Source organism: Arcticibacterium sp., from assembly GCF_055134445.1.
The window spans coordinates 1-40,935 of sequence record NZ_JBSRVI010000138.1 but is presented as its reverse complement, the minus strand read 5'-3'; the positions used below and the strand labels follow the sequence as shown (position 1 = coordinate 40,935).

Annotated in this window: 33 protein-coding genes; 4 read left to right on the top strand and 29 right to left on the bottom strand. The window is 36.9% G+C overall.

Translation table 11 applies throughout. The features are described 5' to 3' along the window. On the bottom strand, positions 1–1,240 hold a 1,240-nt coding region (locus ACTBZY_RS18035), incomplete at its 3' end, for an HAD-IC family P-type ATPase (protein ID WP_463047754.1). A 301-nt stretch (positions 1,241–1,541) separates the two neighbouring features. Between ACTBZY_RS18035 and ACTBZY_RS18030 the strand changes: the two genes are divergently transcribed. Beyond that, positions 1,542–2,117: a DJ-1/PfpI family protein gene (locus ACTBZY_RS18030; RefSeq protein WP_463047753.1), complete on the top strand. Its 576-nt coding sequence runs from the start codon at positions 1,542–1,544 to the stop codon at positions 2,115–2,117. 193 nt (positions 2,118–2,310) lie between these two features. Here ACTBZY_RS18030 and ACTBZY_RS18025 read toward each other — a convergent pair whose 3' ends face one another. The 9 genes from ACTBZY_RS18025 to ACTBZY_RS17985 form a co-directional block, all read right to left on the bottom strand. Next, the gene (locus ACTBZY_RS18025; protein ID WP_463047752.1) at positions 2,311–2,715 is read right to left on the bottom strand and encodes a cytochrome C; all 405 of its coding nucleotides are present in this window, start codon (positions 2,713–2,715) and stop codon (positions 2,311–2,313) included. Between the two features lies 1 nt (position 2,716). Continuing rightward, a complete protein-coding gene (locus tag ACTBZY_RS18020; RefSeq protein WP_463047751.1) occupies positions 2,717–2,989 on the bottom strand; it encodes a hypothetical protein in 273 nt (90 codons plus the stop codon). After that, the gene (locus tag ACTBZY_RS18015) at positions 2,979–3,221 is read right to left on the bottom strand and encodes a hexameric tyrosine-coordinated heme protein (RefSeq protein WP_463047750.1); all 243 of its coding nucleotides are present in this window, start codon (positions 3,219–3,221) and stop codon (positions 2,979–2,981) included. Before ACTBZY_RS18015 ends, ACTBZY_RS18020 begins: the two co-directional genes overlap by 11 nt. 4 nt (positions 3,222–3,225) lie before the next feature. Continuing rightward, positions 3,226–4,230: a cbb3-type cytochrome c oxidase subunit II gene (locus ACTBZY_RS18010; RefSeq protein WP_463047749.1), complete on the bottom strand. Its 1,005-nt coding sequence runs from the start codon at positions 4,228–4,230 to the stop codon at positions 3,226–3,228. A gap of 5 nt (positions 4,231–4,235) precedes the next feature. After that, positions 4,236–5,309 (bottom strand): cbb3-type cytochrome c oxidase subunit I, encoded by a 1,074-nt coding sequence (locus ACTBZY_RS18005; RefSeq protein ID WP_463047748.1) that lies wholly within the window; start codon positions 5,307–5,309, stop codon positions 4,236–4,238. A 62-nt stretch (positions 5,310–5,371) separates the two neighbouring features. Continuing rightward, entirely contained in the window at positions 5,372–5,980 is a 609-nt protein-coding gene (locus ACTBZY_RS18000; protein WP_463047747.1) for a cbb3-type cytochrome c oxidase subunit I, read from the bottom strand. 901 nt (positions 5,981–6,881) lie between these two features. Continuing rightward, positions 6,882–7,382 (bottom strand): hypothetical protein, encoded by a 501-nt coding sequence (locus ACTBZY_RS17995; protein ID WP_463047746.1) that lies wholly within the window; start codon positions 7,380–7,382, stop codon positions 6,882–6,884. A gap of 100 nt (positions 7,383–7,482) precedes the next feature. Next, entirely contained in the window at positions 7,483–7,845 is a 363-nt protein-coding gene (locus ACTBZY_RS17990) for a hypothetical protein (RefSeq protein WP_463047745.1), read from the bottom strand. Between the two features lie 380 nt (positions 7,846–8,225). Continuing rightward, positions 8,226–9,194 (bottom strand): YitT family protein, encoded by a 969-nt coding sequence (locus tag ACTBZY_RS17985; RefSeq protein ID WP_463047744.1) that lies wholly within the window; start codon positions 9,192–9,194, stop codon positions 8,226–8,228. Positions 9,195–9,680: 486 nt separating this feature from the next. Between ACTBZY_RS17985 and ACTBZY_RS17980 the strand changes: the two genes are divergently transcribed. Continuing rightward, entirely contained in the window at positions 9,681–10,295 is a 615-nt protein-coding gene (locus ACTBZY_RS17980) for a YqaA family protein (RefSeq protein WP_463047743.1), read from the top strand. Positions 10,296–10,850: 555 nt separating this feature from the next. On the opposite strand, the gene ACTBZY_RS17975 is transcribed toward ACTBZY_RS17980, so the two are convergent. Further along, positions 10,851–11,495, bottom strand: coding sequence for a YdeI/OmpD-associated family protein (locus tag ACTBZY_RS17975; protein WP_463047742.1), 645 nt, complete (start codon positions 11,493–11,495; stop codon positions 10,851–10,853). A gap of 248 nt (positions 11,496–11,743) precedes the next feature. Here ACTBZY_RS17975 and ACTBZY_RS17970 point away from each other — a divergent pair, with 248 nt between their 5' ends. After that, positions 11,744–12,148 (top strand): nuclear transport factor 2 family protein, encoded by a 405-nt coding sequence (locus ACTBZY_RS17970; protein WP_463047741.1) that lies wholly within the window; start codon positions 11,744–11,746, stop codon positions 12,146–12,148. Further along, a complete protein-coding gene (locus ACTBZY_RS17965) occupies positions 12,149–12,754 on the top strand; it encodes a GNAT family N-acetyltransferase (RefSeq protein WP_463047740.1) in 606 nt (201 codons plus the stop codon). It abuts the gene before it with no gap. Between the two features lie 568 nt (positions 12,755–13,322). Here ACTBZY_RS17965 and ACTBZY_RS17960 read toward each other — a convergent pair. The 18 genes from ACTBZY_RS17960 to ACTBZY_RS17875 all read right to left on the bottom strand — a co-directional run. Next, a complete protein-coding gene (locus ACTBZY_RS17960) occupies positions 13,323–16,424 on the bottom strand; it encodes an efflux RND transporter permease subunit (RefSeq protein ID WP_463047739.1) in 3,102 nt (1,033 codons plus the stop codon). Positions 16,425–16,427: 3 nt separating this feature from the next. Continuing rightward, positions 16,428–17,507, bottom strand: a complete 1,080-nt coding sequence (locus ACTBZY_RS17955) for an efflux RND transporter periplasmic adaptor subunit (protein WP_463047738.1) — start codon at positions 17,505–17,507, stop codon at positions 16,428–16,430. A gap of 3 nt (positions 17,508–17,510) precedes the next feature. Continuing rightward, positions 17,511–18,755 (bottom strand): TolC family protein, encoded by a 1,245-nt coding sequence (locus ACTBZY_RS17950; protein WP_463047737.1) that lies wholly within the window; start codon positions 18,753–18,755, stop codon positions 17,511–17,513. Between the two features lie 87 nt (positions 18,756–18,842). Beyond that, positions 18,843–20,201 carry a sensor histidine kinase gene (locus tag ACTBZY_RS17945; protein WP_463047736.1) on the bottom strand — a complete coding sequence of 453 codons (1,359 nt, stop codon included), beginning with the start codon at positions 20,199–20,201 and terminating at the stop codon, positions 18,843–18,845. A gap of 4 nt (positions 20,202–20,205) precedes the next feature. Then, complete coding sequence (locus tag ACTBZY_RS17940; protein ID WP_463047735.1) at positions 20,206–20,889, bottom strand: response regulator transcription factor; 684 nt, start codon at positions 20,887–20,889, stop codon at positions 20,206–20,208. A 135-nt stretch (positions 20,890–21,024) separates the two neighbouring features. Beyond that, on the bottom strand, positions 21,025–21,468 hold the full coding sequence (locus ACTBZY_RS17935) for a DMT family transporter (protein WP_463047734.1): 444 nt from the start codon (positions 21,466–21,468) through the stop codon (positions 21,025–21,027). 34 nt (positions 21,469–21,502) lie between these two features. Continuing rightward, complete coding sequence (locus ACTBZY_RS17930; RefSeq protein WP_463047733.1) at positions 21,503–22,780, bottom strand: APC family permease; 1,278 nt, start codon at positions 22,778–22,780, stop codon at positions 21,503–21,505. Positions 22,781–22,900: 120 nt separating this feature from the next. Continuing rightward, a complete protein-coding gene (locus ACTBZY_RS17925; RefSeq protein ID WP_463047732.1) occupies positions 22,901–27,670 on the bottom strand; it encodes a PAS domain-containing sensor histidine kinase in 4,770 nt (1,589 codons plus the stop codon). A gap of 8 nt (positions 27,671–27,678) precedes the next feature. Further along, the gene (locus ACTBZY_RS17920) at positions 27,679–28,125 is read right to left on the bottom strand and encodes a response regulator (RefSeq protein ID WP_463047731.1); all 447 of its coding nucleotides are present in this window, start codon (positions 28,123–28,125) and stop codon (positions 27,679–27,681) included. A gap of 797 nt (positions 28,126–28,922) precedes the next feature. Next, on the bottom strand, positions 28,923–30,089 hold the full coding sequence (locus ACTBZY_RS17915; protein ID WP_463047730.1) for an efflux RND transporter periplasmic adaptor subunit: 1,167 nt from the start codon (positions 30,087–30,089) through the stop codon (positions 28,923–28,925). Between the two features lie 2 nt (positions 30,090–30,091). Next, positions 30,092–34,420, bottom strand: a complete 4,329-nt coding sequence (locus ACTBZY_RS17910) for a CusA/CzcA family heavy metal efflux RND transporter (RefSeq protein WP_463047729.1) — start codon at positions 34,418–34,420, stop codon at positions 30,092–30,094. A 91-nt stretch (positions 34,421–34,511) separates the two neighbouring features. After that, positions 34,512–35,219 carry a VIT1/CCC1 transporter family protein gene (locus ACTBZY_RS17905; RefSeq protein ID WP_463047728.1) on the bottom strand — a complete coding sequence of 236 codons (708 nt, stop codon included), beginning with the start codon at positions 35,217–35,219 and terminating at the stop codon, positions 34,512–34,514. A gap of 63 nt (positions 35,220–35,282) precedes the next feature. Continuing rightward, positions 35,283–36,653 (bottom strand): sensor histidine kinase, encoded by a 1,371-nt coding sequence (locus tag ACTBZY_RS17900; RefSeq protein ID WP_463047727.1) that lies wholly within the window; start codon positions 36,651–36,653, stop codon positions 35,283–35,285. After that, a complete protein-coding gene (locus ACTBZY_RS17895) occupies positions 36,650–37,318 on the bottom strand; it encodes a response regulator transcription factor (protein ID WP_463047726.1) in 669 nt (222 codons plus the stop codon). Before ACTBZY_RS17895 ends, ACTBZY_RS17900 begins: the two co-directional genes overlap by 4 nt. Positions 37,319–37,574: 256 nt before the next feature. Beyond that, positions 37,575–38,255, bottom strand: a complete 681-nt coding sequence (locus ACTBZY_RS17890) for a type 1 glutamine amidotransferase domain-containing protein (protein ID WP_463047755.1) — start codon at positions 38,253–38,255, stop codon at positions 37,575–37,577. A gap of 196 nt (positions 38,256–38,451) precedes the next feature. Next, positions 38,452–39,036: a Crp/Fnr family transcriptional regulator gene (locus ACTBZY_RS17885; RefSeq protein WP_463047725.1), complete on the bottom strand. Its 585-nt coding sequence runs from the start codon at positions 39,034–39,036 to the stop codon at positions 38,452–38,454. Between the two features lie 81 nt (positions 39,037–39,117). Continuing rightward, positions 39,118–40,383: a hypothetical protein gene (locus ACTBZY_RS17880; protein ID WP_463047724.1), complete on the bottom strand. Its 1,266-nt coding sequence runs from the start codon at positions 40,381–40,383 to the stop codon at positions 39,118–39,120. 143 nt (positions 40,384–40,526) lie between these two features. Further along, positions 40,527–40,935, bottom strand: a 409-nt coding sequence (locus tag ACTBZY_RS17875; RefSeq protein ID WP_463047723.1) for a GNAT family N-acetyltransferase, incomplete at its 5' end; no start/stop codon positions are given.

The window sequence follows — 40,935 nt, the reverse complement described above, 5'->3', positions numbered from 1 at the left end:
GACGCTCTTCCGATCTCAGTATAATGGCATGGTCTACAGACCCTACATATTCTTGAATGGCGGTAGCTACAGGATGCGAACTTTGGCTTTCCAAAGCATTCACCATTTGTAGTATTTCGTTCGTTTCGTATGTAGATTGTATTTGAACATCCTCTACTTTGAAAACGCCTTCCGTCATGGTACCCGTTTTGTCCATGACCACATTTTGGATATTGGCCATGAGGTCTAGAAAATTACTTCCTTTAAAGAGGATACCGTTTTTGCTAGCAGCACCTATTCCTCCAAAATACCCTAAAGGAATACTGATGACTAAGGCACAGGGGCAGGAGATAACCAAAAACACCAAGGCCCTGTAAAGCCAGTCTTCAAAGACATAATCTGCTACAAAGAAATAGGGTATAAGGCAAATCAGAGTAGCGAGCAGCACCACTATGGGTGTATATATTTTAGCGAACTTTCGAATAAATAATTCTGTGGGAGCTTTTTGAGCAGTAGCGTTTTGGACCATTTCCAAAATTTTGCTCAGTTTACTATCGCTATAAGCAGCCATCACATGAACTTGAGCTACGGCATTTAGGTTTATCATGCCTGCCAAAACTGTTTCTCCTTTTCTTTTGGTATCTGGCTTGCTTTCTCCCGTTAGTGCCGCAGTATTGAAAGCCGCAGTGGCTGAAATTAATTCACCGTCTAATCCTAGTTTTTCACCTGGTTTTAGCTGAATGATATCTCCTATAGTGGCGTTTTCTGCTTTAATTTCTTTGGGTACACCATCCTTTATAACGGTGACTTGGTCTGGTCGCTGGTCTAAAAGCGTTTTGATATTCAATTTGGCTTTTTGTACCGCCATAGACTGGAAGATTTCGCCTATGGTATAAAACAACATCACCGCCACCGCTTCTGGGTATTCGCCAATGGCAAAAGCTCCGACGGTTGCAATGGTCATGAGCAGAAATTCAGAGAATACATCTCCTTTTATGATACTGTTTAAAGCGTCTTTAAAAACTGGAAAACCAACAGGAAGATAGGCCAACATGTACCAAGCTATTCTTAGCCAACCTGTAAACCATTCCTGCGGAAAGTAATTATCTAAGGCAATGGCGGCAACAAGGAGCACCAACGATATAATGGCTGGCAGAAATAACTTAAGCTTACTTTCTGAGTCGGGAGCATGCTCATGTTCAGCATGGAAAACGGGTTCATCTGTCGTACAGCAGCTGGCATCTTTATATTCTTCTTTCAATATCTTCTTTCTTTTGTTGGCTTTAAGATAAGTATAAACTAAATGAGAATGGGACGGTAGTCCTTGAGAATTAGGGTTTAAGCATGAAAGGGCAAAAAAATAAATTTATTTCACAGTAAATTTTACTTTTTCTTAATATTTCAAACTGTGTTAAATCTAAATTCTTGACTACATTTAAATTCTATCCAAAAGGTGTTTTTCTTTGAAAAAACGCGTGTTTTTGTCTCTATAATGAAATGAGAGCACAATTATTTCGTTTGAAAAGAAGAATCATAAATCATTTATAAATAAATATAAAAGCATGAAAAAAGTACTTTTTTTAACGGGCGATTACACCGAAGATTACGAAACTATGGTTCCATTTCAGATGCTAGAAATGGTCGGCTATGAGGTGCATACGGTTTGCCCAGATAAGAAAAAAGGTGATATAGTTAAAACCGCTATCCATGATTTTGAAGGAGACCAAACGTACTCAGAAAAGCCCGGTCATAACTTTGTTTTGAACTACAGTTTTGACGATGTTGACCTTACGCAGTATGATGGTTTTGTGATAGCCGGGGGTAGAGCACCAGAATATTTGAGGTTAAACGCCAAGGTCATAGATATGGTTAAATATTTTTTTAATGAGAATAAACCAGTGGCAGCTATATGTCATGGTATACAGATTTTGACGGCTGCAGATGTAGTAAGAGGAAGAAAACTAACGGCGTATCCGGCGGTAGGACCAGAGGTAACTATGGCTGGTGGCGAGTTTCAGTCGATAGCTGTAGATGGGGTTTATGTAGACGGAAATTTGGTAACTTCTCCAGCTTGGCCGGCACACCCAAGCTTCATCAGAGCGTTTTTGAAAATTATGGGAGCTACGGTTACTATTTAAATCTTCATACAAATACGAACAAAAGCGGCTTTAGGGGCCGATTTTGTTCGTACTTATAAGCTAGGTTTCTAGATGCCTACCAAACTTTGATTTGGATTTGATCATTAATGAGTTTACTGCAGCTCGAAATTCGTGAAACAGTGAGCTCAACACTGCAGATTCCAAAAGGCAAATCATGGCGATTTAATAGCGGCTAAAGACTAAAGTTGGTAATAAGGTAAAAAGTTGCCCAACCGAAAAAAGCTATTAATAAAATCCACAACCAACTGGGTATACTTTGTGGTGTTTCGCTTCCTTCTATGATAAACTTCTTTTGATTTCCCTTATCGTAAGCATTAATCATTAAGGGTACGGTGCCATCCACTACGGCGTTTTCTGAAATGCCTTCTACCGAAATAGCAGGTCCATTCCGAACAATAAACTTTATTTCACGTATGCCTTCTCTGCCCGCTGGCGATTTGCTAATTACCTTTAGTACATGCTCACCGTCGGTTAACTTTTTTGTATCCAATTCAAATTTCACCGGAGCGAATAGTTCGGCAATGGGCTGCCGGTCATCGTCAACAAACAGCGTTATTCTACTTTTATCTTCTTTCATCTTATGAGTTGCTTAAGATTGATTGTTTGATATGATCGAAGTTCTTTTCGCCTGGTTTGATGAGATATTTCAAGGAAAAAGCAAACGTCAATAAAGTGATGGCCGCAATAGAACCAATAATAAGCCAATCCCAATTACTCTGTGGGCCCGCTCCATGTGTGAATCCTTGTGTTATTTTGGGCTGCTGTTTTTCACAAACCGGACAAGCAAAAGTTATCATACTGTTAAATAATAATAGGCTTGATAAAAGTATAATTCTGAATTTACTTTTCATGTCTCCAAAAATTATTTGCTTGTGCGATTGTTTGAAATTCTACTGCAACCACTTGGGCAGAACCAATAAGCTGAGCAGTGTCTTCTGCATAGTTTGATCGCATTTGCTTGCGTTTTTCAGGGTCAGTCTGAATAGCAGCGATAGATTTTCGAGCCATTTTCATTGCCAAATCTCTTCCTTCTTGCGGTGTTTTGGTTATCAGACTTTCTAACCATATTTCTGTGTTTGCCATAATATTATTGAACTGTTATTTTAATGAAATCCATTATTTTTTTAACTTCCTCAGGACTTACGGTTTTAGCGTCATTACCCCAGCTTGTTTTTTCGTGATTGATGATAGTTGTTACTTCTTCAGGCGTTAAACCATTGTCTGTTCCTACAGCATTCATCACGGCATACTCTGTTCTGGCATCATAACCACGCATAATTATATCTACAAACAATTCTAGGTCGTCACCCAATACTATTGGGCTGCCTTTCAGCGGAGGAAAAGCACCTTTTAATCCTTCACCGTTTGCTTGGTGACAACTGGAACAGTTCTGAGTGTATAGCATTTCACCGTCGATTAAATTGACCGTATTGTCGCCATTTGAAGTTGGTTTCTCCGCTTTTTTGTAAAGAAAATCCAAAGGCACTTTTCCGTCAGGTAATGGTGTTTGTTTTAAGCTTTGCAAATACGTGACTAAGTGTATCGCTTCTTTAGTCGCTACAATTTTTCCCGATAAGCCCTTTCTGAATTTATCTGGAACAGTCACTTCAATGTCATCTTTTTCAAGGTTCTCTTTAGTTTCAAAAAGCCAAGGATAAGCTGGCATAATAGATTTTTCAATCACGGCTCTGGGTTGGTATAAATGCAATAGATTCCAAGCTAAACTTGGTTGCCTTGTGCCTATATTGGTTAAGTCAGGACCTGTTCTTTCTGTACCCATTAAGGTGGCTGTGTTTCTCCAAAAATCAGTTCGGGTAATTCCGGCATAATCCGCAGCAATCCCAGGTCTCTTGCCCCAAACCTTATCCATGTCTACATTTCGTACTTGTTGCGTATGACATGCCACGCAGCCATTGGCAATGAAACTTTGCTTTCCTAATCTAGCATCTTCGCTTAAAGGTTCATCATTGGGCAGTGGAGCATTATTGTTCTGATTATGATAAGCTGGCAGTATAGCAACCATAATAGTCAAGCCTATAAATAAGCCCAGTGCTGTTCCAAACAGTTTTTTATGATTATCGAAAAATTCCATTTTACTTATTTATTGCTTTGATTGTCAAATTCTTTTTTCGCTTTCAAAATCTCAGAAGGTGATTTTGGTATCACCATTTGTACTTTTGGTTTTACCATCACGTAAAAATTATAGGCAAATAAAATATGCGAAAGCCACATCAATGAACCTCCAATAGCTCGCCAGAGCCAGTAAGGAGCCATCAATGCTACACTATCAATAAATGGTTTTCCTGCTATCCACATTAAGCCCCTTAGTGTGGAGCCATACATTAATGGTATGGTGTAGAATAATAAACCTATTAATGCAAGCCAAAAATGAGCTCCAACGGTTATTTGTGGTGGTTCTTTACCGGTTAGTCGTGGGACTATAGTATATATAAAACCCCAGAGCATAAAGCAGATGATACCATACATGGTTAAATGCGAGTGAGCAACGGTAAAGTCTGTGAAGTGCCAGACCAAATTTGTAAATCGAAAGGCTTCTGCGGTGCCTTGTAAGGAACCAGTGAAGTAAAATATAATCCCAATCAAATAGAATGGAAGCGTATAACTACCAGATAGTTTATTCCAAGACCCTTTAAATGTCATCAGGAAGTTGGTAGTACCAGCCACCACTGGTATCACCATTCCCACACTGGCTACAATAGCAATGGTTTGCAACCACCAAGGGATGGCACTAAAGATAAAGTGATGAGTTCCAATGAGGGTATAAAAGAGGATTTGTGCCCAAAAGGCCAAAATACCTAAACTGTAGGAATAGATAGGTTTGTTTAATTGTTGTGGTAAAAAATAATACATCAAACCGAGGGTAAAAAGCATAAACCACATGCCTACGCCTTGATGCATGTAATAGCCTTGTACAATGGTTTCACCTAACCCTGACTGCCAACTTGGCCAATAGGCTACAATGGCAATAACCAATAAGAACATCATGGCGGAAATAATGTACCAGTTGGATACATAAATTTCTTTGGTGGTTCTATGGGCAATTGTCTTGAAGAAGTTTATTAAAGAAATGAATACGCCAATCCCAAATAATGCCATCACAGGCCATATGTATTCCCGGTATTCGCCGCCCGCATTGTTAATACCCGCCATGAGGAAAATACTCCCTATGATAACCGAAGCATTTATAAGAATAAGAGAACGATAGCCTGTTTTTATGCTTGAAATAGGAACGTTACAACTCTTGGAATAACATAATATGCCAAGCCCATCATTGCCAAAGAAGCCCAACCCCAAAAAACAGCGTTGGTATGAACAGGTCTAAGTCGGCCAAAACTTAGCCAACTAAAATGATCAACATCCGGAGCTACGAATTTTATGCCAAGATATTCTCCTACTGTTGTTCCAAATAATAACCAAAATGTAGCACAGCCTAAGTACCACAAAATGAGTTTGGTTAAATCGGGTTCAATGTTAGGGCGAGGTTGACTTTTTTTCTTTTGTTCGATAAAACTGAGCGATTCAGCTTCGCTTATATTGATAATTAATCCTTTGCTATCAATTGGTGTATTATCTCCTGCCAATTCATTATTTGAAAGAGCAAATTCAAGTTCCTTTTTACGTTGTTCCAGTTTTTCTACTTCTTCCGGACTTAATCCTACCAAGTAATCATTGAATTTCTTTAGTTCCTTTTCCTTAAGGTAAGAGGTAACGAAGGAAAAAGCTTTTATAATAACTATAATTGAAGCAGCTATTACGGGAATTGAAATGAGTATTAGCGTAATAATAATTCCAGATTCGCTAAGTATGTTTTTTGTTTCCATCTCTTATTTATATTGGATGAGTTTGTCCACTATTTGTTTGAATTTTTGTGGTTCTAAGTAGGTTAATCTCTCATCAAGTTCTTTTGTTTATGATCTACTGTAGCCAGTTAAATCAGCAAGAAACTTTGGCGGAGTTCAGTATGTTTTTTCGTAAAAGCCGCTGCAGAATTTCTGAAGCATTGACTCTTGAAAATTCCATAGCCACTGCCATTTTTATATACTCCCTTTTACTGTGCAAAAAAGATTGAAAGGCCATGTAAATAGCTATTCTATTGGGGTATTTAGTTGCCTTCAAAAACGTTTTCTTCGTTTGATAGCACAAATATAAGTGTTGAATTTCAATAGTGGATAAGTTTATCCATTAATGTTTTGATATAAATTTGAAAGAAAGTACCCATCGGGGCACTAGGGGAGCGTGCATTTCTTTTATATTAATTATCCAAGGATAATTAATGGTATTAAAGGGCTGCTAAGAAGTAGCTTAGAAATTTGCGGAGATGTATGAAGTCGTAAAAATCCTTTGCGGATATATTATTGGGCACACCCAAGTTTTATTCTAGGTTTTTTAAAATAGGGAATTTACGGTTACTATTTAAACCCGCTTTATGCATTAGAAAATCTCCCGATAGCTATCGGGACCGTAGCTAAATTGCTTCAAATCAGTTTACTTCGTCAAGCTCAGCACAGGCTACACCCATTTAAACTCAATCACCAGAACCTTTCGACAAAAAGCTTAGGGTAAACCGCTATGCTAATCTCGTTTAAAGCCTAATTTATTCCACTTTAACCACTCATCACAATTCTACAATGCATAAACCGGGTCAAATCTTCATACAAATACGAACAAAAGCGACCCATAAAGCCGCTTTTGTTTGTACTTGTAAACTAGGTTTCTAGATGCTTACCAAACCTTGATTTGGATTTGATCATTAATGCGTTTACTCCATCTTTCTGCGGCTTGAAATTCTCCATAAAGTTGGAGATTGTTTTCTCTGCTAAAAAACTCCCACTTTATCTCTTTACTGTTTTGATTTTCAGGTTTAAAACAAAGCTCTAATCTGTCAATCATCGGATAAGTTTCTTTATTTTTTGTGACAGTAATACTCGTATTAGCTACGCGGCATTGGTCTATTAGATTTAAATCTACAAAACCCTCTGTTACTTCACCATTGACCACTTTGTTAAAGAATACAAAACCTTTTTTATCGTCTATGGCTATTCCAAAATTGCCACAGAATTCATGATGAGTAATACGTCCTTCGTATTGACTGGCTATGTTTCTTAGCGATAACAGCTTCTGCTGCTCTTTTTTCTTTTTGCTTCTGCCCATTAACATAAATGGTATAACGCAGATGGCGGTACAGATAATACCGACTATGATAGTTCCTAAATCTAAGTCCATTTCTTAAGTTATTTATATAGTTTTTAGGGTATTGCGGTATGCAAAACCCAGAAATAAATTTTCAAATTGCCTTACGGCAGCCGATGACTTAAAAAATGAATTACCAGAAATAATGAAAGGGGAAAATGATGTCTGTTTTTCTATGACGTATTAGCAGATTTTTTGCAGATGACACGTATTGTGTGTATTTGCTTCTAAAAACCGCCTTGTGGATCTTTCCTAATATCCAAGGTCCGCTAAAAGAGTCTTTTAAATTAGGGTTTGGAAAATTCTGAGAAGAAGATAAGTTTCTTTGTGAAGATACAAAACCAGAGAAAAGGTCTGTAGAAACCGAAGTGATATGTTTTGCTTTTTCGGTGTTTTTAGAAAGGTAGGAAACGTTCGATGTACTAACACGGCCTACTGCAAAACAATAAACCGATACGAAGAGTAAAACGCTTAAATACTTCCCTATCCTTTTCACTTTGCAAATTTAATGCTTCAGAAACTATTCTCATATTCGTAAAGCATAATCTTTCGAATTACGATGTGTTTCTTAGTATTTTTTGTACATAAAGTACAAAGAATTGACTTTTATTAATTCCTTGTACTTTATCCATATCCTTTTAAACTGGTTAAGACATTGGAGAATAGTAATGAGTCTCTTTTGTTTTCATCCTGTACTCAGATAACGACAAAGTGATTTGGACAATACAGTAGGTCTTTAGTTTTTTGAGACCGTGGCCTAAACGAAGGGGAAAATGGCCTCAAATTAAAAATTTACCGACATAATTATAATAATAAAAAGAGAGCTGGGCGAGGGCTTCTCTGTATTTTTAACCAAGTAGGAAAGAGGCGTTAAAATTAATGTAAAGGTCGTTTTTTTACAATGCCACCTCTGGTGTCTTTTACGCTGTTCATCACCACAAAAGCATCGGGCTCTATTTTTTCTATTTCGGCATTAAGTTTGCCTATTTCCAATCTCGTGACCACGCTATAAATAATATCTACCGCCTCGCTTTCGCCTCGTTTACCAAAACCCCGCTTGCCATTATAGACTGTGACGCCGCGTCCCATGGTGTTTATGATCATTTGACGCATTTCCTCACTGTTGGTACAAATAATAGTTACGCCAATGTATTCTTCAATACCTTCCACCACAAAATCCAAAGTTTTGGAAGCTACCATATAGGTAATCATAGAATAAAGGGCCACTTCTACACCTAAAAAATAGGCCGCGGCAGCAAATATCATCACATTTATCATCAAGATAATGTCTCCTATGGTTGCTCCTATTTTCTTGCTTAAAAATATGGCGAGAACTTCTGTACCATCTATCACAGCTCCACCTCTCACCGCAAAGCCGATACCCGCTCCTAGGAAAAAACCACCAAAAACCGCTACCAGCAGGTTATCATTCGTGACGTTTGGAAAGGTAACTGTAACTAAACAAATGGATAGTCCGGTAATAGCGAGTATTGTTTTAATAGCAAACTGCTGTCCCATGATGATGTACCCTAGAATAATAAAGGGAACGTTTACACCAATAATCAAATAGTGTAAAGGAATGTCTGTAAGAGCGGAAATCAATAAAGAAATACCCGTGGCTCCACCATCAATGAAGTGGTTGGTTAAAAGAAATCCTTTAAATCCAAAAGCGGCTAAAAATATACCAATAGTAATAAGGATAAAGTCTTTTGTGTAACGTTTGGTGGTGATTAAGAAATTTCGGTAAGCTCTTGCTGGGTTATAATGGGCATAGGTTCTAGTTCCTCCAGGATTCCAACTTCTTAGTATAGTTCTGTTAATAATTCGTTTAAAAAACGGTATCATGGTTTAGCGGGCTTTTAAGGTTCTTTTGAACCAAAGATTTTTTAAATAATGTTGAATACACACCATTTTCATAAGTTAAACCGTGAATTTAGTCGAAAAGTTGCGGTGAGCGTAGGTTCATTTAGAAACATTTTTTTTGAAAAAAAAGCGTATTATCTTTTTCAAAGATGAGTTATCATTATTTGGTTGTTTCATTTGTCAAAATCATAAGCTAATACGCAAGTTTATTTTAGCGTAATAATGAATGTGTACGAATAAAGTGGGAGCCAATGAATTTAACTTAGCTTATATGCGTTTCTGTTCTACTGGCTCTCAAAAAATGAAAAGCAGAGCAGTCTGTGAAGGATGAAATCTGAAAATCTTATGAACCAATACAATATTTTTTTAGAAATGATATTATTGTATTGATAAAGAATTATGAGCACCCTTTTTGTATAAGATTTATGGATTTTGGAGTGATTCACGGAACTATTGAAAGTAGAAAATATGACAACTAAGAATAATTTTAATAAGCGATTATCGCTTTTAAATCGTTATTATAAAATAACCAAGTTCTATTCCTTTTTAAAAGATACCGCTGTAAAAGGAGGTATTGCTATAGCTATTTTTGTGTTGCTTTTGATAGGTCTTGAACTCTTTGTGCTTGATATTAATGCTCTTTTGAATAATATGGTGGAGACTTATTCTTCACAAGCCATCTTTCTTTTCTTCTTAGCGTCAGAAACTATTTTAGGGATTATTCCACCAGAAATTTTCATTGCTTGGGCTTCTAAATCTTCTCAACCGTGGTTGTTCTTATTTGTATTGGCCACAATGTCATATTTGGGAGGTGTCATCTCATATTTTATTGGTAACCGTCTTTTCCTAATTCCGGCAGTTAAAAACCATATTGAAAACAAGATTGCCAAGCATATCGTGAATTTACGTAAGTGGGGCGGTCTCTTTGTTTTGCTAGGTGCTATATCACCCATTCCACATTCATTGGTGAGTTTAGCTTCAGGTCTTATCAGATATGATTTTAAACAGTATTTGTTGTGGTCACTTTTTAGGTATACACGTTTTGCTATATACGCTTTGATTATTTTCCAAGTTTTGGATTAAACGCCACAAATCCATAAGATTTGGCCGCGTTTATCATGAATTATCCAATGGCGAAGCACTGTTTTTTTGGTGCTTCAAAAGTAGGTGAGATGTCATTTTACCAAAGTAGCTTCCAGCCCAATTTTTAGCCAATCAAAAGCTAGGCCTTTAACCCTCTTTATGCATTAGGCAATCTCCCGATTTTATCGGGACCATAGCTAAATTACTTCCCATCGGCAAGCTCAGGGTAACACAAATCAGTACACTTCGACAAGCTCAGTACAGGCGTTAACCCATTTAAAATTAACCACCTAAACCGCTATGCTAATTTCCTTTAATTGTCTGATTTATTGTACTTTAAAACTCATAACGATTCCCCAACGCATATTCCGGGTTTAACTTCAATTAATGAACTGGTCTATATAATTTGGTGCAAGTCCATCCAGTCCTTGAATGCGGTAAAGCAATCTAATAGCTTAACAGGGCTGGTGGTAAACATTTAGCCAGACATTGTGTTCTTCTAGGCGTGTTCTTCTAGGCGTGTTCTTCAAATTTCTTTATACAAGAATCTGGTTTTTAGAGGTACTTATGAGAGCCATCGCAGGAAGGCATTCTTTTAGAAAACCCACAGACACAGTCATTTAATCCTTTTCCGATTAAGATTCTGTCTATAACTTTTTCAATTCTAGATACTCGGGTGGCAGACTGTTTGGGAGAAGAAAAATGCATGTTATAGGCTCTTTGTCTTCCAGGTGTTAAGGCATTAAATGCCGTTTTTAAGGCCGAATTTTGGTCCAATATTTTGATGAGTTCATCTGGGAAAGTAAGGTCTTTACTTTCTTTTAAATCTATTTTTAAACCTGCTTTTTCTACCTCGATGGTCTCATAGATATAGGCTTTTAAGGTACTTTCTAGTTCAGTTATTTCCTGCACGCTGGTAAACTTAGCCATTCTAACAGATTGGGAGTTTTCGCCAGGTTTAACAAGAATGCCTGCTGCATCATTTAATAAGATACCTTTTAAAAAGCTAATGACACAATGTTCTTTAAAACCTCCCAAGATAATAACATTGGTGTTTTGGAAGGTGTAACAGGGCTGTTTCCATTTATATTCTTCGGTAAGGCCGCACTCGAGTACTATTACTCTTAGTTGCTGTAATTCCTTCTGCCATTTTTTAATTCTCCCAAAATAACCGTCAACCTCTGGATGCTTGTTGCTCATTTACCTTACCTGTAATTAGTGGAACATATACCTGTCTTGAATTTTGATAATGTATCGCACAGGCTTTCCTATTTGTGAATTAAAGATACATAACCACTTTTTAAATTCAATCAAAAAGTAAAACTGGATTTTTAATGGTCACATTACACTTAAGCTATAGCGGAATTTAAAATTAAGGGAAGACCATTTTTATAAAAAAGCATGTATCTATCTTTGGCACTTCAAAACTTAAATATCCTATATTTAAAATGACGTCATTAGAGGTAACAAAAGCATATTACGAGCATTTCAATAATAAAAATTGGAAAGGAATGCTTTCACTTTTACATCCAGAAGTAAGACATGAAGCCAACCAAGGAGGTGTACGAATTGGTGTAGAAAACTTCACAGAATTTCTTCAGCATATGGACGACTGCTATGAAGAAACCTTAAGTGATATGGTGTTTTTTTCAGAACCCAATAACAAGCGAGTGGCTGTGGAATTTGTTGTGAACGGCACCTATAAAAAAACGGATGCAGAGGGTCTGCCAGAAGCAAATAATCAGGAATATGTTTTACCAGCTGCGGCTTTTTTAGAATTGACCGATGGTAAAATATCACGTGTAACCACATATTATAACCTTCCACTTTGGATATCTTTAGTTTCTAAATAAATGGCAGAACTTCGTTTTGAAACAAAAAGAGGAGCAGAAATAGCTACTGTTCTTCACGATTTGGCAGCTTTAAGAATTGCGGTTTTTAAGGATTTTCCTTATTTATATGCGGGTTCATTGGCGTACGAGGAGTCCTATCTCCAGATTTATAATAATGCCCCTAATTCGTTCTTATTTGCCGTTTATGATGGCGAAAAAATGGTTGGAGCCACCACTTGCATTCCACTAGAAGACGAAACTGCAGAAGTTCAAGAACCATTTATTAAAGCAGGAATAAATCTTTCAAAAGTTTTGTATTTTGGCGAAAGTATTTTGCTCTCAGAATATAGGGGTTTTGGTTTGGGGAATCGTTTTTTTGAAGAGCGAGAGGCACATGCCCGAAGTTTTTCTCAATTTAAAAAGACCTGTTTCTGTGCGGTGCTTAGAGAAAAAAATCATCACCTCAGACCCAAAGATTATAAGCCTCTGGATGAATTTTGGAAAAAACGCGGTTATGAAAAACAGGCCCATTTAAAAAGTAATTTCGAATGGATGGATATCGGTGAAGACTGTGTCAGTATAAAGACCATGATATATTGGTCTAAAGAATTAAAAATTAGTCTCTAAAGAGCAAACATAACTCTTATCCGCCCAGTGAATAACATCAGTTAACATCAAATTATCCCCGTTTGATGATGTTTTATTTGTGAATCTTTACTGAATGAATTTCCATAAGAAACCCTTGTAGGCAGTGCATCGTTTTTAAGATTTTTTTGCAAGTAAGGTAGCTTGACTACTCCACTTATTTCGTTTTATCAGGCCAGTCCCAATTTATCAAGTCAGTGCTCCAAGCGATTCCATTAGATGCATTTTTATCAAAATCATCTTCAATTTACGTTTTAGGATCAGAACCATGAAAAAACATGATATACTTATTAAGTTCCTTTGATTTAACCCGCTTTATGCCTTAAAAAATCTCCCGATTTTATCGGGACCGTAGCTAAATTGCTTTCCATCGGGAAGCTCAGGGTAAACTGCTATGCTCATCTCGTTTAAATGCCTGATTTATTCCAATTAAAAACTCATTACGATTCTCCAATGCATAAATCGGGTTTTAATTGACCTTGTGAAATATTAAAAAACTGGATTTGACCATTAATATGAACAAACCCAGTTTTCTAAGGTTTAAATCGGGTTAAACAAAGGCCTCGTGTTTGTTTCTATTAAATAACCAGAAGATAATGGGGAAAACCATGAGCGTTAAAACGGTGGCGGTAATTAGCCCGCCTATAATAACAATGGCTAGCGGCTTCTGAGATTCTGAGCCTATTCCTGTGCTTATGGCGGCAGGTAAAAGGCCAATGGATGCCATGAGGGCGGTCATCACTACTGGTCTGGTTCTTACTTTTACGGCTTCTTTAATGGCACTTTCTAAACTCAAATTGAGCCTAACATTATTATGAAACTCTGAAATAAGGATAACGCCATTTTGTATACAAATTCCAAAAAGAGCTATAAAGCCAACACCACCAGAAATGCCAAAGTTGGTTCTGGTGACATGCAGAGCTATAATACCACCAATAATGGCAAAAGGCACGTTAGTAAGCACTAGAAGAGAATCTTTGACATTCCCAAACATAATAAAGAGCAAAACGAATATTCCCACCAAACTAATGGGCACCATCTGTCCCAATGTGCCAGTGGCACGAACCTGATTTTCAAATTCTCCTGTCCAGCCAATGCTATAGCCTTGTGGTAAATCAATTTTACTTTCCACACTCTTTTGTGCTTCTTTAATGGTACTGCCTAAATCTCTATCTCTAACAGAAAATTTGACACCAATAAAACGCTTGGTATTATCTCTATAAATAAACGCAGGGCCTGTTATTTTCTGAATAGATGCAATCTCTTTTAAAGGAATTTTATTCCCTTGAATGGTAGAGACTTTGAGGTTACTGATATCATCCTCATTTTTTCTATACTCTTTCAGATAACGAACCCGAATGTCAAACTTTTTCTCGCCTTCATATTTTTGGGTTGCAGTTTTTCCTCCAAATGCCATTTCTAAAACAGCCTGAGCCTCAGACACTTTAACGCCATAGGCCGCCATTTTTTCTCTATCTAGAATTACACTTACTTCTGGCTGTCCTAAATTTCTTAAAATCCCTACGTCCTTTATTCCATCCACATTTTCTATCTGTTTAATAACTTTATTGGCTATTTCATCAAGCTTTTCCAGGTCATCGCCATAAATTTTAACGGCATTAGAAGCGTTTATGCCAGCTACACTTTCAGCCACATTGTCTATGATAGGTTGAGAATAATTATAACCAATACCCTGATAAATAGAAAGGGAGTCGTCCATTTCTCGTACCAAATCATCCATAGAGATTTTTCTTTCCCATTCGTCTTTATGTTTCAGGTTCACCTGCATCTGCACATAATAAAATCCACTAGGGTCTGTGCCGTCATTACTTCTGCCAACCTGACTCAGCACACCATTTACTTCTGGGAATTTTTGTAGTTCCTGTCTTAAAGAGGCTGTTTTTTGTACCGTTTCTGTAAGGCTTTGGCTCATAGGAAATTTGGCTTCTACCCATAATGCTCCTTCATTGAGCTGGGGTAAAAATTCAGTTCCTAAAAACTTAGCGGAAAATAAGACTACTGCTATAAAAGCAAATGATATCCCTAAAGTCTTACGCTTATGTTTAAACGTCCACGAGAACCCTTTTTCTACGAGATTATTCCAGAAGTTTACGAAAGGGTTATTTTTTTCGACCACATTTTTATTAAGGAAAATATGGCAAAGAACGGGTACCAGTGTTAAAGTTAAAATTAAGGCACCTAATAAAGCAAAGCCCAAAGTGTATGCTAAGGGCGAAAACATTTTACCTTCTACTTTCTGAAAGGCAAAAATGGGTAGGAGAGCGGTAATAATAATGAGTTTTGAAAAGAAAATGGCCTTCCCTAGTTCTGTTCCAGTCTTTTTTATGACACTCCCAATGGCCAATTTATTATATGCCGCCATCCCTTTTTTGAGGGCAATATGGTCTAGTGTAACAAATATACCTTCCACCATCACAACTGCTCCGTCAATGATAATACCAAAGTCTACCGCACCTAGAGAGAGGAGATTAGCACTCATTCCTTTCAGCTTTAGACATAAAAAAGCAAACAAAAGCGACAGTGGAATAATGATGGATACAGTAACGGTGGTTCGCCAGTCTGCCATAAACAGAAATACAATTAAAGTCACGAACACAATACCTTCTAGCATATTATGCATGACGGTAGTGGTAGTATAATTCATGAGGTTGTCGCGGTCGTAAAAGGTTTCCATTTTTACGTCCTTAGGCAAAATGTGCTCGTTGAGTTCCGTTATTTTTTCTTTCACTCTGGCAAGCACCTCTTTAGGGTTCTCTCCTTTACGCATGACCACAATCCCTTCCACTACATCGTCGTTATCATTCAGACCGACCTGCCCAACTCGTGGCATGGAGCTTTCAATAACGGTGGCTAGGTTTTTTACCAATATGGGGTTACCGCCTGCTACATCCACTATAATGTTTTCAATATCTGGGATACTACTTAATAAACCCACACCTCTTACCACATAGGCTTGTCCATTTTTCTCAATGACATCGCCACCAACATTAATATTACTTTGGTTTACAGCCTCATAAATTTGTAAAGGCGTAATATTATATTTTGCCAACCTGTTGGGATCCACACTTACATCATAGGTCTTTTCTTGGCCACCAAATGCGACCAAATCTGCTACTCCGGATACGGAACGTAGCTGTCTATCTATTACCCAATTTTGAATGGTAAGGAGTTCTCGGGAATCTCTAGTATCACTTTTTAAGGTATACCTGAATACTTCTCCAGTGGGGCCGTAAGGCGGCTGAACATCTGGAATCACCTCGTCTGGGAGGGAAACGTTTCGCAATAAGTTATTGACCTGCTGTCTTGCGAAAAAATCATCTACACCATCTTCAAAAATGATTTTGATAACCGAAAGTCCAAACATAGTAATGCTTCGAACGCTTGTTTTTTTCTGAACCGAGTTCATCGCTATTTCCACCGGTGTGGTGACAAAGCGTTCTATTTCCTCGGCACTTCTACCATTCCATTCTGTTACAATAATAATCTGGGTGTTGGTAACATCAGGAAACGCCTCAATTGGCATATTTCTGAATGCTACAATACCAGAAATTATGAGTACGCCTACCCAAAAGAAAGTAAACGGCTTATTCTTTAAAGAAAAAGCAATGATGTTTTTTATGAATTTGTTCATTTTTTAGTCGTTTAAGGCATCATAAATTAAAAGCTGATTTTGGGTGATAACCCTTTCGCCTTCTTGCAAACCAGAACTGATATAAGAGGTGTCACCCACCTGTCGGAATACTTCTACTTGGCGGGTTTCTATGTTATTTCTGTCCTTAAAAATCATGACAAAACTTTTACTTTTGTCAAAAACCACCGCTTGAGAAGGAATGGATACCATAGAAATGTCTTCTTGGTAAGAAAGCTTTATGGTGGCTCTCATTTCTGGTTTAAGTAAATAATCCTTATTGGACAATTTTATCCTTACTTTCATGGCTTTTGTTTCCGGATCTATGATGTTATAGATCTTATCTACTTTACCGTAAAACTTCTGATCTGGATAGCTTAATGTGCTCACTGCAGCATCTATTCCTAGTTTTACTTGATTTATATCGCTTTCGTTTACGTTGGCAATAGCCCAAACATCATCGATTTCTGCTATGTCAAAGATATTGTCCGATTTATCGCTCCGTAAGAGCATATCCTGGTTAATGTCTTTTTGGATAATAAAGCCACTCAGAGGGGAACGCACCTCAAATGTAGCCCCACCTTTAATGTTGTAAATCTTGTAGGTTTCTTGCACTCTTTGCAGCTGAGATTGGGCTTTGTCTAGCAAGTTTTTGGCTTCTATTACGTCTCTTTCAGCAGTTAATTTTCCTTCAAAAAGCTCTTGTGCCACTTTGAAATTGTTTTTGGCTACTATTACATCGCCTTTGGCGTCGTCTAGATCTTTCTCAAAGCCCGCTACTTCGGTACTGCGTATGGTCGCTAATAATTGGCCTTTGTTTACATAGTCCCCAAGTTCAACATAGACTTTCGTCACATTACCTCCAACAATCGGAAAAATCTCAATCATTTTATTGTTGTCGGTAGTTATTTTTCCATAAAAATTGAGTTCTTTTTGTAGAGGTTTTTGATTTGCCGTATCCACCTTTAGGGTAGAAAGCATTTTATCGCTCAGAACAAAAGTTTCTTTAACTTCTTCTTGCTTATTTTCTTTACGGCAAGAAGAAAGCAGAAAAAGGGAGCTTATGATAATTAGGAATATTTTCATGTCTTAGAAAATTTCGGTATTGGTGATATAGTTTAAACTGATGCCTGAGAGTATCAAGGCCTTTTTTATTTCGTTCACTTGAATGGTAGTTTGGTTGTAGGTTTCCATAAAATCAGTGAATTCTAGGAGGTTAATGTTTCGTTTCTGAAAATTGGCTATCATGCCGTCGTATACAGCGTTTAGATTTTGCATGGTAGACATATCAATTCCGTTTAATTGTTTTTGCTGCTGTTGCCATAGTGTCCAAATCATAGCGGCATGCGTTTCTACTTCCAATTTTTTGTAATCAACGTTTAGGTTAGTTTGATTTAATTGAGCTTCGGCTATTTTGATATTGCCTTTGTTTTTATTCCAAAGGGGTAGGGGAATGCCAACCGTAAAGTTTATTTGATTTTTAAAAGCACCGCCACGTTGGTCATAAGAAGCTCCGGCTGTTAAATCATTTATAGCGAGTGACCTCTGCCATTTTAGTTGAAGTTCTTGGCTTTCTGATACTTTTATTGCCGTTAAGTAATCCAAATTTTTTTCTAAAGCAGAAGACAGAATAGTTTCTTTTAAGATCAGTTTGTTTTGATAAATATTGATAAGTTCTGCTTCATTAGTCACCACCGAAACGGGTTCCGAAATACCAGTCAGTAAAGCCAAGGTTTGAGAAGCTTCCGCAATGCCTTTTAGCACATCGTTTTTGTCGCTTTTGAGTTCTAAAACCAATGTTTGTAACCTCACAACCTCCTTCAGAGGTATGTTTCCTTTGAGGGCTTGTATGGTATAGTTATTTAAAAGGTTATCAAGCATCTCTATTTGATTTTCAAGCGTCACTATCTTTTGATTGTCAAAAAAAAGGGTGTAAAAGTTCTGCTGAAGCTCGTATTTTAGATTGCGGATCAACTGTTCAAACTGGAGCTCTGCAATGGATAAATTTGACTTAGCAAACTCCACTTCATTTTTCTTTTTTCCACCTAAATAAATGAGTTGTTCCACGGATAGGCCTTTTTGACCCTGACCGCCTACGCTAAAAACCTTACCATCTTGTGGATTAATGGCATTGAACTCTGCAGATAAATAGGGTAGTTCCCATATTTTGGCCTGTATCACAGCCGCTTGCGACGCCGAGATATTGTACTTTTCTGCCAGTAATAGAAGGTTGTTGGTCTGAAGTTGTTGCTCTGCTTCTGTCCAAGTAAGTGTTTTTTGTGCCACACCTAGTGAAGACTGAAAGAGCGTTAAAACGAAAAGAACTTGTTTCATCAATTGCACTTATTTTAATTAGAAATGCAAAGCTGAAATGTCAGACTTTAAAACGCCTTAAATATAGGCTTAAAAAGACCTTAAAGGTTAAGAATTATAAGCTGGGAATTGGATCCGAAATTGATTTTGATGATCAGCAGAAATTGAATAGCCAATTTTTGCCTTTTCTTGATTTAAGATTCTTTTGACTATTCTAAGTCCCAAGCCCAAACCAGATTTATCTTTAGCGTTTTGTCCTCTTAAAAAAGGCTCAAAAATTTTGTTTTGGTCGTTAGAGGAGATGGTTTTTCCGTCGTTTGTAATGGTTACCGTTAATTTATCAGAAGTACTTTCAATTTCTATTTTTACCTGTTTACTGTCCGAATATAGGTATGCGTTCTTAAAGAGATTGACAAAAGCGATGGTTAATAATGGTTTGTTTCCTTTAATTTCTAAGGATTCTATTTCCAAAAACTCAAGATCAATTCTGAATTCGAAAAATATTTTATTTACTTTTTCAGCAGCCTCAAATATCAATTCATCTATTCTACAAACTTCATTTTGTTTTCTGATTTCGCTATCTAATTTAGAAAGTAGAAGTAGCGAGTTGGTTAATTCCGAAAGTTGGTTGACATCATTTAGTAAGTTTACATTAAAAGCACTAGAGGCATTGCTCGAATTTTCTGCTATTATTTCGTTTTCCAGCTGAGCTGTAATTCGGGCTATCGGGGTTCTTAATTCATGCGAAGCATTGGCTGTGAATTCTTGCTGCTTTTTGTAAGAGTTAGCTATTCTTTCTAGCATTTGGTTAAATTCTTCCGCTAATAAATCTATTTCATCTTTTCTTTCTTTAACCGGTATTCTGGTATCCAGGTTGTTTTCATTGATACCTTTAATTTTCCTTAGAAAATTATCAATAGGTGAGAGAAGTTTTTTGACCATTCCATAAGAAAGAAGCCATGTAATAATGGTGAAACCCAGATAGGTAGCTATCAAAATGTATAGTAAGTATTCTAATTTTCTCTTCCCAAAATTATCTTGAGCTGAGATTAGTGCATAGTAATCCTTGTCGTTGGTGTCATAAAAAACGCCATATATTTCATGTGCTTTTTCTTTCCTAAAAAAGTATTTCTCTGCTTTGAGATATTTTAAGTCGTCTACTGTCCAATTGATTTTTGTGTCGTCTAGGCTGCTGTATATGAGGTTATAATCGGCGTCAAAAATGAGCGTTTTTTCGTTATAAAGTTTGTTAATGCTGTTTTGGTCAATTATCTTAAGAAGTTGCCGGTCTACTTCTTCCACTTCTACCAACAGTTTTATGGATGATATGGCCTTTTCATTTAGTCGAATTTGAAATTCATCTTTTCTGAAATCTTCAAATAAAAGGTAAATGATACTAGCCGAAACCGCAAAAATGATGGTAAAAGAAAGAGAAACAATGAACGATATTTTACTATTTAAGTTCATAATCTTAATCCTCAACTTTTAAGTAATAGCCATAACCTATTTTGGTATGTATAAGTTTAGTGTTAAAATCTTTATCAATTTTTTTTCTCAAAAAGTTAATATAAACCTCTATTGTATTTTGATTGGTTTCAATATGATAATCCCAAAGTTCGTCCGCAATTTGTTTTTTTGACAGTACTCTTCCGTTAGCCTTGGCTAGGATAGAAAGCAGCTTAAATTCCTTTGGGGTCAGGTTTATTTGAATTGTTTCTCTGGTGACAAGCATTTCATCGGTATCAATCACCAAATCGCCAATAGTAAGCAAATTTGCAGTTTCTTGAGGAACGCCCTTTCTTCTTAGAAGTGATTTGATTCTTGCCAATAATTCATCAAAATGAAAGGGTTTTACCAAGTAGTCGTCGGCACCGTTATCAAAAGCGGAAACTTTATCTTCCACTTCTCCAAAAGCTGTAAGCATCAAAATAGGAATATGTTTGTTCTCTTCTCTGAGCTGCTTACACACTTCAATGCCATCTGACCCAGGCACGTTAATATCCAATATGACACAGTCATACGCTTTAAGTTTGAACTGGCTTTTTACAAAACTACCACTGTAAACGGGGTCACATTGGTAATTAAGTATCCCTAAATACTTAATTATTTCTTTGGATAAGACGGCATCGTCTTCAAGTAAAAGAATGTTGCTCATTGTGCCACTTCATTAATTTATAATTCTGGGTAAATTTAAAAACGTTTGTCGTGGAGAAGTGTAATACGAGGGATTTTGTACATCGAATTTATTCTACATTTTCAAAGGGTTTTCTTAAGCATTTTAGCAATTGGCTTAAAACATCTTCATTATAACGACCCCAGCTACAATCAGCAGCATTCCTGCCACTCTACCTAGGCTTATAGGTTGTAGTTGCGTTCCCATAAGTTGGAAATGCTCCATGAACATAGAAATTAATAGTTGCCCTGTAATCACCAGTCCAAAGGTCAAACCTGGTCCTATCTTGGGAAACACAAACACAATAATAGTGACATAAAATGCCCCTAATATTCCTCCTACCCATGCGTAGGATGGAGCCTCTTTTAGACCCTTCCATGAAACTTCTTGAGCGGTAATAAGGATATAGATAACCAATGCCAAAATACCAACGAAGAAGGAGATCAAGGAAGCGTGAAGCGGGCTACCTCCTGTTTTAGAGAGCTTGTTGTTCATGGCAGCCTGAATAGGTAGAAATGCACCGGCAAGCAAAGCCATAATTATCCAAATTATTTTATCCATATGGTTTTATCAGTAAGCCGTAATCAAGGCTTTTTTACTTAAGTTTCTTATAAAAATACTCCATGCTAAAACAGAATACTATGATACCAAGAGCAATGATTATGTTTGATTTATTCGTACTAAACTGTTTAAAAATTAAAGTGATTAATGCTCCAGAGCAGGATAAAAAGCCAATTAAGGAAATAGTTTTGCTTCCCTTTATTTCTTTACAAAGCTTAAATCCAACATAATTTACACTGGCAAAGATGACCAGAAAACCGACACTCCCAGCGGTTGAAATACTTTCTAATTTTAAGGTATTTACCAAAATAAGTGTGGCAATGGTCGTAATCAATAAACCAATGGGCTGATTCCAAAGTTGATAAGTTAATTGATGTGGAAGTTCATCGTCTTCAGACAGTTCATAGCTAACCCTACTTCCGCCATATAAAGAGGCATTTATGGCTGAAAAAGTGGAGATTAAAGCGGCAATGGTAATGATAGTAAATCCTATAGTACCTAACATCGGTTTTGCGGCTTCTGCCAGCACATAATCTTTAGCAGTAGCAATTTCCTTGAAATCAAGGGTGCCTACGGTAATAATGGCAATAATGATGTATAAAAAAATAACAAAGATGACCGATCCAAAATAAGCTCTAGGAATGTTCTTTTCGGGGTTTATAATATCTGGAGCAGCATTGGCAATCAATTCAAATCCTTCGTAAGCCACAAAGATCATCATGCCTGCGGCTACAAGGTTAATGGGCGATTCCCAATTGGAAACAGCTAATTGTTCTAAATGGGTGCTGCTGGATAATCCATAAATACCGATAGCCACAAAGGACAAGAGAATTATTAACTTGATAATTACAGCTATGGATTCAATTTTACCCACTACAGCAATGCTATAATAATTTATGAAAGTGGCAAAGACGATAATGACACTGGCGTAAATATGTGAGTCTAATGAAACACTACTTGTGATTTGATAAAGGTTGGGAGCGTAAGAACCAAAAGCTGAAGCATAAAGCGATAGCATGATGATATAACTTATCCAAAGTAAATTGTTTAGGCCACCACTAAGCACGTTTATACCAAAACCTTTATTGATGAATTTTACGGTACCTCCTTTGTCTGGAAAAGAAATGGATAATTTGGAATACGAATATGCTGTGATTAAGGCAATTATTCCAGCCACCAAAAAAGAAATAGGCGTGCCACCTTTGGCCAGGTCTGTTGCCAGCCCTAAAACTGCAAAAATTCCACCACCTACCATCCCTCCAATGCCAATGGAAATGGCATCCTTAAGGCTTACTTTATCTTTTGTGGACATATTATCTTTTTTTCCTGACTGTTTATTACCAGAAAGTGCAAATGCCGTTTAAGTCATTTCGTTTCATAATGAAATGATGGAATCGGAAATAGCTTTTACGTATTTTATTTTAAATCACTTTTAAACGGGAATGAATATATTGAATGTTGCACCTTTATTTACTTCGCCAAATGCTGTAATAATACCATCGTGATTCTCTACAATTTTTTTGACAATTGCTAGTCCAATGCCAGTTCCGTTATACTCTTCTTTACCATGTAGTCTTTGAAAAACTTCAAATATTCTTTCATTGTATTGCTGCTCAAAACCAATACCATTATCGGAAATACTAATATGACAGTACTGATTTTCATCCGATAGTTTGTCAATTCCAAACTTAGCACCTGCTGCAATTTCACATTCAATTTTTATATGCAGCGGATGATTAACTCTAGCAAACTTAATGGAGTTACTTATTAAATTAAGAATGAGTTGCTTGAATTGAAAAGAAATGATTTTTACATCACAGATATTATGGAGTTCAAAAGTTACATTGTTCTGTTCCAGTTCCTCTTTTAAAGTTTCTTTGATGTCATCAATAATTTCAAGAAGATTAACTATTTCAAATTTTCTTTCATGAGAAGTGGTTCGGGAATAGGCAAATAAATCTTGAATCAAATTTTGCATTCTGTTAGCAGATTGCTGCATTCTGGAAAAGTATTTCTTAGCATTATATGATAAGGAAGCATATTCCGATTCTAAGATACGGGACGAAAATGTTTGGATTTTCCGCAATGGTTCCTGTAAATCATGACTAGAGATATAGACAAAGGATTGCAATTCTTTGTTAATCCTTTCGAGATCAATATTCTTTTGATTTAACTCATTGGTTCGCTGCTGCACTTGGCTTTCAAGTTCTGTGGTAAACATTTTTTGATCTTGAATATCCGTACTGCTACCTACCCACATTTTTATGTTGCCATCATTGTCTTTTTGTGGTGTGGCACGGCTTAACTGCCAGCGATATTCCCCATTATGTTTTCGAAACCTATGTTCATATATAAAGTCTTTTCCCGTACTAATGGCTTCGGTCCAAAGTCTAATGTTTTCTTCTCGGTCTTCGGGATGTACAATCTGTATCCAGCCATCTTTATTGATTTGGTCGAGTGTTAAGCCAGAGAAATCAAAAACCGACTGATTGAAATAATTGAGGTTTCCTTGCTTATCGGAAGTCCAGATATGCTGTGGCATAGAGTCTGCCAGCAAACGGAATTTTTGTTCCCTTTCAACTAATGCCTGTTGATATTGTTTTTCCTCAGTTATATCCCGGAGAGTTCCGAGTTTTTTTATTGGCTTACGGTTTTCATCAAAAAAAACTTTTCCTTGTGTTCTTATCCAGCAGAAGCTGTTATCAGGTTTTACAACACGGGCTTCGTAACTATAAATACCCGTTATCATGGCTTCATCAAATGCTTTTTCAACTATATCATGAATATCTTCCGGATGTATCTGGCTACGCATTTGCAGATGAGTGATTATTGCAGATTCATCATGTCCAAAGATAACTGCTAGGCGGGGTGAATGAATGATATGCCGGGAGTGCAGATCCAACTCCCAGGTGGCCAATTCTGTGGCTTCAGCTGCCAAACGAGATCGTTCTTCTGCTTCCTCTACTTTTTGGCGGGCTTCCACTTTATCTGTTACATCATTTACCGTTATCATAATGCCCGATATCTTTCCATCAGGTTCAAACAAAGCTGCATATTCAAAATCAAGATAAAACTTTTTCATACCATCATCTCCCTGCACATAAGCAAGCGACTCTTTTTCGGTGTGAGATTTACCTGTGGTAAATACCTTGTTCAGTAATTCAGGATATTTCTGCTCTTTCAGCTCAGGAAATACATCTAAAATTGATTTGCCTAAAACATCAGCTTCTTTTTTACGCCACATGTTTTCGAACATCACTTTATTTGCAGATTCAATTATATAATCTTTGCCTCTTAAAATCGTCATGGGTATGGGCGATTGCATCACCATGTGGCGGAAATGTTTTTCACTTTCTTCCAGTAAATGCTTTGCAATTGCAGTGGTAGTTACTTCTGTGGCTACGACCATGATACCGGAAATTTCGCCACTCTCTTCTTTTAATGGATGGTATACCAGATTGAAATATGCTTGTTCCATGCTTCCATAACGGTTCAGCGTAGCTGGTAATTCAGGCGAATAAAATGCATTGCCAGAACTTATTACATCACGGAACAAAGGCTCTACCAGGCTTTTTACCTCAGGTAGTGCTTCAAATAGTGGTTTGCCAATAAATTCACTTTCTTTTTTATCTACGAGCAATAAATAATTTTCATTGGCCAGTTCTACTTTAAAGTCGGGGCCTCTGAAAATGGCAATGCCAAGCGGTGCCTGCTCTACAGAATCCCGGAATCGTTTTTCACTTTCTTCAACTCTTTGTTTGGCTTCATGCAGTTCGGTAACTTCTGCCGCCGTATTCATTACCGCATAAGGAATACCGGAAGCATCGAAGAGGGGAGTAAAACTGTAATTAAAGTAATAAGAACCCAATGCACCGTTTTTTATCAGGTCAACCTTTTGATTTTTGGCGTGAAAAGGCATACCTGTTTCTAACACTGCAGCTACCTGTTCAAATATTTTTTGACCTACTAATTCGGGCAGAATATCTGTATATAACTTACCTACTACATCATTTCCTTTGCCCCAGATATCCATGACAGATTGATTAGCAAGTGCGATCCGCATTTCTTTCCCCACATATACTGCAATTGGGAAGGGGGCACTCTCAACCAGTGAACGGGTCCTTTGTTCGCTTTCTTCTATTTTTTTTCTTGCAAATACCTGTTCTGTTACATCATAGGCCTGTACCAACACTCCCGAAATGTTTCCATCGGCTTCGCGAAAGGGTTGATAGATGAAGTTGAAGTAAAGGGTGTATTCTTCCCCATTTGGACGACTGAAAAATGTCGGTTGTTCATTGCCGTAATGTGTTACACCATTGTGCAGTACATCCATTAACAAATCATAGTAGGGCTGGCCTTTCATTTCCGGTAATAAGTCCAAAAATGGTTTTCCAATTGCATCCGGTCCAACTCTCCAAAACTTGAATAATGAGTCGTTGGCTATTTCCAAAGTCAATTCTTCACCCCGAAGAATGAAAATGGGGTGAATAGCCTGTGCGATCAAATTACGAAAGCGTTGTTCACTTTCTTCTACCTTTTTCCTGGCTTCTACCTGGGGTGTTACATCAAAGCCAATGGCCATGATGCCGTCTATTTTTCCATCCGCATCATAAAGTGCCTCGTAAGAAAAATTGATATAAACCGTTTCTAAAGTTCCATTCTTTAAAAATTGAACAGGTAGTTCTGCCGTTGCAAAGCGATTACCAGTACTGGTTACATCATCCAGCAATTCTTTAATGCCCTGTGTTGAAAGTTCTGGCATGGATTCAAAAACGGGAATATTCATCACCTCTTCCTCTGTTCGTCCCCAAAGTTCCAACGCATATTTGTTAGCAATTTCTACTTTATAATCACTTCCCCGCAAAATGGAAATAGCCATCGGAGCCTGCAGAATCATCAGCCTTAAATTGTTTTCGCTGATCATTATTTTTTTGCGGGCTTCTACCTGCGGGGTATTTTCGAGTACCCACACCGCAATTTTAATTACTTTACCGTTTTCATCTTTTAAGGGAGCATATACAAAGGTTACATATATTATATCTTCTTTGCCATGGCGAATCAGCATCATCTCCACTTCATTGGCATAAAATGGTTTACCTGTTTCCACCACATTTTTCATTGGTTCTTCGTAATAAGCCCTGGCTTCTGCAAAGGTATCCCAGTAAAATTTTCCTACAATGGCATCATGAGGCTTGCCGGCAATTTCAATAAAACTGTCGTTTGCTATTTCGCTTATCAGGGTTGCGGCATCCATGACACAGATACCCACCGGCGATTCCAAAACCATGGTGCGGATATGCTGTTCCGTTTCTTTCCTCTTTCTATTGGCAAGAGCTTGTTCTGTAATATCCTCTAATGTTCCGTTTAATCGGTAAGCAATTTTTTCTTCATCAAACCATGCCTTACCCTTGGCATGAATAATGATTTCTTTTTTTGATATAGGTTGAATGATGCTGTACACAATATCATAAATACCACCAGATGAATAATCTAAAGCTGTTTGAATGGCGGTGGCTACTTTTTTTCTGTCTGTTTCTGATATGACGTTTATAGCATCTGATAATTCAATTTGATCTTCGGGAGGCAAGCCAAACCAACTTTTCAGTCTGGCATTTCCAGAAAACTTTTTGGTATGTGGGTTATAGTCAAAAGTGCCCAATTGGGCGGCCTCTAATACGAATTCCAATTCATTTTTACTTTCAATCAGCTCTTCTTCTGCTTTCTTCTTATTGGTAGTTTCTATAACGGTCACCAACACGCCACCCACCTCACCATTCTCTAACCTTATTGGGCTGTAGGCAAAATCAAAATAACAGGTTTCCACATATCCATTTCTGTCGAGTGGTAGCATAAAGTCAGGAAAGCCAACGGCCTCTCCATTCATTACGCCTTCGAACATGGTGTCAATGATATGCCAAATCTCGGAAAAGGTTTCTTTAGAGCTTATTCCCAAAGCTTGAGGATGCTTAGATGCTCCCAAAATTGGGCGATAACCGTCATTATAAATTTGGGTATATTCTTTACCCCAGGCAATATACATTCCGAAAGGGTTATCCAGGACCACAGATACCATGGTTCGCAGACTTTGCGGCCATGTCTTGGGATCTCCTAAAGGGGTTTTACGCCAATCTTTAGCCCTGATGAGCTTACCCATCTCACCACCACCTTGTAAAAAATTATAGTTGGTATTTTCGGTGTTCATACATTTTACTAGGGTTGTATTATAAATCTATCTCTTGTAGGTTGCTGTAAATTGCTAGTGCTGATCAGCGTAATAGCTTTTTTAATGACCTTTTTTAAAACTTCAAATGCTCCTGGTTTTTTAATATAGTAATGAGAACCCATTTCATAAAGCCTGTTAACCACCTTTATATCAAGAGAAGTAGAAGAAACAATAACTGGTATATCTCTTAGCCTATCTATTACTTTCATTTCTTCAATACATTCCATTCCTGACTTTTTTGGCATATTAAGGTCAAGAAAAATAACGTCAGGGTATTTTTCTGAATCTGAAAATAAAAAATTCATCAGTTTCACGCCATCTTTCACCACGGTAAGGGTAGTATAGGATGAAATTTCGAGCAATGCATCCTTAAAAAAATCGCAATCGTCTTGGTCGTCATCGGCGAGTAAAATTGAGAGTTTTGTATTATCCATTACTGAAAATTAGTAGAAAATCATAGAATCAAAAAAACAATTCTTAATGTTTTATTAGGCATCACTACCTACGTTAAAAAAAAAATAAAAAGTGATAAGCCACTTTCAAACGAGCAATCGCTCCTTATCCAGAATAATATACGCTATCAACTAGGGGTGCGACTCCGAGAGTTGAAAAGAAAGTACATTTTTTTAAGAGAATGAATTCTTGTGGATTGTCAACAAACAGATAGCTTGTTTCGGTCTGAAATGTAATTATTTTGTATAAATCAAATATGCTTTTCATTTCTGAAGTGTTTCAAAATGATAGATCACAATGGCTAAATCGAGTATTATTTCAGTTATTTCATTTACTGCTTTTAAGCATTTGTGGAATACTTTAAGCACTGATAAAATATACACGTTACCAAAAATATAGAAATACTTAATAAAGACAAGCGATTTTGTAGGTTTGAATGGTTAAAAATAGGTATTGATACGGGTTCAATATACCGGCGTGTATACGAACTCAAATGGGATGAACCTCATGTAGACTTACGCTACTTAAGACAAGTTGTAATTTAAATACTTCTTGTCTATGTATACGAGTTTCGCTAATTCCTGAAATATTTAAGGCTATTTCCGCAGCAATTTGACCGTGTAAAAAGTGATAGCACTAAAGACAAATATTGCAATTGGCGATAGTACAATTTCCGTTTTATTATCAAGATACCCGCTAGGAATACAAGAACTCCTAGCCATAAACCAACCAATGGGGAGATAACTTACCGCTAGGTGAAAATATGGCTTATTTAAGATTATTCGGTTATCAAATTAAAAGCTCCTTCCGTTAAAAATTGCGTACTGTCCGTAAAGTCATTCTGATTTAGAATTTCAACAAAACCATTGCTCGTTTCACCTACTTTAATCTCCTTTTTAAGGAATGAATACCCATTATTAGAAGTGTTTTGAAGTATGAGGGCATAGTATTTACCATCAATGTCTACCAGCGTATTCTCCGATAATGCAGTTTTAGAAACCGAGTTTGAATAAATATCTGCTTCTACATACATACCAGGGCTAAACTTAGATGATAGTCTTTCTTCTGACAGGTGACCATGAATGCCAATGGTTCGGTTTTTTGGGTCAACGGTTCTGTTCACAAGGTGAACCTTTGCAGCATACGCCTTGCTTTTGTCTTCTTGTATCCGGAATTCAATCTGCTGTCCGACACTAACTTTTGGTAAGTCCTTTTCGAAGATATTTAATTCAAGATGTAGATGATCGGTGTCTATTATGGTAATGGCAGACTGCGAAGGATTCAAAAATGAGCCTCGAGTAATTTCTACTTGCGTCACGTAGCCATTGATAGGTGAGGATATGTTTAAAGTAGTTCGCATATTGTCTAAAGTGAGTGCCTCTGAATTTATATTCATCAGAGAGAGTTTTTTAGCCAATGATTCTACTTTTACGCGAGTAACGATGTAATCTGATTCCGCTTTAAGAAAATTCTTTTGGGAGGTAACATTGTCTTGTACCAAGTTCTTTTGTCTTTCATAATCTGATTTTAGATAAGTCAATTGCCCCTTTGCTTCTAAGAAGTCTTGTTGCATCTGTATAAAATCAGGGTTTTCTAAAGTAAAAAGGACTTGCCCTTTTTTTACGCGTTCTCCTGGTAGCAACTTTAAGCTTTTTACCGTTCCACCATAATATGAACTAACAGAGGCTTGGTTTTCTGGCGGTACGTCAAACATCCCAGTAGCTTTAACCACCTCATGAAAGGTTTTTGTTTCCAATTGTCCCAATTTCATATTAGAAGATTCAAATTGGGTTTGGCTAAGCTCGTAGGTTTCCTCTTGAGCAATTTGACCAACCGTTTCCTGTAAATCCGTATTAGAAGAGCATGATATGAAAGTGAGTAGTGAAGCCATCATTAAGTAGCCTACAGCATGTTTTTTCATTATACTATTGATATATTTTTTCATTTTCAGTTCATTAAATAATTCACTTCCAAAACTGTCATATTGTATTGGAAAAGAGATTTTAGATAGTTTGAATCAATGCTTTTTGCATTCTCCAATAGTTGAGCATATTGAAGAAAGTTTAATTCACCGTTCTGATAGGCCTTGTTGGCATAAAATAGTGTCTCTTTTGATAAGTTTTTTCCCGTTAATTCATAGTAAGTAAGTCCTTCCTCGTATTGCCTTAAATCGGATTGAAGTGACTCATACCTTGAGGATAACTGTGTTTTATAATTATTTCTTTCAGTTTCAAGGATACTTGCTCCAGTTTTTGCGGCTGCTATTTTTGATTTTTGACTTTTCAGCCATAAAGGAACAGCTACGCCAACATGAAAGCCAGCATACGATTGTGTACCTGGACCATTGTTTGAACCCCGAAATACAGAAGTGACGATATCAGGTAATAATTTTTGTTTTTCCAAAGCCAGGGTTTCATTTGAAAGTTCCAACGCATTCTTATAGTAACGGAGGGTAGGGTGGGCAATGCTATCAAATTGCATGACCGCAATTCTGTCAAAATTTTCCTCACTTACGGTAAAGTCAGTGTCTGATTGTAACCATTGATGGAGAAGAATATAGTTTTTTTGAATACTTTCACGAATTTGGCGGAGCTGTATTGAGATTTCTTTTTTCTTAGTTTCAGCGGTTAACTTTTCCAAATAATTAGTTTCACCTTGTTCAAATCTTCTGTTGGCTGCATGCTCAAAAGCCGTGTAAAGACTATCTAGATAGGTATAGTTTTTAAGCATTTCATGCCAATAGACTATTTCATAATAAACCATATGTACCTCTTTGGTGACCATGCGTTTATCTATACTGAATTGGTCTTTTGTTAATTGTGATTTACGCTCCATTACCCTTCGCTGAACACCATAAACCGTAGGAAACTGAAAGGTTTGACTAATGCCCCAAACATTAAGTGGAAAATTGTTTGGAGCTATATTGTTTTGGTCTTTATTATAGTAAACCTCTGTTTTGTTGATGTCTATCGCACTCTCAATAAGTTGTTCACTCTGAACAATTCTTTGGGCCGATGCCTTTAATCCAAGATTGTTTTGCAAAGCAATTTCTACGGCTTGATCCACGGTTATTTTATTCTCCTTGTTTTGACCTAAAACGGGGAAGGCCAATAGCACTGCAATGGTTAATATGGCCGCTGGAATTTTAACTTTAGGCAAGTTTCTATTTTTATCAAAAAGTGCATAAAGTACAGGTAATACAATTAGCGTAAGTGCCGTGGCTGAAATAAGTCCACCCACCACAACCGTGGCTAGTGGTCGCTGAACTTCAGCACCAGCCGAGGTTGAGATAGCCATAGGTAAGAAGCCTAATGCAGCTGCTGAGGCTGTAAGTAAAACGGGTCGTAATCTGTTCTTTGTACCCATAAGTATGCGACGGTTAATGTTATTGATGCCATTTGCTTTTAGCTCCTTAAATTCTTCAATGAGTACTATTCCGTTTAATACGGCTATACCAAAGAGAGCAATAAATCCAACGCCGGCCGAAATACTAAAAGGTAGGTCTCGTAAGTACAGCAGAACAATGCCTCCTATGGCCGACATCGGAATGGCACTATAGATGATTAGTGCTTCTTTGATGGAATTGAAAGCGAAATAGAGTAATATAAAAATCAATAAGAGTGCTATAGGAACAGCTATCATAAGACGATCTTTGGCGGTTCTCAAGTTTTCGAATTGACCCCCATAGGCTATGGTATAGCCCGTTGGTAGTTTGATTTCTTCATTTATGATTTGCTGCACATCTTTTACGACCGATTCCAAATCTCGGTTTCTTACATTTACGCCAACAACTATTCTTCTTTTGGTATTATCTCTGGAGATTTTAGCGGGTCCTTTTGTGTAAGAAATGGTTGCAAATTCACTTAACGGTAGTTGATTCCCATTAGGAAGTTGGATTGTGGCAGTTTTTATGTCCTCAATATCCTGATGGTGGGCTTTGTCAAACCTGATAGCGATATCAAATTGTTTTTCACCCTCAAAAACAGTTCCAGCAGATTTACCTGCAAAACCCATGGTGATAATGTTATTAAGATCTTCCACGTTTAAGCCATATTTGGCAATCTTTCTTCTATCATATTTGACCGACATCTGAGGAAGTCCTACCACCTTTTCTACTATAATATCGGCAGCACCATCTACGCCTTGAATGGCTTTTTCAACTTTCAAAGCTTGCTTATAAAGAATGTCTAAATCTTCTCCAAAAATCTTAATGGCTAAATCAGCTCTAACGCCTGTAATCAGCTCATTAAAACGCATTTCGATGGGTTGAGTAAATTCAAAGTCTACTCCTGGAATTTCGGACAAAGCCGCTTTGAATTTATCGGCCAGCTCATCTTTGCTTTTTGTGGTGACCCATTCTCCATTTGGTTTGAGTTTGATAATAACATCACTTTCTTCCATGGACATAGGGTCGGTGGGCACCTCTGCGGCTCCAATTCTGCTGACTACCTGAAGCACTTCCGGAAACTTTTTGAGAATGGTTTCTATTCTTGTGGTAGCAATCACAGTATTACTCAAGGAAGTTCCTGTTTTCAGTACTGGTTGTATCACGAAATCACCTTCATCTAAAGTAGGCACAAATTCACCTCCCATACGAGAGAAAAGAAATATTGTGGCCACAAAAAGTGTGAATGCCATAGCAAGCACAATCTTTTTTCTGCCTAGTGCCCAAGTAATAATAGGCTTGTATTTGTTTTCCAAAAATGTAATGAGTCGAGAGGAAATCGTTTTCTTGTTTGGGTCAGTAGGTCTGATAAACAAGGAAGCCATTACCGGCACATAAGTAAAACCAAGAATCATAGTACCCGCCAGAGCAAAAGTGAAAACCAGTGCCATGGGTCTGAACATTTTCCCTTCTATACCCACCAAGGAGAGTATGGGTATAAAAACAATAATAATAATGAGCTGGCCGAAAACTGCGGAGTGCATCATTTTGCTAGCTCCTAAATGAGTGACTTTGTCAATAAAACTTTGTCTTTCGGCTTTTGGTAATGCCAAAAAGTGAGAGCGTTCTGCTGTAATTTTGAAAGCAATAAATTCTACAATAATCACGGCTCCATCAATGATAATTCCGAAGTCTATAGCCCCAAGGCTCATCAAATTAGCATCTACATCAAATATGTACATGAGCGACAATGCGAAAAGCAAAGACATCGGAATTACGGAGGCAACAACCAGCCCTGATCGGATATTTCCGAGGAGTAAAACCACCACAAAAATGACAATTAAGCAACCTAGTATTAAGTTTTCAGCTATGGTGAAAGTGGTTTTTGCTATTAATTCACTTCTTTCTAAAAAGGGATTGATACTAATACCAACAGGAAGTGAAGGGGAGATTTCAGCAACGCGTACTTTTACTGCTTCTATAACAGCATTGGAGTTTGCTCCTTTTAGCATCATGACTTGTCCCAATACTTTTTCTCCTTCGCCATTTCCAGTAATTGCCCCGAAACGTGTTGCATGTCCAAATCCAACTGTTGCTACATCTTTGATGAAAACTGGGACTCCATTTCTGTTTTCGATGACAATGTTTTCAATATCTTCTAATGAACTGATGAGCCCTTCACCTCTAATAAAATAGGTTTGATTTGTTTTTTCTATGTACCCACCTCCAGCCACGCTGTTGTTTTTTTCTAGGGCAGAGAATGTTTGGGAAAGGGATAGGTTTAGGCTTTTTAGTTTTTCAGGATTTATGGCAACTTCATATTGTTTGAGATGCCCACCCCAAGTGTTTACTTCTACCACCCCCGGAATACCCGAAAGCTGCCGTTTTACTATCCAGTCTTGTATGGTTCTGACATCAGAAAGTGAGTAATCATCTCTATGTGCGGAGTCTACTTCTATGACATACTGATAAATTTCTCCTAAGCCCGTAGTAATTGGTCCCATAAATGGTTTACCAAACCCAGCAGGAATCTTTTCTTCTGCAGCTTTTATTTTTTCGGCAATAAGCTGCCTAGGAAGATAGGTGCCCATTTTGTCATCAAATACAACAGTCACTACCGATAGCCCAAACTTTGACACAGATCGAATTTCCTTTACATCGGGCAGATTAGCCATTTCCAGCTCTACTGGATATGTAAGAAATTTCTCGACATCTTCTGTCGCTAAATTTCTGGAAGTGGTAATGATTTGTACTTGATTATTGGTGACATCGGGAACAGCACCTATCGAAATTTCAGAAAGAGAATACAGGCCAAAGCTGATTATGCCTAATGAAAATAATAATACAATTAGTTTGTGGTTGATGCTATATTGAATAATCCGCTCTAACATTAGTGTCCATGATTTTAATTACACTAAAAGTAGATAGATATTCCTATGGTTCTTCTCAAGCTTTTCTTAAGATTTGCTTAAGATTTATAGCTTAGCCTAGGTTTACGCCAAAGAGATGACCTACAAGGGCTGTTAGTCCCATGGCGATAGTACCCCAGAAAGTAATACGCAGTATGGCTTTTAAAATACTTGAACCACCTGTTTTTGCAGCTACAGCTCCTAAAACAATTAAGAAGAAAATTGAAAATCCATACAGGTAGTACTCCATTTGTTGGAGCGGCATAAATAGGGCGATGAGTAAAGGTAGAATCCCGCCAACGCTAAAGGCTGCACCAGAGGTCCAGGCCGCTTGAAGTGGTTTGGCCTGACTGATATCATTAATGCCTAATTCGTCTCTGATATGGGCCCCTAATACATCATATTCGGTCAGTTCTTTAGCCACAATAGCAGCGGTTTCCTTTGTTAAGCCCCTTTGTTCATAGATTTCTGTAAGTCTTTGTAACTCAAGCTCTGGCATTTCTTCAAGCTCTTGCTTTTCTCTTTCAATATCGGCTTTTTCTACATCCGTTTGTGAGCTTACAGAAACGTATTCTCCCGCCGCCATGGATAAGGCTCCAGCCACCAATCCAGCCAGAGTCGCTAATATAATGGGCTCTCTTAAATCACTTGCTGCCGCTACACCTATGGCTAAACTGGTGGTTGATAAAACGCCATCATTGGCACCTAAAACGGCTGCTCTTAGCCAGTTGCTACGATGTATGTAATGATTATCTAAATAATTATCAATAGTGGCTTCCATATTTAATTTCTAAATGGTGAGGGGCATCACAGTTTCATTTTAATGCCGTGCTAGGTAACAAACTTAGAACTTTATGGTCACTATTGTTCCTTTATCCAAAACACTTTCAATGGTCAAATTAGCTTTTATAGCCTCAGCACACTTTGTTGCTATGGAAAGCCCTAAACCATTGCCCGATATGTGTTTATGATGGAGTGCTTCCGACCTGAAGAAACTATCGTAAATATTATTTAAATCCTTTTCATCAATACCAATACCTTGGTCCTGAATGGTACATACGACTCGGGCTTCAACTTCATCAATTGTAATTTTCACCATGCCGTTATTCTTAGAATATTTGATGGCATTACTTAATACATTTTCTATGATAAGGTTTGTATAATATTGAGGTACTAAAAGGTTTTTCTTTTGATTAAATAGGAATTCTATTTTAAGATTTTTTTCTACAATTAGATTTTTCAAACGACCCAACGATTCATCCATAATGGTGGGTAGGGGAACAGAGCTGTTGTCTAAAGTACTGGAATTTGAATCAAGACGAGCGAGCAAAAGCAATTGCTCAAGGGTGGTGGCCATCTTTTCAATTTCCGTAAGGCTGAATTTTATTTTCTCCTCATATTCTTGCTGGTTTCTTGGTTTTCTAATCAAGACTTCCAGTGTTCCTCTTAGTGTGGCTAAAGGAGTTCTAAGTTCGTGAGATGCGTCAGAAGTAAATTGCCGCTCTCGCTTTATAGCATTTTCAATCCGCTCAAGAAGGGCATTGAAACCTATAGACAAGCCATAGATTTCATCTCTATGTTGTGGTAAGACCACACGTTCATTTAGATTGAGTTTTGTGATATGTGTAATCGTGTTGGTTACATTTTGAATCGGCTGGATACTCCTTCCTGCTAGAAAGCGGGAAATAAAATACAAACCAGCCAATACCACCAAATAAGAGACCAATAATACATTCCTCAATTTTAAAATTACGGATTGTGCTGATTCTGATGACATGGCAGCTAGAATATATCCTTTTATTTTTCCGTTTTGTTCTAACGGCAGCTGCACTTGTCTAATCGCCTTGTCGCTTAATTGAGTGTCAAAATGTCCGCCAAATTCTGCCTCTTTGAACGGTAAATATTCATCTTTTAGGTTGGGAGATTTATCCATTAATTGACCATGTTTGTCAATCAATTGAATAAAAACGGGATTAACCTGTATCTCACGGTGTTCTTTTTCTTCCCATTCAGCCTTATTAATGAATAAAATGCTGTCACCGTCAATTTTGATCTCACCTACATGCTTTTCGGCTTCATAAGATAAGTCATAATCAAGGTTTCTCATAACCGTTTCATGCACTACAAAATAGATGGTAATACAGGCCAAAGCCATAATAATTGCGGTAGCAATCATATAGTGAAAGGCTATTCTATTTTTTAGGCCAACATTCATATTTCTTTTGCGATATAGCCCACTCCACGAACGGTCTGAATATAATTTTCTTTTTCAGATAATGATAACTTTTTTCTTAATGCGTTGATATATACATCAATAACACTAGTGTTGTAATCAAAATGAATATCCCATACATGCTCTATGATTCGAGTTCTTCTGCAAACTTTTCCTTTGTTGCGTAAGAGGTATTCCAAAAGAGCGAATTCCTTTTGTGTTAAGTTAACCTCTTGGCTTCCTTTGTGTACTTGATGCGTTTCGGTATTTAGGGTAATGTTACCTAAAACAAAAATAGAGTGAGTGCCTGATTTTGGTCTTAGCTGTACTTTTATTCTTTCCAAAAGTTCTTCAAAATGGAAAGGCTTCTTGATATAATCATTGGCTCCAGCCTGTAGGCCGAAAACGGTTTCGTCAAGCGTGTCTTTAGCGGTTAAGAATATGATGGGCGTATCGGTAAATTCTTTTCGGAATTGTCTGCAAATCTCAATACCACTTAAGCCGGGGAGCATCCAATCTAATAGGAGTAAATCATACTCTCCTGATAATGCAAGGTGCAGGCCCTTTTTTCCTTCATCTGCAACATCGACAGCAAAAGACTCTTCCTCCAAACCTTGTTTCAGGAAGGCAGAAATACCTTGTTCATCTTCTACAATCAATATTCTCATGGTACAAATTTCAATATTTAATCATTAAGTAAGCTTTAAAAGATTCTTAAGATTCGCTTAAGATATTGCATTCTAACGGATGCCAATACGTATTGGCCTTATAAAATAATCAACGTATTAAATTAGTGATAAACGAAAAGAAGATATCATAGAAACTTTAAATAAAAGCATGTTTAGATCTGCGATGGCTCTACAAAAAAAAATAGCGACCTGAATAAAATTCAAGTCGCTATAAGTAAGATAGTAGGTGTGATTTTTACTTCAATCTCTTTAAGAGCATTTCCGCTACTAATTCAGATGATGCTGGGTTTTGACCCGTAATTAATAAACCGTCTTCTACTGCATAAGGACCCCAATCTGCTCCTTTAGAGTAAATACCACCATTACTTTTTAGCATATCTTCTACTAAAAATGGTACAATGGAAGTCAATTGGACAGCTTCTTCTTCACCATTTGTAAAACCTGTTACTTTCTTTCCGTTTACTAAGGGTGAGCCATCTATGTTTTTCGTATGCTTAAAAATAGCAGGAGCATGACAAACAGCAGCCACAGGCTTATTGTTGTTATAAAAGCTTTCTATCAAGGCTATTGAACTTTTGTCTTCCGCTAAATCCCATAAAGGTCCGTGACCGCCTGGGTAAAACACCGCATCATAATCTGTCTGATTTATAGAGGATAGTTTTACTGTTTTAGACAAAGTTTCTTGAGTTTCCTTGTCTCCGTTAAATCTTACAGTTGCAGGAGTTTGAAAATCTTGCTCATTACTTTTAGGGTCAATTGGTGGTTGACCTCCTTTAGGAGATGCCAAGGTGATTTCAATGCCTTTATCTTTTAAGAGATAGTAAGGAGCGGCAAACTCTTCAATCCAAAAGCCTGTTTTTTCTCCTGTGTTTCCTAAATCTTCGTGACTGGTTAATACAAATAATACCTTTTTCATTTTCTCTGTTTTTATTGTTAATGATTCTTCTGTTTGTTGCCTTCCAGAACCAATATTACAAGATGTGAGTCCCATAATTACGGCTAGTGATAGGAATAAGTTTTTCATACTTTATTGTTTAATTACAATCCCTTCGAATTGCTTTTACAAAAGTATGTCAATAGAATCAGGGAAAAATTGATGTATGGTAAGAAACTCAGCTTTGAGCTATTTCTTTTCTAATTCTACTCAAACTTTCTGTGGTTATGCCTAAGTATGAAGCGATGTGATAGTTTTTTACGCTCTGCTCAATGTTGGGGTAGGTACTCATGAAAGACAGGTATCTTTCTTTTGCTGATTGTGCTAGACTAGCTAGAATTCTCCTTTGAAAACTGGCAAAAGCTTTTTCCATTTTCTTCCTGAAAAAAGTCTCTAGTTGTGGAATTTCGGTGAACAAATCATCGCTATTTTTTTTGGAAAGTTTATACAAGATAGCATCCTGAATACATTCAATATTCAGGATGGCTTTTGATGTTGAAAAAAAGGCGGTATAATCACTAATCCACCAGTCTTTAATAGCAAACTGAAGGGTGTGTTCTTTTCCTGAATGGTCAATAAAATAGGTTCTTAAGCAGCCATTATAAACGTAGAATTGGTTAAGTACAGTTTCTTCAGCTCTTAGAAGTGTTTTGCCCTTTTTTATGCGACTAACTTCCAGTTTACTTTCAATCAGGTCCGTTTCTTCTGGAGAAAAAGAAATGGTCTTAAAAATTTCTGAGATGATGGAATTTTGGGTTTGCATTTTGGGGTTTGGAGTAGACAATTCAAACTGTTTGATGATATTTAAATTATTTCGATGAACAGCCTGACATGGTATTTTTTTTTATTTCAATGTTTCATTATCAATCGTTATAATATTCGAAGGAATTTCTAACTTTTTAGTTTCACATAGTTTAATAAAGTCTTCTTGATATTTAGTTTCCATAAAGAACAGCTCTTTTATTTTTTTTTCTAAGCTATACGGTGGAGAGCTTTTATTAAGAGTTTTACTCAAACTCAATGCTAACTTCTCTGTGATACCATGCAATTTTATGTATTCGACGATAATTCCTGAATAATTATTTGCAGTCTCATTTTTGAAGTACTCCTTATGGTAAACATGATTGTCATGGAAGGTTTCAAAGAACTTAGATTCTTCTAAAACTGAAACTTGTGCTGAATTTAGTTCGTATTTTCCAATCCTTGGTATTATTTTATTGTGTGCTTCACTGTATTCTGTTTCGGGAATTAATTTACTTTTTATTAAAGCCGTATATAAGGGGAAATCATTATTTGATGCCTTGAAAAGGTACTTAAACCATAATTTTCTAACCCCTTCAGGTTTAAGTTTAAAACCTTCAATATATCTAGGGTTTTCTCTTAAGAATTCGATTAATATGTTTGATTTAGTTTTTAAGAATTGGACTAACTTATCACTTATGACATTGTCGTAAACCGAAAAAATACTCTCGAATATTTCAATGTATGTACTTTTTTCAAAAAAGTCTCCTTGTAATTCTTGAGTTATACTTAAGTAGAAGTCTCCCAATTCATTTTCATCAACGGAGTATTCTATTTCATTTATAAGTTGTTTATAATCTAACCCCTTTGGTGTTAAGGAAATATCAAAGTGTTTATAAAACTTTTGAAGGAGCGATTTTTTCCCTCCAATCACTGTGATTTTTGGAATCGTAGTAATTGTGAAATCCCAGAAAGTATCAATGTGATGCGAGCTAACTATAACATTTCTAAAATGAGCACATTCGTTTCTTTTATCTTTCCAATAAACTATTTCTCGTCTAAGTGATTCAGGAATATTAAAAATTGGAGATGGGTTTTTTCTTTGAGTTGATTCAAAAGATTCTTTGTCCCACTTTTCTTCGTTTTGAAGGTTTAAGAGTATTTTGTCCCATAAGGTTTGAGTTATGCCATTTGGTAATTTAGAACTTAAAAGTCTATTTTTAATTATTGACATATATGCCAAGTAGGAAAATAGAAGACTTGCTCTATATGCTCCAGCTTTATAACAAATTATTGATTCCTTAAATAATTTGTTTACTGAATCATTTAGTATATTCTTCTCAATCCATATTTCAATATTTAATTTCATTGTAGGTAAAAATGTTGATAGTAAGACTTTTCACAACATCTAAATCTAAAGGATTTCTGATGGAGGAAAAAGTGATATCTAGGAAGGTTTTATAAAGTCGTATTATTGTTGTCTAAATACTCATTAAACGAACGGATTTGTAATCAGGTTTGAGAAGTTGGGCTGTCCACTTTATTCACTAATTCAATCTCAAAAAAGCATACATCTGCATTGTGGTAATGTGAGGGTAACTTAGAAGCGTTTTTTAGTTTTTTTATTCCTAAAAAGTCAAATCCGCAACTTTTGTAATGATTGATTAATTTATCATTTTGCCCACAAGTATCCATCCTAACGAATTGTTTGCTATGGTTTTGAGCAAATTCTTTCCCCCAGTCTACAATGGCCTGTACAAAATTATGTCCTCTAAATTCTGGGTTGGTGGCTATGCGATGAATGTATATGGCTGAGTCGTTTTCACTACCCTCCCAAATCTGTTCATCAGTATGGGTTATTGCCCAAATACAATCGATTTTATCCTCGATTAATATTTTAAAATGTCGGTTATCGGCAATT

Coding starts and splice junctions, on each gene's coding strand:
- ACTBZY_RS18030 (WP_463047753.1), top strand. CDS start 1,542: ATGAAAAAAGTACTTTTTTTAACGGGCGATTACACCGAAGATTACGAA.
- ACTBZY_RS18025 (WP_463047752.1), bottom strand. CDS start 2,715: ATGAAAGAAGATAAAAGTAGAATAACGCTGTTTGTTGACGATGACCGG.
- ACTBZY_RS18020 (WP_463047751.1), bottom strand. CDS start 2,989: ATGAAAAGTAAATTCAGAATTATACTTTTATCAAGCCTATTATTATTT.
- ACTBZY_RS18015 (WP_463047750.1), bottom strand. CDS start 3,221: ATGGCAAACACAGAAATATGGTTAGAAAGTCTGATAACCAAAACACCG.
- ACTBZY_RS18010 (WP_463047749.1), bottom strand. CDS start 4,230: ATGGAATTTTTCGATAATCATAAAAAACTGTTTGGAACAGCACTGGGC.
- ACTBZY_RS18005 (WP_463047748.1), bottom strand. CDS start 5,309: ATGGCGGGTATTAACAATGCGGGCGGCGAATACCGGGAATACATATGG.
- ACTBZY_RS18000 (WP_463047747.1), bottom strand. CDS start 5,980: ATGGAAACAAAAAACATACTTAGCGAATCTGGAATTATTATTACGCTA.
- ACTBZY_RS17995 (WP_463047746.1), bottom strand. CDS start 7,382: ATGGACTTAGATTTAGGAACTATCATAGTCGGTATTATCTGTACCGCC.
- ACTBZY_RS17985 (WP_463047744.1), bottom strand. CDS start 9,194: ATGATACCGTTTTTTAAACGAATTATTAACAGAACTATACTAAGAAGT.
- ACTBZY_RS17980 (WP_463047743.1), top strand. CDS start 9,681: ATGACAACTAAGAATAATTTTAATAAGCGATTATCGCTTTTAAATCGT.
- ACTBZY_RS17975 (WP_463047742.1), bottom strand. CDS start 11,495: ATGAGCAACAAGCATCCAGAGGTTGACGGTTATTTTGGGAGAATTAAA.
- ACTBZY_RS17970 (WP_463047741.1), top strand. CDS start 11,744: ATGACGTCATTAGAGGTAACAAAAGCATATTACGAGCATTTCAATAAT.
- ACTBZY_RS17965 (WP_463047740.1), top strand. CDS start 12,149: ATGGCAGAACTTCGTTTTGAAACAAAAAGAGGAGCAGAAATAGCTACT.
- ACTBZY_RS17960 (WP_463047739.1), bottom strand. CDS start 16,424: ATGAACAAATTCATAAAAAACATCATTGCTTTTTCTTTAAAGAATAAG.
- ACTBZY_RS17955 (WP_463047738.1), bottom strand. CDS start 17,507: ATGAAAATATTCCTAATTATCATAAGCTCCCTTTTTCTGCTTTCTTCT.
- ACTBZY_RS17950 (WP_463047737.1), bottom strand. CDS start 18,755: ATGAAACAAGTTCTTTTCGTTTTAACGCTCTTTCAGTCTTCACTAGGT.
- ACTBZY_RS17945 (WP_463047736.1), bottom strand. CDS start 20,201: ATGAACTTAAATAGTAAAATATCGTTCATTGTTTCTCTTTCTTTTACC.
- ACTBZY_RS17940 (WP_463047735.1), bottom strand. CDS start 20,889: ATGAGCAACATTCTTTTACTTGAAGACGATGCCGTCTTATCCAAAGAA.
- ACTBZY_RS17935 (WP_463047734.1), bottom strand. CDS start 21,468: ATGGATAAAATAATTTGGATAATTATGGCTTTGCTTGCCGGTGCATTT.
- ACTBZY_RS17930 (WP_463047733.1), bottom strand. CDS start 22,780: ATGTCCACAAAAGATAAAGTAAGCCTTAAGGATGCCATTTCCATTGGC.
- ACTBZY_RS17925 (WP_463047732.1), bottom strand. CDS start 27,670: ATGAACACCGAAAATACCAACTATAATTTTTTACAAGGTGGTGGTGAG.
- ACTBZY_RS17920 (WP_463047731.1), bottom strand. CDS start 28,125: ATGGATAATACAAAACTCTCAATTTTACTCGCCGATGACGACCAAGAC.
- ACTBZY_RS17915 (WP_463047730.1), bottom strand. CDS start 30,089: ATGAAAAAATATATCAATAGTATAATGAAAAAACATGCTGTAGGCTAC.
- ACTBZY_RS17910 (WP_463047729.1), bottom strand. CDS start 34,420: ATGTTAGAGCGGATTATTCAATATAGCATCAACCACAAACTAATTGTA.
- ACTBZY_RS17905 (WP_463047728.1), bottom strand. CDS start 35,219: ATGGAAGCCACTATTGATAATTATTTAGATAATCATTACATACATCGT.
- ACTBZY_RS17900 (WP_463047727.1), bottom strand. CDS start 36,653: ATGAATGTTGGCCTAAAAAATAGAATAGCCTTTCACTATATGATTGCT.
- ACTBZY_RS17895 (WP_463047726.1), bottom strand. CDS start 37,318: ATGAGAATATTGATTGTAGAAGATGAACAAGGTATTTCTGCCTTCCTG.
- ACTBZY_RS17890 (WP_463047755.1), bottom strand. CDS start 38,255: ATGAAAAAGGTATTATTTGTATTAACCAGTCACGAAGATTTAGGAAAC.
- ACTBZY_RS17885 (WP_463047725.1), bottom strand. CDS start 39,036: ATGCAAACCCAAAATTCCATCATCTCAGAAATTTTTAAGACCATTTCT.
- ACTBZY_RS17880 (WP_463047724.1), bottom strand. CDS start 40,383: ATGAAATTAAATATTGAAATATGGATTGAGAAGAATATACTAAATGAT.